The 56,831-nt window shown below is 60.5% G+C and carries 53 protein-coding genes and 1 tRNA gene (2 of these 54 only partly in view); 24 read left to right on the top strand and 30 right to left on the bottom strand.

Annotated features, from left to right (window positions below):
• Positions 1–168, bottom strand: partial view of a TetR/AcrR family transcriptional regulator gene (locus ACQ4WN_RS06470; protein ID WP_436550773.1) — the 5' portion only. It extends 483 nt beyond the left edge of the window; 168 of the gene's 651 nt are visible here — the first part of the coding sequence; it begins with the start codon at positions 166–168; its stop codon lies off the left edge, out of view.
• A gap of 647 nt (positions 169–815) precedes the next feature.
• On the opposite strand from ACQ4WN_RS06470, the gene ACQ4WN_RS06465 reads away from it, so the two are divergent.
• Positions 816–1,331, top strand: coding sequence for a hypothetical protein (locus tag ACQ4WN_RS06465; RefSeq protein WP_436550772.1), 516 nt, complete (start codon positions 816–818; stop codon positions 1,329–1,331).
• A gap of 169 nt (positions 1,332–1,500) precedes the next feature.
• On the opposite strand, the gene ACQ4WN_RS06460 is transcribed toward ACQ4WN_RS06465, so the two are convergent.
• Both ACQ4WN_RS06460 and ACQ4WN_RS06455 read right to left on the bottom strand, forming a co-directional pair.
• On the bottom strand, positions 1,501–1,728 hold the full coding sequence (locus ACQ4WN_RS06460) for a hypothetical protein (protein WP_436550771.1): 228 nt from the start codon (positions 1,726–1,728) through the stop codon (positions 1,501–1,503).
• The gene (locus tag ACQ4WN_RS06455; RefSeq protein WP_436550875.1) at positions 1,619–2,029 is read right to left on the bottom strand and encodes a hypothetical protein; all 411 of its coding nucleotides are present in this window, start codon (positions 2,027–2,029) and stop codon (positions 1,619–1,621) included. The genes ACQ4WN_RS06460 and ACQ4WN_RS06455 overlap by 110 nt, the downstream gene beginning before the upstream one ends.
• Before the next feature lie 68 nt (positions 2,030–2,097).
• Here ACQ4WN_RS06455 and ACQ4WN_RS06450 point away from each other — a divergent pair, with 68 nt between their 5' ends.
• From ACQ4WN_RS06450 to ACQ4WN_RS06430, 5 genes are all read left to right on the top strand, one after another.
• Positions 2,098–2,496 (top strand): response regulator transcription factor, encoded by a 399-nt coding sequence (locus ACQ4WN_RS06450; protein ID WP_436550770.1) that lies wholly within the window; start codon positions 2,098–2,100, stop codon positions 2,494–2,496.
• A gap of 65 nt (positions 2,497–2,561) precedes the next feature.
• Entirely contained in the window at positions 2,562–3,482 is a 921-nt protein-coding gene (locus ACQ4WN_RS06445; protein WP_436550769.1) for a GGDEF domain-containing protein, read from the top strand.
• Positions 3,483–3,566: 84 nt separating this feature from the next.
• Entirely contained in the window at positions 3,567–8,906 is a 5,340-nt protein-coding gene (locus tag ACQ4WN_RS06440) for a PAS domain S-box protein (RefSeq protein ID WP_436550768.1), read from the top strand.
• A 397-nt stretch (positions 8,907–9,303) separates the two neighbouring features.
• Positions 9,304–10,173, top strand: coding sequence for a head GIN domain-containing protein (locus ACQ4WN_RS06435; protein WP_436550767.1), 870 nt, complete (start codon positions 9,304–9,306; stop codon positions 10,171–10,173).
• Between the two features lie 70 nt (positions 10,174–10,243).
• Positions 10,244–10,516, top strand: a complete 273-nt coding sequence (locus tag ACQ4WN_RS06430; protein ID WP_436550766.1) for a YkgJ family cysteine cluster protein — start codon at positions 10,244–10,246, stop codon at positions 10,514–10,516.
• Between the two features lie 23 nt (positions 10,517–10,539).
• On the opposite strand, the gene ACQ4WN_RS06425 is transcribed toward ACQ4WN_RS06430, so the two are convergent.
• Positions 10,540–10,788 (bottom strand): hypothetical protein, encoded by a 249-nt coding sequence (locus tag ACQ4WN_RS06425; protein WP_436550765.1) that lies wholly within the window; start codon positions 10,786–10,788, stop codon positions 10,540–10,542.
• 147 nt (positions 10,789–10,935) lie between these two features.
• Between ACQ4WN_RS06425 and ACQ4WN_RS06420 the strand changes: the two genes are divergently transcribed.
• The 7 genes from ACQ4WN_RS06420 (at position 10,936) to ACQ4WN_RS06390 (ending at position 18,672) form a co-directional block, all read left to right on the top strand.
• Positions 10,936–11,706, top strand: a complete 771-nt coding sequence (locus ACQ4WN_RS06420) for a DeoR/GlpR family DNA-binding transcription regulator (RefSeq protein WP_436550764.1) — start codon at positions 10,936–10,938, stop codon at positions 11,704–11,706.
• A gap of 33 nt (positions 11,707–11,739) precedes the next feature.
• Positions 11,740–12,888, top strand: a complete 1,149-nt coding sequence (locus ACQ4WN_RS06415) for an MFS transporter (RefSeq protein WP_436550763.1) — start codon at positions 11,740–11,742, stop codon at positions 12,886–12,888.
• 167 nt (positions 12,889–13,055) lie between these two features.
• A complete protein-coding gene (locus ACQ4WN_RS06410; protein ID WP_436550762.1) occupies positions 13,056–13,901 on the top strand; it encodes an undecaprenyl-diphosphate phosphatase in 846 nt (281 codons plus the stop codon).
• A 6-nt stretch (positions 13,902–13,907) separates the two neighbouring features.
• Positions 13,908–15,731 carry a DNA helicase RecQ gene (gene recQ / locus ACQ4WN_RS06405; RefSeq protein ID WP_436550761.1) on the top strand — a complete coding sequence of 608 codons (1,824 nt, stop codon included), beginning with the start codon at positions 13,908–13,910 and terminating at the stop codon, positions 15,729–15,731.
• Entirely contained in the window at positions 15,731–16,213 is a 483-nt protein-coding gene (locus ACQ4WN_RS06400; RefSeq protein ID WP_436550760.1) for a hypothetical protein, read from the top strand. Before recQ ends, ACQ4WN_RS06400 begins: the two co-directional genes overlap by 1 nt.
• Before the next feature lie 44 nt (positions 16,214–16,257).
• A complete protein-coding gene (locus ACQ4WN_RS06395) occupies positions 16,258–17,238 on the top strand; it encodes a LysR family transcriptional regulator (RefSeq protein WP_436550759.1) in 981 nt (326 codons plus the stop codon).
• Positions 17,239–17,385: 147 nt separating this feature from the next.
• Entirely contained in the window at positions 17,386–18,672 is a 1,287-nt protein-coding gene (locus ACQ4WN_RS06390) for a Glu/Leu/Phe/Val family dehydrogenase (protein WP_219308343.1), read from the top strand.
• A gap of 179 nt (positions 18,673–18,851) precedes the next feature.
• Here the strand turns inward: ACQ4WN_RS06390 and galE are convergent, their stop codons facing one another.
• The 3 genes from galE to ACQ4WN_RS06375 all read right to left on the bottom strand — a co-directional run bounded on the left by galE (position 18,852) and on the right by ACQ4WN_RS06375 (position 20,867).
• Entirely contained in the window at positions 18,852–19,871 is a 1,020-nt protein-coding gene (galE, locus tag ACQ4WN_RS06385; RefSeq protein ID WP_436550758.1) for a UDP-glucose 4-epimerase GalE, read from the bottom strand.
• Between the two features lie 149 nt (positions 19,872–20,020).
• On the bottom strand, positions 20,021–20,701 hold the full coding sequence (gene trmB / locus ACQ4WN_RS06380; RefSeq protein WP_436550757.1) for a tRNA (guanosine(46)-N7)-methyltransferase TrmB: 681 nt from the start codon (positions 20,699–20,701) through the stop codon (positions 20,021–20,023).
• Between the two features lie 92 nt (positions 20,702–20,793).
• A tRNA-Gly gene (locus ACQ4WN_RS06375) sits at positions 20,794–20,867 on the bottom strand.
• Positions 20,868–21,343: 476 nt separating this feature from the next.
• Here ACQ4WN_RS06375 and ACQ4WN_RS06370 point away from each other — a divergent pair.
• The 5 genes from ACQ4WN_RS06370 (at position 21,344) to rfbD (ending at position 25,502) form a co-directional block, all read left to right on the top strand.
• Positions 21,344–21,532 carry a hypothetical protein gene (locus tag ACQ4WN_RS06370; protein ID WP_436550874.1) on the top strand — a complete coding sequence of 63 codons (189 nt, stop codon included), beginning with the start codon at positions 21,344–21,346 and terminating at the stop codon, positions 21,530–21,532.
• Positions 21,533–22,027: 495 nt separating this feature from the next.
• Entirely contained in the window at positions 22,028–23,107 is a 1,080-nt protein-coding gene (rfbB, locus tag ACQ4WN_RS06365) for a dTDP-glucose 4,6-dehydratase (RefSeq protein WP_436550756.1), read from the top strand.
• The gene (gene rfbA, locus ACQ4WN_RS06360; RefSeq protein ID WP_436550755.1) at positions 23,107–24,000 is read left to right on the top strand and encodes a glucose-1-phosphate thymidylyltransferase RfbA; all 894 of its coding nucleotides are present in this window, start codon (positions 23,107–23,109) and stop codon (positions 23,998–24,000) included. The genes rfbB and rfbA overlap by 1 nt, the downstream gene beginning before the upstream one ends.
• Before the next feature lie 44 nt (positions 24,001–24,044).
• Entirely contained in the window at positions 24,045–24,590 is a 546-nt protein-coding gene (gene rfbC, locus ACQ4WN_RS06355; protein ID WP_436550754.1) for a dTDP-4-dehydrorhamnose 3,5-epimerase, read from the top strand.
• Positions 24,591–24,629: 39 nt separating this feature from the next.
• Complete coding sequence (gene rfbD, locus ACQ4WN_RS06350) at positions 24,630–25,502, top strand: dTDP-4-dehydrorhamnose reductase (RefSeq protein WP_436550753.1); 873 nt, start codon at positions 24,630–24,632, stop codon at positions 25,500–25,502.
• 138 nt (positions 25,503–25,640) lie between these two features.
• Here rfbD and ACQ4WN_RS06345 read toward each other — a convergent pair whose 3' ends face one another.
• The 12 genes from ACQ4WN_RS06345 to leuS form a co-directional block, all read right to left on the bottom strand.
• The gene (locus tag ACQ4WN_RS06345; RefSeq protein ID WP_436550752.1) at positions 25,641–26,342 is read right to left on the bottom strand and encodes a DUF4197 domain-containing protein; all 702 of its coding nucleotides are present in this window, start codon (positions 26,340–26,342) and stop codon (positions 25,641–25,643) included.
• A 178-nt stretch (positions 26,343–26,520) separates the two neighbouring features.
• Positions 26,521–28,095 carry an SEL1-like repeat protein gene (locus tag ACQ4WN_RS06340; RefSeq protein WP_436550751.1) on the bottom strand — a complete coding sequence of 525 codons (1,575 nt, stop codon included), beginning with the start codon at positions 28,093–28,095 and terminating at the stop codon, positions 26,521–26,523.
• Between the two features lie 3 nt (positions 28,096–28,098).
• On the bottom strand, positions 28,099–30,303 hold the full coding sequence (locus tag ACQ4WN_RS06335; RefSeq protein WP_436550750.1) for an EAL domain-containing response regulator: 2,205 nt from the start codon (positions 30,301–30,303) through the stop codon (positions 28,099–28,101).
• Between the two features lie 5 nt (positions 30,304–30,308).
• On the bottom strand, positions 30,309–32,462 hold the full coding sequence (locus ACQ4WN_RS06330; RefSeq protein ID WP_436550749.1) for an HDOD domain-containing protein: 2,154 nt from the start codon (positions 32,460–32,462) through the stop codon (positions 30,309–30,311).
• 202 nt (positions 32,463–32,664) lie between these two features.
• Positions 32,665–33,945 carry a multidrug effflux MFS transporter gene (locus tag ACQ4WN_RS06325; protein WP_436550748.1) on the bottom strand — a complete coding sequence of 427 codons (1,281 nt, stop codon included), beginning with the start codon at positions 33,943–33,945 and terminating at the stop codon, positions 32,665–32,667.
• 152 nt (positions 33,946–34,097) lie between these two features.
• Entirely contained in the window at positions 34,098–35,300 is a 1,203-nt protein-coding gene (locus ACQ4WN_RS06320; RefSeq protein ID WP_436550747.1) for a THUMP domain-containing class I SAM-dependent RNA methyltransferase, read from the bottom strand.
• A 101-nt stretch (positions 35,301–35,401) separates the two neighbouring features.
• Positions 35,402–36,016 (bottom strand): 2-hydroxychromene-2-carboxylate isomerase, encoded by a 615-nt coding sequence (locus ACQ4WN_RS06315; protein ID WP_436520732.1) that lies wholly within the window; start codon positions 36,014–36,016, stop codon positions 35,402–35,404.
• Positions 36,017–36,026: 10 nt separating this feature from the next.
• Positions 36,027–36,464 carry a CopD family protein gene (locus ACQ4WN_RS06310; RefSeq protein ID WP_436550746.1) on the bottom strand — a complete coding sequence of 146 codons (438 nt, stop codon included), beginning with the start codon at positions 36,462–36,464 and terminating at the stop codon, positions 36,027–36,029.
• 69 nt (positions 36,465–36,533) lie between these two features.
• The gene (locus ACQ4WN_RS06305) at positions 36,534–37,805 is read right to left on the bottom strand and encodes a glutamate-5-semialdehyde dehydrogenase (RefSeq protein ID WP_436550745.1); all 1,272 of its coding nucleotides are present in this window, start codon (positions 37,803–37,805) and stop codon (positions 36,534–36,536) included.
• A 23-nt stretch (positions 37,806–37,828) separates the two neighbouring features.
• On the bottom strand, positions 37,829–38,845 hold the full coding sequence (holA, locus tag ACQ4WN_RS06300) for a DNA polymerase III subunit delta (RefSeq protein ID WP_436550744.1): 1,017 nt from the start codon (positions 38,843–38,845) through the stop codon (positions 37,829–37,831).
• Positions 38,846–38,855: 10 nt separating this feature from the next.
• On the bottom strand, positions 38,856–39,455 hold the full coding sequence (locus tag ACQ4WN_RS06295) for an LPS-assembly lipoprotein LptE (RefSeq protein ID WP_436550743.1): 600 nt from the start codon (positions 39,453–39,455) through the stop codon (positions 38,856–38,858).
• Positions 39,456–39,457: 2 nt separating this feature from the next.
• Positions 39,458–42,097, bottom strand: coding sequence for a leucine--tRNA ligase (leuS, locus tag ACQ4WN_RS06290; protein ID WP_436550742.1), 2,640 nt, complete (start codon positions 42,095–42,097; stop codon positions 39,458–39,460).
• Positions 42,098–42,443: 346 nt separating this feature from the next.
• On the opposite strand from leuS, the gene ACQ4WN_RS06285 reads away from it, so the two are divergent.
• Positions 42,444–42,809 carry a VOC family protein gene (locus tag ACQ4WN_RS06285; protein WP_436550741.1) on the top strand — a complete coding sequence of 122 codons (366 nt, stop codon included), beginning with the start codon at positions 42,444–42,446 and terminating at the stop codon, positions 42,807–42,809.
• Positions 42,810–42,815: 6 nt separating this feature from the next.
• On the opposite strand, the gene ACQ4WN_RS06280 is transcribed toward ACQ4WN_RS06285, so the two are convergent.
• A complete protein-coding gene (locus ACQ4WN_RS06280) occupies positions 42,816–43,724 on the bottom strand; it encodes a LysR substrate-binding domain-containing protein (RefSeq protein ID WP_436550740.1) in 909 nt (302 codons plus the stop codon).
• 159 nt (positions 43,725–43,883) lie between these two features.
• Between ACQ4WN_RS06280 and ACQ4WN_RS06275 the strand changes: the two genes are divergently transcribed.
• Positions 43,884–45,065 (top strand): acyl-CoA dehydrogenase, encoded by a 1,182-nt coding sequence (locus tag ACQ4WN_RS06275; RefSeq protein WP_071075250.1) that lies wholly within the window; start codon positions 43,884–43,886, stop codon positions 45,063–45,065.
• On the top strand, positions 45,065–46,324 hold the full coding sequence (locus ACQ4WN_RS06270; protein WP_436550739.1) for a CaiB/BaiF CoA transferase family protein: 1,260 nt from the start codon (positions 45,065–45,067) through the stop codon (positions 46,322–46,324). Before ACQ4WN_RS06275 ends, ACQ4WN_RS06270 begins: the two co-directional genes overlap by 1 nt.
• 76 nt (positions 46,325–46,400) lie before the next feature.
• Here ACQ4WN_RS06270 and ACQ4WN_RS06265 read toward each other — a convergent pair whose 3' ends face one another.
• Genes ACQ4WN_RS06265 through ACQ4WN_RS06255 form a run of 3 tightly spaced genes read right to left on the bottom strand, consistent with a single transcriptional unit; the run spans position 46,401 to position 48,188 of the window.
• Positions 46,401–46,727 (bottom strand): barstar family protein, encoded by a 327-nt coding sequence (locus ACQ4WN_RS06265; protein WP_436550738.1) that lies wholly within the window; start codon positions 46,725–46,727, stop codon positions 46,401–46,403.
• Positions 46,728–46,735: 8 nt separating this feature from the next.
• Positions 46,736–47,545: a 4-hydroxy-tetrahydrodipicolinate reductase gene (gene dapB, locus ACQ4WN_RS06260; protein WP_436550737.1), complete on the bottom strand. Its 810-nt coding sequence runs from the start codon at positions 47,543–47,545 to the stop codon at positions 46,736–46,738.
• A 19-nt stretch (positions 47,546–47,564) separates the two neighbouring features.
• A complete protein-coding gene (locus ACQ4WN_RS06255; protein WP_436550868.1) occupies positions 47,565–48,188 on the bottom strand; it encodes an outer membrane protein assembly factor BamE in 624 nt (207 codons plus the stop codon).
• A gap of 195 nt (positions 48,189–48,383) precedes the next feature.
• Between ACQ4WN_RS06255 and fur the strand changes: the two genes are divergently transcribed.
• Positions 48,384–48,815, top strand: a complete 432-nt coding sequence (fur, locus tag ACQ4WN_RS06250; protein WP_436550867.1) for a ferric iron uptake transcriptional regulator — start codon at positions 48,384–48,386, stop codon at positions 48,813–48,815.
• 48 nt (positions 48,816–48,863) lie between these two features.
• On the opposite strand, the gene hrcA is transcribed toward fur, so the two are convergent.
• Both hrcA and ACQ4WN_RS06240 read right to left on the bottom strand, forming a co-directional pair.
• Positions 48,864–49,880, bottom strand: coding sequence for a heat-inducible transcriptional repressor HrcA (gene hrcA, locus ACQ4WN_RS06245; RefSeq protein WP_034745713.1), 1,017 nt, complete (start codon positions 49,878–49,880; stop codon positions 48,864–48,866).
• 117 nt (positions 49,881–49,997) lie between these two features.
• On the bottom strand, positions 49,998–50,723 hold the full coding sequence (locus ACQ4WN_RS06240; protein WP_436550736.1) for an HAD family hydrolase: 726 nt from the start codon (positions 50,721–50,723) through the stop codon (positions 49,998–50,000).
• A gap of 243 nt (positions 50,724–50,966) precedes the next feature.
• Between ACQ4WN_RS06240 and ACQ4WN_RS06235 the strand changes: the two genes are divergently transcribed.
• A complete protein-coding gene (locus ACQ4WN_RS06235; protein WP_436550735.1) occupies positions 50,967–51,566 on the top strand; it encodes a hypothetical protein in 600 nt (199 codons plus the stop codon).
• A gap of 36 nt (positions 51,567–51,602) precedes the next feature.
• Positions 51,603–52,193 (top strand): hypothetical protein, encoded by a 591-nt coding sequence (locus ACQ4WN_RS06230; RefSeq protein ID WP_436550734.1) that lies wholly within the window; start codon positions 51,603–51,605, stop codon positions 52,191–52,193.
• 188 nt (positions 52,194–52,381) lie between these two features.
• Here ACQ4WN_RS06230 and mmsB read toward each other — a convergent pair whose 3' ends face one another.
• The 5 genes in view from mmsB to ACQ4WN_RS06205 are tightly spaced (at most 23 nt apart) and all read right to left on the bottom strand, a layout consistent with a single transcriptional unit that may run on beyond the window.
• Entirely contained in the window at positions 52,382–53,287 is a 906-nt protein-coding gene (mmsB, locus tag ACQ4WN_RS06225) for a 3-hydroxyisobutyrate dehydrogenase (protein ID WP_436550733.1), read from the bottom strand.
• 23 nt (positions 53,288–53,310) lie between these two features.
• Complete coding sequence (locus tag ACQ4WN_RS06220; RefSeq protein ID WP_436550732.1) at positions 53,311–54,426, bottom strand: enoyl-CoA hydratase/isomerase family protein; 1,116 nt, start codon at positions 54,424–54,426, stop codon at positions 53,311–53,313.
• Complete coding sequence (locus ACQ4WN_RS06215; RefSeq protein WP_436550731.1) at positions 54,419–55,204, bottom strand: enoyl-CoA hydratase; 786 nt, start codon at positions 55,202–55,204, stop codon at positions 54,419–54,421. Before ACQ4WN_RS06215 ends, ACQ4WN_RS06220 begins: the two co-directional genes overlap by 8 nt.
• Entirely contained in the window at positions 55,201–56,361 is a 1,161-nt protein-coding gene (locus tag ACQ4WN_RS06210; protein WP_436550730.1) for an acyl-CoA dehydrogenase family protein, read from the bottom strand. The genes ACQ4WN_RS06215 and ACQ4WN_RS06210 overlap by 4 nt, the downstream gene beginning before the upstream one ends.
• A gap of 9 nt (positions 56,362–56,370) precedes the next feature.
• Positions 56,371–56,831, bottom strand: partial view of a CoA-acylating methylmalonate-semialdehyde dehydrogenase gene (locus tag ACQ4WN_RS06205; RefSeq protein ID WP_436550729.1) — the 3' portion only. It continues 1,060 nt past the right edge of the window; 461 of the gene's 1,521 nt are visible here — the last part of the coding sequence; its start codon lies off the right edge, out of view; it ends in the stop codon at positions 56,371–56,373.

The following is a 56,831-nucleotide window of genomic DNA, read 5'->3' as shown; positions in this document are numbered from 1 at the left end:
CAGGTACAGCGTGCCCTTCGACACGCCGGCCCGCTTGGCCACATCCTCCAGGCGCGTCGATGCGAACCCCCGTTCGACAAACAGGTCGAGGGCGGCGGCGAGCAACTCCTGCGGGCGGGCATCCTTGCGCCGCTCCCAGCGGGGCTTGGTATCAATCGGGGCTTGCATGTATCTTTCCAAGTAACTTACTTTTGAGTCATTAATAGTAGACCTGTCTACCGCCAAGGTCAAGCGCTGGCGTTGGACGACGCATAAGTTTGCACGGACGACAGATAAAGTTGTACGCGACGACGCATAAACCTGCACGCGGTGCAAAGCTCGGATGCACGTTGCTGACGGCTCCGGCAACCACAATGCCGCATAACCTCGTACTCATGCCTCCATCCCGATGCAAAAAGCCTTAGGTTACCGGCCAACCATGCTTTGCAAGGCCATTATAGCGGTCTGAGGTAGGGAAGAAGTAGCGGTCGTGAGGTCCGCAGCGAATCGTATGGATAGCATACGCGGGCGCTCGGCTTGTTTGGCCTGGGAATGTCATCCAGCGAAGGGCTATGGCTTATGCTCTCGATCATTGGGTAGGCGCCCGACAACTGGCCGGTATGCGCAGGCAGGGACCGGCTTAATTCGGGTTTTCGCTTGAGCATCACCCGTAAGTCTTTGATTTTTAAAGCAGTGAATTGCCAGAAATCGAATTAATCAGCTCTCCCTGGAGCCAGCTCAAAATGGTTCAAGCAAGACGCTACCCCGAACATGCGATAATTGCCAGCGCGCATACTTTCTTGCGTCCAGAGGCAGATAAAAGGAGACGAGGTTCAATGCAAAAACCCGATCTTATTCTGCAAATAACGTCGCCGGCGCCGTTCCGGCTCCAAGGAATCTTGCTGTGCACGATCGCGCTCGCAATCCTCGCTTTCACGGTGAAAAAGAATGCAAATGTCCTGATGACAATGACAATGGACGCGGTGGGAACAGGGGCGGTTATTCTTATATTCGTGTTTGTAGCGGGCGCCGTACTGTTCAAGAATATTTGCGGTAAGGAAGAAATATTGTTCGTCAAGGACGGCGCGCCCGCTGGAACAGCGGCTGCCTCCGCGATTGTGTGCGGCGATCTGATCGCAATTGAACGCAAGCCACTTCCTCTTCCCATGACCGCGGATGGCAAGATGGCCATGCTCGGCCTGGGCGGTGAAAGGCTGATGTTATTCACCAAGACGAGCGCCTTCCCATTCGGGATTGGCCTCTCCGACGCGGCGGCGATGGCGGCAATTAAACAGATCGAGGAGTTTTGCGGCAGGCCGTTGCTGCGTCACGGCAAGGCCGGTCAGCAATAGCCAGCCAGACGACGCGCGTCAAGCAAGCGCCAGGCATCTCCGCAACCGCGATGCCTGCGTAGTTCCTCCTCCCCGCCGCCGGCACGTTCGATTTGCGGTTGTAACGCCAGTATGTGACGCGTTCTCGGCGCACTTTCTAGCAGGGACTTGAGCGGTCCGGTTTGGCAGTCTATAAGCTCGTCCACAGCCAGTAGCCAACGATGGAGCGCAAGGTGTGTGCCGCAAGGTCGTCCATGCCGTTGGAGGGGGCCAGCAGCGCGTTGTCGATGGGGGCGTAATACAGCGCGTCAACCGTAAAGTCGCGCAGGGCGGCATCGGCTCCGATGAGAGAGACGTCCGGGTAGGTATTCGCGCTTAACAAGCCGGTCGAGCTGTTCGAACAGCATCTGGCGTTCACCGACGTCGGCGCTGTATAGCGAAGCCGAGAGCATCAATTCGGCACCGGGCAGAAACAAGCCATACACCAGTTGATCGGCCACGGCGGCACGTTTGACATGGCTGGCGCGCAAACCAAAGCGAACGGTCGAGGCGTCAGCGGCGACCAGCCTGAAACCGCTCAAAAGCGAGAGCGAATTCGGGGACATTTGCATGCGCGGCAGCGTGTAGCCATTCCTGGGTCTTACTAGTCGGGGGCGGATCGACTCCTGCTGTTCGCTACGGACTTTAATAGTTAAAATAAAGGCAACCGTTGAAATCAATAAAATTTTTTTATGCGCACAAACTTTTGTAGTACAGTAAATTCTTAAGGAAAAGTCTAGGAAAACGTATGCCTGAACCTTCTGGTGTAAGTGTGTTTATCATAGATGACAATGAAACAACACGTGCGGTATTACGTATGATTATTCAGGGCGACGCCTATCATGTAATCGGCGAAGCCAACAACGGGATGTTAGGCCTGGAACGGGCGCGGCGATTGCGTCCTGACATTGTCTGTCTGGACATTGAAATGCCAGGCAGCAATGGTTTAGATGTCTTGGTGGAAATCAAAAAAAAATTACCCAATACAGTTGTTTTGATGGTGACTGGCAGTAATGACCGAGCAACCATCGTTACGGCAATTCAGCTTGGAGCCAGCGGATTCATTTTAAAACCATTTAATTCTGGTATCGTGCTCGATACTCTGGATAAAACTGTCGCGCTCTTAAAGCCACGTCTGAAAAAATAGTGGTTAATAGTGGAACACGTGTGCTGACCGTGGGTTCCGTTGTGATACTTTATTGAGTAAGCGATATGAATAATTTAACTGAAGAGCAAAGCCGGATTTTGATTATTGACGATAGCGTCACTTCCATTCGGCTGCTAAGCGCGATATTGAAAGATCTGGGAAGAATCTGGTTTGCCACCAGCGGAGAAGCTGGCATCGCGCTGGCGCGCGAGCATCAACCACAACTCATATTTCTGGACGTCGAAATGCCGGTGATGAACGGCTATGAAGTATGCAAGCTGCTAAAGGAAAATTCTGAAACGCGCGATGCATCGATTATTTTCATTACAGGACAATCGAGCATAGAAAGTGAAATCCAGGCATTAGAAGCGGGCGCCGTCGATTTCATTACCAAGCCCTTGAACCAGCCAGTCGTCAGGGCGCGCGCGTGCACACAACTGAAGGTACAGCGTCAGGCGGCAGCATTGGTCCGCTTGGCCAATCGAGATGGACTGACCGGGCTGTTTAATCGCCGCTATTTCAATGAGATGATCGAATTGGAATTTTTGCGCCATCAACGACAGGGCCTCTCTCTTGGCCTGGCGTTCATTGATATCGACCACTTCAAGGCATTTAATGATGGCTACGGGCATTTGGAGGGGGATACTTGCCTGAGCAAGGTGGCGCAATCCATCGCCTTGGGAACAAGACGCCCCGGCGAAATCGTCGCCCGTTACGGGGGCGAAGAATTTGTGGCGATTTTGCCGCATACGGCACTGGAAGATGCGAACAAATATGGCGCGTGGCTGTGCGAAAAAGTTTATGATTTGAAACTTCCTCATCAGTTTTCTTCCTGCGCCAGTGTCGTCACGATCAGTGTCGGCGTGGCAGCGTTAGTGCCGAGTGAAAAATGTACGATTAGACAACTTATCAATGCGGCGGATCAGGCGCTGTATCGCGCCAAAGCGGCTGGTCGAAACAGGGTCGTCGCATCAGATTCTGCATAAGCGATGATTGATCTCATCCGGTGCTACTGGTATGCACCGGAGCCGCTCTGTCCCGCGCTGCCTCCTGAATGAAAAGGTTATTGCGTGAGCTTCCTGAAAAACATTCCCCCTCGCAGCCGCACCATCCTTATCGCACTCGGTTGTGCCTTGATGTTGACACTATTGACGGCCGAGATATGCCTCATGGCGGGCGAACACGAGCGAACCCAGGCGCTTGCATCATTAAAGTCTCGCCTTGAAGCTTCTTCTGGACTGCGGGCGGCGACCTTAACGAGAGAAATAGACCGGCTACGCCTGGATGTCCGCTTTCTCGCAACGGTGCCTCCGGTACAGGGCATGGTAAGGGCCATGGGCAATGGTGGATACGATGCCGCCGAGAAAACGCCGGCGGCATTCTGGAGGACGAGTCTGCAGGAGATTTTCAGCAGCTATATCAAGACCAATCCCGCCCTGACCCAGGTGCGCTTCATCGGCGTGGCCAAGCATGGCTTGGAACTGGTGCGGGTTGATCGTCGGCACAACAACATCGTCGTTGTGCCAGTTGATCAATTGCAGTCCAAAGGTGACCGCGATTACTTTCAGTCGGTGCTGCGCCTGGCGCCTGGCCAGGTCCATGTTTCCGACCTCAACCTCAATCGTGAGCATGGCCAGCTCGAACTCCCCTACGTACGGACCCTGCGCACCAGTACGCCGGTGTTCGCGCCCGATGGAACCCTGTTTGGGATGATCGTCATTAATCTGGACATGCAATCAGCATTCGCTGACCTGACCAACAACTCGTCCAAGAACATTCGCGTCTATCTGACCAATGCCCAAGGTGACTACTTGCTCAATCCTGATGCGCGTCACGTCTTTGGCTTTGAACTTGGACAACGCTGGCGTTGGCAAGATGACCATCAGTTGTTATCTTCCGACATCAGGCATCCCGGCGCCATGCAGGTATTTGCTGGTGCCGATGGACTTGAAAATGCGGTTCAGCGCACCATTGCACTCGATGAGCACGATCCCCATCGCTTCCTCACGCTGACACTGGTGCAGTCCGATGCCGTCATCGCGGGCACGGTGGCCAGTACCGAACGCATGGTGCTGGCCATTATCCTGGGCGGCATTGTTATCGCAAGCCTCATCGTCTATGTCTTTTTGCGCATGAAGACGGCCGCCGGTGAAAAACGTGCGGAGTTGGCAGCGATCGTGGAAAGTGCGCATGACGCCATTATCAGTAAAACGTTGCAAGGCAAGGTCACCAGCTGGAATCACGGTGCCGAGGAGCTGTTTGGCTATTCCAGCGCAGAGGCAGTGGGCCAGTTATTGAGCAGTTTAATCGTACCGCATGAATTTCTTGAGCAAGAGCTCGATATTTTGGCGCGCGTCGGTAGGGGGGAAAGGATAGACAATCTGATCACCACCCGGCACCGCAAGGATGGCAGCAAGATCGATGTTTCGGTGATGGTGTCGCCGATTCGCAACGGCCAGGGACTAGTCATCGGCGTTGCCAAAACGGTGCGCGACATTAGCGCACAAAAGGTGATAGAAAAAGAAATACTCACCTTGAATGCCACGCTGGAGCAACAGGTCAGTGAGCGCACGGCTGAGATTCAAAGTTATTTTGTGGTGCAGCAAGCTATTTTAAATAGTGCAGGATATGCCATCATCGCCACCGATCAGGCTGGCCTCATTACAGTATTTAATCCGGCCGCTGAAAAAATGCTCGGCTACAGTGCCAGCGAGACTATCGGCAAGCTCAATCCGGGAATTTTTCACGACCCGCTTGAGGTTGCTGATAGGGCGGCGCAATTTTCGGCCGAGCTAAATGAAGTCGTCGTGCCAGGTTTTGACGTCTTCGTCATCAAAGCGTTGCGTGGCTTATCCAACGAATATGAATGGACCTACGTGCGCAAAGACGGGCGACACATTCCTGTCGTATTGTGCGTGACGGCACTAAAAGCACAAAACGGCGATATCTTTGGCTATCTCGGCGTTGCTGCAGACCTGAGCGAACGCCGCGCGGCCGAACAGGCACTCGAAGCCAACAGCCGGTTCTTAAATACCCTGAGCGCCAATATTCCGGGCTTGGTCGGCTATTGGGATAGTGAGTTGCGCTGCCGGTTCGCCAATATTGCCTATCTGGATTGGTTTGGCAGGACCCGGGAACAGATGGAAGGCATGTGCATGCAAGAGCTGTTGGGTGAGGCAGTTTTCCAGCAAAATACCCCGTACATCAACGCGGCCCTCAAAGGTGAAAGCCAGACCTTTGAGCGTACCCTGACAAAAATAGATGGCAGCAAAAAATGTACCTTGGCGCATTACATTCCTGACATCGATCATGGCATGGTGCGCGGTTTTATCGTGCTTGTGACGGACATTACTGAGCTCAAGCAGGCCCAGATTGCCCTGGAAGTGCTCAATGATGACCTGCAATTGCGCTCCCGTGACCTGGAACGGACGGGCCAGATCGCCGGCGTGGGCGCCTGGACCGTGTATCTGAAGGAAAATAGAATCGTGTGGTCGGATCAAACTTGCCGCATGCATGACATGCCCACCGACTATAACCCGACGATGGAAGAAGCCATCCATTTCTATGCCCCCGAAGCGCGCCCGGTCATCCAAGCGGCGTTGCAACAGGCGTTGGAAAAGCATACGCCTTGGAATCTGGAGTTGCCGCTCATGACAGGGCAGGGCCGTCCGATATGGGCGCGCGTGGTCGGCGAGGTGGAGTTGGACGACAGCGGTCACCCTTTGCGCCTGGTGGGGGCATTTCAGGATGTTACCGAGCGGCGCTTGGCATCTGCTGCCTTGAGCGCAGCGCGCGACCAGTTGCTGATGGCTTCCGATGTGGCTGGCCTGGGCATCTGGACGTGGGTGCTGGCTGACAATGCTCTGGAGTGGAACGACTTGATGTACGCGCTGTACGACCAGCCCAATTCACTCAGACACACGGGCTTGAATTATGAACACTGGCGCGCTCGCGTGCATCCGGATGATGTCGAGGCGACGGCGGCCCAGCTGCAGGCCGCCGTCGAAGGGCGCGCTATCTACGATCCCGTGTTCCGCGTGGTCCATACCAACGGCGATGTGCGCCATATCAAGGCCGGCGCGTATATTGAGCATGATGTCCAGGGCAAAGCGGTGCGGGTGACCGGCATCAATCTCGATGTGACGGACCATATCGAGATCGAGTCGAGCTTGCGGGCGGCCAAGGAGTTGTCGGACGCTGCCAATCGCGCCAAATCGGAGTTTCTGGCAAATATGAGCCACGAAATTCGCACGCCCATGAATGCCATCCTGGGCATGCTACAGTTGCTGGCGCAGACCGGGCTCAGTCATCGGCAGGGCGATTACGTCGGCAAGGCGGACACTGCCGCGCGCACGCTGTTGAGTATCCTCAATGATATTCTGGATTTTTCCAGAGTGGAAGCGGGCAAGCTGACGCTGGACCCGCATCCCTTCAACGTTGACCGGCTGTTGCGCGACGTGTCAGTGATTTTATCGGCCAATTTGGGCAGCAAGGAACTCGAAGTGCTGTTTGAAATCGATCCTGCGATGCCACGCTGGATTGTCGGCGACGCTTTGCGGCTGCAGCAAGTCTTGATTAATTTGGCCGGCAACGCCATCAAATTTACGGAACGGGGCGAAGTCGTGTTGTCCGTGACGGTGGAGGCGCAAGAACCGGCCCGGCTAGCGTTGTCGTTTGCCGTACGCGACACCGGGATCGGGATCTCGCCGGAGCAATGCGCGCGTATTTTCCAGGGCTTTTCGCAGGCGGAGGCATCCACCGCGCGCCGCTATGGCGGCAGCGGCCTGGGCTTGGCCATCAGTGAGCGGCTGGTGCAGCTGATGGGCGGCACCCTGGCCGTCAACAGCGTCGTCGGCGAGGGCAGCACATTTCATTTTACGATCGACTGCGCGCCTGCCGATGTGCCTGAACTGCAGGGACAGCAAGGCGGCATGATCGATATGCAAGACTTGCATTGTCTGCTGGTGGACGACAACGACTGCGCCAGACAGATATTGCAGGACATGCTGCAGTCGTTCGGCTGGTCGGTCGACAGCGCCAGTTGCGGCACCGAGGCTTTGCGTCTCGTTGAGCAAGGTGCCAGGGAACAGGAATACGATGTGATCTTTGTTGACTGGCGCATGCCCGAAATGGATGGATGGGAAACGTGCGAAAGGATACGCCAGTTGTTGCGGCCCGATACCTGTTCCATGGTGATGATGGTAACGGCGCATGGGCGCGAACTGCTCGCGCAACGACAAAGCCAAATGCCCAGTCTGTTTGACGGCTTTCTGGTCAAGCCGGTGACTGCTTCTATGCTCTTTGATGCCGTCGCCGAGAGCCGCGCCAGTTTGGGAAAAGTCATTCCTGTCACAGCGCATCAGATGGTGAGCCAGCTGCGTCTGGCTGGGCTGCGCATCTTGGTGGTCGAAGATAACCTGATCAATCAGCAAGTCGCCCATGAGCTGTTGAGTAACGATGGGGCCATGGTCTCTGTCGCCGCCAGCGGGCAGGCAGGTATCGACGCGGTCAATGGCGCCGTTCACTTATTTGATGTCGTGCTGATGGACATACAAATGCCGGATATGGATGGCTATGCCGCGACTCGCATCATCCGTCAACAATTCACCCAGGAAGCATTGCCCATTATCGCGATGACAGCCAATGCGATGCCTGCGGACCGCGACGCGGCCCTGGCCGCAGGCATGAATGACCATGTCGGCAAACCATTCGATCTGACGCAACTGATCGGGGTCATTTTGCAATATACCAGGTGCGCTCTGCCCCCCGATGCGGTGCTCCCGACAGAAGCGGGCGAGGCCGATGAGATGGTTGATTTCGACGTGAGCTCTGCCCTGCGCAGATTGGGCGGAAGCATCCTGATTTATCAGCGGGCACTCAAAGGCTTCATCCAGGAAGTGGGCAGCTTTGAATCGGATTTTCGGAAGGCCGTTCAAGACAAACAGTATGCTGATGCCCATCGTATATTGCATACGCTGAAGGGTGTTTCCGGGACCATAGGTGCCAATCGTCTTACCGAGATGGTCATCAAAGAAGAGCAGTTGCTGGAGCACCAGACATCCAACGACGCCTGGCGTGAACTCGATGAATTATGGCTGCTGGCGGCGCAGGTAATCGAGGCGGCCAAGCAATATCTGGCGCAGATGGCTCCGGCGACCAATGCCCCCTCGCCGATATCGGACATCGCCGTTCTACGTACTCGGGTAGTAGAACTGCAGCAATTGCTCGCTGCTGGAGACCTGGAGGCCGACGACGCGTTCGGTCGCATACAGGACGCGTTCGGCACACTGATGCCGGCCGAATTTGCATTGATCGAGGAAAGTATTGAAGCGTTAAATTATCAAAAAGCGACCGAGCTATGTAGTCGGCTCTTGGAGGCCACCGCGATCGCCCCAAGCGGTGACCTATAGTTGCAACGATCTGCACTGATGATGGGCCGGGCCGACACGGCAATTGGCGGCATCACGCCGAAACAGAAGCGTGCCTTGGCCGCTTAACCTCTACTTTTAGCGTGCTCTAAAAATGGGGGGATTACCAAACCCTATGTGCGCAGCAGGGAACGCTGCCGGGCACGCCGAACACGGGTACTGTACGCCCAGTACTGGCGTTGACGACACCTCCTCTGGCGCCGGACCTGCGGCGCCGGGTGAGCCAGAATGCGTTTCAGCCCCCGTTTTGCGCAGTTCATCGCATTTCCACTCAGCAAGCGTGTCGGATTTGCTACCTTGCCATCGACAGCACGGCAGCCGCGGCGCGGCAGCCGGCTTTTTTCTTGTCCTGAACTACAACAATCACAAAGGAAACACCATGCGTACCTTGCTGGCCCTGTGCTGTGCCGTTACCCTTGGCGGTTGCGCCATCGTCATCAACCCCAATGATGGCGAAGTGCGCTATGCCGACGCGGGTGGCAATGCCATCCAGGGCAACGAGCAAGTGAGCCGTGACGTGCGCCAGGTCAGCACCATCAACACGCTCGACATCGACAGCATGAAACGCATCGATATGAAGATCGACGTGCGCGTCGGACCGGCAACCTCGCTGGTGATCGAAGCGGACAGCAATTTGCAGCAGCGCATCCATAGCGAAGTGAGCGGTAATACACTGCGCATCTGGAGCGATACGAACATTCGCAGCAGCAATGGCATCCACGTCATTTATACGACGCCGCACTTGAATAAGATCAACATCTCCGGCTCTGGCCGTCTGGTGGCCAGTGGTTTCAATGGCGAAGATTTCAGCCTGGAGCAACGTGGTTCGATGAAGAGCGAACTGTCGGGTACGGTGGGACGTTTCGATGTGGCCAACAATGGCTCGGGCAGCATCAACGCGGCGGCGCTCGCCAGCGGCAACACGGACGCGGTGCAGAACGGTTCGGGCAACATCCAGCTGGGTAGCGTGCGCGGCGAACGCATCAACGTGGCAGTCAATGGTTCGGGCAGCATCAACGCCAGCGGCACCGTGCAGCGCCTCGACGCCACCGTGAATGGCTCCGGTGATATCAACCTGGCCGCCCTGCGCAGCGACGTTGCCTATCTGGCGAGCAATGGTTCCGGCGACGTCGATGTCACCGTCCAGAATGAAGTCAACGCCCGCGCCAGCGGTTCCGGCCGCATCACCGTGCATGGCGATCCGGCCCGCCGCACCCTGTCGGGCAAGCGCGTGAGCATCGTGCGTTAAACGCGCCCTGGCGCGGCGCGGGGGCCGGCTTGCTATACTGTCGGCTCCTCACCCGCTCGCCTGAAATCCCATGTCACCATCTGCCACCCTGGCATGCCGCCCATCGTGTGGCGCCTGCTGCACCGCACCGTCGATCACCAGCCCGATTCCCGGCATGCCGGATGGAAAACCTGCGGGCGTGCGCTGCGTGCAACTGGCCGACGACAACCGCTGCAAGATCTTTGGCCTGCCGGAGCGGCCCGCGTTTTGCGGCGGCCTGCAGCCTTCCGAAGACATGTGCGGCAGCAGCCGCGAACATGCCATCGGCTGGCTGGCAGAGCTGGAGCGGCTGACGGCGCCCTGAACGCCGGCGCCAGCCCTCTCCCTTTAGCGGCCGTCTTCGACTGCTGCCGATGCTTCCTCAGCGTCGCGCAGGCGCTTGTATTCCAACAACATCGCAAGGCCCAGATAGATCAGCAGCAGGAACAGGGAATCGCGCGCGTCGCGCCAGCCCAGCGTAGCGTAGCGCAGCCAGTGCATGACATTTAAAAACAATACCGCCCCCAGCATTCCCCATCCATGGCGGCGCATGGCACCACCCAGCAAGACGACCAGCAATGATGTACGTGACAGCATGATGTTCCCTTATCCATTCTATTTTTTGCAACACTAACAGAAATTATGCCTTTCCGGCAATGCCTGCCAAGATAATACAAGCGGCTTGACTCCGATTGCACGTTTGCATATATTCATGCACATTCATGCACGTTTTAATATACCCCTATGTCCGCCACCCTGCTCCTCAAACAACGCCACGCGCTGATCCAGCAACAATTGCACGCCGACGGCCGCGTGCTGGCGCTGGACCTGGCGCGCCAGCTTGATGTCTCCGAAGATACGATACGGCGCGACTTGCGCGAGATGGCGGCGGCCGGCCTGTGCCAGCGCGTGTATGGCGGCGCCCTGCCGCTGGCGCCCGACGGCGGCAGCTTGACGCAGCGCAGGCAGGAAGCGCCGGAACGCAAGGCGAGCCTGGCGCAGGCCGCCGTGTCGCTCGTGCGCGCAGGCCAGGTGCTGTTCCTCGACGCGGGGTCAACCAACCTTGCCATCGCCAGCGCCTTGCCGGAGTTGGCGCTCACTGTCATCACCAATGCCCCGGCGATTGCCATGCTGCTCATGGAACGCCCCGAAATCGAGCTGATCATGGCTGGCGGCAGGGTCGACCGCCGTGCCGGCGCCAGCCTGGGCCCGCAGGCGCTGCGCACCGTCGAACGCATGCATCCCGACCTGTGCTTTCTCGGTGCCTGTGGCGCCGATGCGGACGCGGGGATCACGGCCTTTAATTATGACGAGGCCGAATTCAAGCGCAGCATCGCCGGTGCCAGCAAGGCCGTCGCCGTGGCCGTCACCAGCGACAAACTGGGCACGGCCGCCCCCTTCGGCGTGCTGGCCACGGGCTTGCTGCAGCACCTGGTGCTCGAAGCCGATGCCGATGCGGCCCACATTGCCGCCTTTCAACGGCTGGGCGTGCAAGTGCTGCGGGCCCGCACCTGATTTAATCCACCCCGACTCTGGAAAACCGCTCCCATGCACCTCACCGGTACCCTGCAACAACGCGCCACGCGCCTGGTCTTCTTCGCTGCCGGCCTCGGTATGGCCGCCTGGGCCCCGCTGGTTCCCTACGCCAAGTCGCGCCTGGGCCTCGATGAAGCCACCCTCGGCATCTTGCTGCTGTGCCTGGGCGCCGGCTCGCTGTGCGCGATGCCGTTTACGGGCGTGCTCGCGGCCCGCTTCGGTTGCCGCAAGGTCATCGTCGGCGCCGGCCTGCTCCTGACCGCCATCCTGCCCGGCCTGGCGCTGGCCGCCACGCCGCTGCAACTGGGCCTGGTGCTGCTGGTGTTCGGCGCGGCCATGGGCACGTTCGACGTGGCCATCAACATCCAGGCCGTGATCATCGAAAAGGCCAATGGCGGCGCCATGATGTCGGGTTTTCATGCGCTGTTCAGCGTGGGCGGCTTTGCCGGCGCGGCCTGCATGGCCCTGCTGCTGTGGCTGGGCCTGACACCGGCCTGGTCCTGCGTGGTGGTGATGCTGCTGCTGTGCGGGGTGCTGGGCGCGGCGCAAGGCCATCTGCTGCCGACGGCATCAAACTCGGGCGAAAAGACGCCGCTGTTCGTCATGCCGCACGGCGCCGTCATTTTCATCGGCTTGCTGTGCTTTATCGTCTTCCTGGCCGAAGGCGCCATTCTCGACTGGAGCGCCCTGTTCCTCACCACCACGCGCGGCGTGGAAGAAGCCAAGGGCGGCCTCGGCTATGCCGCCTTCGCCATCGCCATGACGCTCGGCCGCTTCACGGGCGACAAGGTCGTCAGCCGCTTTGGCGGCAAGCGTGTGCTTACTATTGGAGCGCTGTGCGCAGCGGCCGGCTTCTTCCTGGCCGTGCTGGCGCCGCATGCCAGCCTGGCCATGGCCGGCTTCGTACTGATCGGCCTGGGCGCCGCGAACATCGTGCCCATCCTGTTCACGGCCGCCGGCAACCAGCGCGCCATGCCAGCCAGCCTGGCGGTGGCGGCCATCACCACCATCGGCTATGCCGGTATCCTGGCCGGTCCGGCCGTCATCGGTTTCGTGGCGCACGCCACCAGCCTGAATACCGCCTTCGCCATGCTGGGTGCCGCCCTGCTGCTGGTGGCGGCCAGCGCGCGCCTGGTCGCGCCGGCAAAACAAGTCTGCTGATCCCCCTCCGGCCTGGCGGACAGCGCTAAAAAAGCGCCGCCCGTCAGCGCCCAAATAAGGTCGGCAAGCCGCTGTCGTGGTAAGCTTCGACCCCGCACACATTGCTGGCGCCACGCACTCACCCCATCCTGTCACTTATACCCGTACTTATACCCTTTTATACATCTATGGATCTCATTCTTGCGTTAAAAGCCATCATCATGGGGCTGGTCGAAGGTTTTACCGAATTTTTGCCGATTTCTTCCACCGGTCATCTGATCCTGGCCGGCAGCCTGCTCGACTTTACCAAGGATGTCTCGAAAGAAGTCATGGATGTCTTCGAGATCGCCATCCAGGCTGGCGCCATCCTGGCCGTCTGCTGGGAATACCGCCAGCGCATCGGCAGCGTGCTGTCCACCTTCAGCACCGAGGTCAAATCGCGCAAGTTCGTGCTGAACGTCGCCATCGCATTCCTACCACTGGCCATCATCGGACTGGCCATCGGCAAAATGATCAAGCATGCGCTGTTCAAGCCCGTGCCCGTGGCCATGGCCTTCATCATCGGCGGCATCATCATCTTGCTGGTGGAGCGCCGCGCGCGCACTAACCCCGTCACCGTGCGCGTCAACTCGGTCGATGAAATGACGCCGCTCGACGCCTTGAAAGTGGGCTGCGCCCAGGCGTTTGCGCTGATTCCCGGCACCAGCCGTTCCGGCTCGACCATCATCGGCGGCATGCTGCTGGGCCTGTCACGCAAGACGGCCACCGAATTTTCGTTCTTCCTGGCCATCCCCACCCTGCTGGCGGCCACCTTCTACTCGCTGTACAAAGCGCGCGACATCCTGTCGGCCACCGATGTACCCCTGTTCGGCCTGGGCACCGTGGCCGCCTTCATCTCCGCCTTCCTGTGCGTGCGCTGGCTGCTGCGTTACATCAGCTCGCACGACTTCACGTTTTTTGCCTGGTACCGCATCGTCTTTGGCTTGCTGGTCCTGGCCAGCGCCCACTACGGCTGGGTTGTTTGGGCAGCATAAGGCACTATGAATCAAGATCTTAACCAGCGCGCGCTGCACCTGCTGCAAACCGTTTTCGGCTACCCGGCCTTCCGCGGCCAGCAAGCCGATATCGTCGACCACGTCAGCCATGGCGGCGACGCGCTGGTGCTGATGCCCACGGGCGGCGGCAAGTCGCTGTGCTATCAGATTCCTGCCCTGCTGCGCGATGGCGTAGGCGTCGTCGTCTCGCCGCTGATCGCGCTGATGCAGGACCAGGTGGACGCGCTGGAGGAAGTCGGCGTGCGCGCCGCCTTCCTCAATTCCACGCAAACCTACGAAGAAGCGAGCCGCATCGAGCGCCTGGTGCGCACGGGCGGCATCGACGTCGTCTACGTGGCGCCCGAGCGCCTGATGACGCAGCGTTGCCTGGACCTGTTCCAGGCGTCAAAAATCTCCCTGTTCGCCATCGACGAGGCGCATTGCGTGGCCCAGTGGGGCCATGACTTCCGTCCCGAATACATCAAGCTGTCGGTGCTGCACGAGCAGTTTCCGGACGTGCCGCGCATTGCGCTCACGGCCACCGCCGACCCGCAGACGCGCGCCGAAATCGCCCTGCGCCTGCAGCTGGAAGACGCGCGCCAGTTCGTCTCGTCCTTCGACCGCCCGAACATCCGCTACCAGATCGTGGAAAAGGCGAATGGCCGCAAGCAGCTGCTCGACTTCATCAACACGGAACACACGGGCGACTGCGGCATCGTCTACTGCCTGTCACGCAAGAAAGTCGAAGAGACGGCGGAATTTTTGAACCAGAGCGGCATCCGCGCCCTGCCGTATCACGCCGGCATGGAGTACGCCAAGCGCAGCGCCAACCAGGCGCGCTTCCTGCGTGAAGAAAATATCGTGATGGTCGCCACCATCGCCTTCGGCATGGGCATCGACAAGCCCGACGTGCGCTTCGTCGCGCATCTGGATCTGCCGAAGAGCATCGAGGGCTATTACCAGGAAACGGGCCGCGCGGGCCGCGACGGCATGGCCGCCAATGCCTGGATGGCGTATGGCTTGCAGGACGTGGTGCTGCAGCGGCGCATGATCGACGAATCGGAAGCGGACGACACCTTCAAGCGTGTGCTGGGCGTGAAACTCGATGCCATGCTGGGCCTGTGCGAAACGCTCAGCTGCCGCCGCATGCGATTGCTCGAATACTTCGGCGAACCGGCTTCGCCGTGCGGCAATTGCGACACTTGCCTGGTGCCGCCCGTGTCGTTCGACGGCACGGTACCCGTGCAAAAACTGCTGTCGGCCATCTACCGCGTCGACCAGCGCTTCGCCGGCGGCCATGTGATCGACGTGCTGCGCGGCGTGGAATCGGAACGCATCAAGACCTGGCACCACGACTCGCTTTCCGTGTTCGGCATCGGCTCGGACCTGGGCGAGGCGGAGTGGAAAGCAATTCTGCGCCAGGCCATCGCGCTGGGCCTCGTCTCGGTCGACCATGAGCAATACAGCTCGCTGAAACTGACGGACGCTTCGCGCCCCGTGCTCAAGGGCGGCCAGAAGGTGCAGCTGCGCCAGTACCAGAAACCCGTGAAGACCAGCAAGCGCAGCACCAGTGTGGCGAAGGGCTATGTCGAGACGGATCTTTCCGCCAGCGAGCAGGCGATTTTCGACAAGCTGCGCTGGTGGCGCGTGGAGACGGCGCGCACGCACAACGTGCCGGCCTACGTCATTTTTGTCGACGCCACCCTGCGCGAAATCGCCAAGGCCAAGCCCACCTCGCTGGAGCAGATGCGCGGCGTGAGCGGCGTGGGCGAGAAAAAACTGGCCTCGTACGGCGACGAAATCGTCGCCATGATTCTGGAGATGACTTAATGGAAGCACTCTCGTCCGACCTGATCTATCAGGCCGTGAAAATTCTCGGCGCCCAGCCTGACGCCGACGACGCGGTGGAAGCGCAAGTACGTGCCCTGGTGCAGGATGACCTCACCATGCGCCGCCTGGCCGACGTGGTGCCGGAAGCCTTCGGCCTGGTGCTGGCGTCGCACCTTCCCGGCGCCGAAAACATGACCCTGCCCGACACCTTCTGCGCCCAGGAAGAAGACGGCGAATGGGTGGAGTTCCCCCTGTGCCGCGAACCGATCTTTGTCGTCGCTGCCGATATCGCCCAGCATACCTTCCACAATGGCCCGCGCGCGCTGATAAAAAACCTGGCCGACCGCAGCTCCTTGCTGTCGGCCATCAACAAGGGCTTGAACGCGGGCGGCTCGCTCGATGGCACGACTCTGGGCCCACCCTCCTTCTTCGGCCTGCCCGCTTCGCTGTACCAGCCGGCGGCATCGACCGGCAAGGCCTGACCACCATACCTTGCATGCGCCCTTGATAAGAGAACGGTCCCGCGATGGAAACCAAATGGCTGGAAGACTTCATTTCGCTCGCTGAAACGCATAACTTCAGCCGTTCTGCGGCGCTGCGCCACGTCACCCAGCCCGCCTTTTCGCGGCGCATCCAGTCGCTGGAAAACTGGCTCGGCATCGACCTGGTCGACCGCACCTCCTATCCCACGCGCTTGACGCCGGCCGGCGCAGTTTTTTACGAGCAGGCGCTGGAAATGCTTGGGCAGATCAACGGCGTGCGCGCCCTGTTGCGCGGCAAGCGCGCGGCCACGCAAACGAGTGTCGATTTCGCCGTGCCGCATACCCTCTCGCTGACCTTCATGCCGAAGTGGCTGACGGCGCTGGAAGAAGGTTTCGCGCCCATCAACAGCCGTCTGATGGCGCTGAACGTGCACGACGCCGTGCTGCAGCTGGTCGACGGCGGCTGCGACCTGCTGCTGTGCTATCACCACCCGCGCCAGCCGGTGCAGCTGGACCCGGGCCGCTACGACATGCTGGTGATGGGGCGCGAAACCCTGCGCGCGTATGCGCGCTGCGGCCAGGACAAGGTGCCCGACTTCGTCCTGCCCGGCAGCGCCAAGGAGCCGCTGCCCTTCCTCTCCTACACCAGCAATGCCTATCTGGGACGCATGGTGGAATTGCTGGTGGCGGATGCCAAGGCGCCGCTGTTCCTGGAAACCTGCTACGAAACGGACATGGCCGAAGGCTTGAAAATGATGGCACTGGAAGGCCGCGGCATCGCCTTCCTGCCCGAATCGGCCGTCATGCGCGACGTCAAGTACAAGCACCTGGCGCGCGCCGACGGCGGTGCGCCAGGCTGGGAAATCGAACTGGAAATCCGCCTGTATCGGGAACGCCCATCGGGCCTGCGTCCCGGCAAGGCGATTGTCGAAAGCCTGTGGCAGTACCTGGTGCAGGCGCAGGAAAGCGCAGCGCGCAGCGGAAAAAAACGTCGGCGTGCAGCCTTCACCACAATTCCATCCTGACACCCAATCTATGCAATAAATGCATAACCGGATGCGCACAAAGCATTGGCCGGGGCATGAGGCTATCGCCTACGATGCGGTTCCGCTGCGCGCAGCTGCATCTCGGCTGTGCCTCTAACGTATTCGTATTGTCAGGAGCTTTCAAGCATGACCAGCAAGCACGCACTTCCTTCCTACCTCAATCCTGAAGACCTGGGCCCATGGGGCGTCTACCTCGAGCAGATCGACCGCGTTACGCCGTACCTGGGCAACCTGTCGCGCTGGGTGGAAACGTTGAAGCGTCCAAAGCGCATCCTGACGGTCGACGTGCCTATCGAGCGCGATGACGGCACCATTGCCCACTACGAAGGCTACCGCGTGCAGCACAATCTGTCGCGCGGCCCGGGCAAAGGCGGCGTGCGCTTCCACCAGGACGTGACCCTGTCGGAAGTGATGGCTCTGTCGGCCTGGATGACGGTCAAGAATGCAGCCGTCAACGTGCCATACGGCGGCGCCAAGGGCGGTATCCGTGTCGATCCGAAGACCCTGTCGCGCAACGAACTGCAACGCCTGACCCGCCGCTACACGAGCGAGATCAGCATGATCATCGGACCGAACAAGGATATCCCTGCACCGGACGTCAACACGAATGAACAAGTCATGGCGTGGATGATGGACAGCTACGCCATGATCGGCGGCAATATGTCGACCGGCGTGGTGACGGGCAAACCAATCTCGCTGGGCGGCAGCCTGGGTCGCCGCGATGCGACGGGCCGCGGCGTGTTCGTCGTCGGTTGCGATGCTGCTGCCAAGGTCGGCATGTCGCTCGAAGGCGCGAAAGTCATCGTGCAAGGTTTCGGCAACGTGGGCGGCGTCGCTGCACGCATGTTCGCTGAAGCCGGTTCGAAAATCGTCGCGGTACAAGACCACAAGACCACCGTCGTGCATGCCGGCGGCTTGAACATCCCGCAATTGCTGGCACACGTGGCCGAAGTGGGCAGCGTCGAAGGCTTCCCGGGCGCCGAGGCATTCGTGCCGCGCGAAGATTTCTGGGGCATCGATTGCGACATCCTGATCCCGGCCGCGCTGGAACAGCAGATCACCGCCGAACGCGCACAAGTCATCCGCGCCAAGATCATCCTGGAAGGCGCGAATGGCCCGACCCTGCCGGCAGCGGACGACATCCTGACCGACCGAGGCGTGCTGATCGTGCCGGACGTGCTGGCCAACGCCGGTGGCGTGACCGTCAGCTACTTCGAGTGGGCACAGAACTTCTCGAGCTTCTTCTGGACCGAAGAAGAAATCAACAGCCGCCTGACCCGCATCATGCGCGAAGCGTTCGACGCGGTATGGCAAGTGTCGCAAGAGAAGAAAGTGTCGATGCGTACCGCCACCTTCATCCTGGCGTGCACGCGCGTGCTGCAAGCTCGCGAAGTGCGCGGTTTGTACCCTTGATGGCTGCCTGAGAACATGCCTGGGGCGTTGTTGCTTCGCCTCGCCGTACTAGCGTACTGTCTTCGGCTTTGCGCCTAGCCCCAGACATTTTTCAAGCGCCATTGGTTTGCTGGCGCTCTAAAAAAAATCCCGCCACACTTTTGTGTGAGCGGGATTTTTTTATGGGCGCCGGCTTTGCTTCAAGCTGCGTAGCCTTGCGGGTTCTGGTGCTGCCAGCGCCAGTGGTCGCGGCACATGTCGTCGATGTTTTTCTGCGCTTGCCAGCCCAGCAGTTCCTTCGCCTTGTCGGCAGAGGCGTAGCAGCTGGCGATGTCGCCGGGGCGGCGCGGCACGATGTCGTAGGGGACTTGGCGGCCGCTGGCCGCTTCGAAGGCGCGCACGGTATCGAGCACGCTGTAGCCGTGGCCCGTGCCCAGGTTGACGGTAAAGCCGCCCTCGGTGGAAAACAGGCGATTCAACGCCGCCACATGGCCCAGCGCCAGGTCGACCACATGGATATAGTCGCGCACGCCCGTGCCGTCCGGCGTAGCGTAGTCGTTGCCGAAGACGGCCAGGCGCTCGCGGCGGCCGACGGCCACCTGGGCGATGAAGGGCATCAGGTTGTTCGGGATACCAGCAGGATCTTCACCGATCAGGCCGCTGGCATGCGCACCCACCGGGTTGAAATAGCGCAACACACCGACTTGCCATTGAGCATCAGCATGCACGAGATCGGCCAGGATCTGCTCGACCATCAGCTTCGAGCGGCCGTATGGGTTGGTCACGGACAGGCGCGACGATTCCAAAATCGGCAAGGCTTCCGGGTCGCCATACACGGTGGCCGACGAGCTGAACACAAAACGCTGCACATTGGCCGCTGCCAGCACTTCCAGCAGCGCCACGGTGCCCGTCACATTATTGTCCATGTACATCAGCGGCTGGGCCACGGATTCGCCCACCGACTTCAGGCCCGCGAAATGGATCACCGCGTCGATGGCATGCTCGCGCAGGACGGTGGCCATGGCCGCACGGTCGCGCACGTCAGCCTCGTAGAAAGGCACGCTTTTGCCGGAAATGCGCTCCACGCGCGCCATTGCTTCGCGTGCGCTATTGCACAGATTATCCACCGCGATCACATCAAAGCCGGCAGCCAGCAATTCGACGCACGTATGCGAGCCGATGAAACCGGATGCACCGGTCACGAGTATTTTCTTGGGCATAATATCAATCAATGCAAAAAAGATAAGACTACCGTAATTCACCCACCTTGCCTAGCCAGCGACGCTAACGCGCGCATTAAAAAAGCCTGCGGCGTCACCGCGGCAGGCTTGTTCTCGTGCAAACGGCACAGGTGGGCAAACCGCCAGGTTTATTTCTTGATGAACACCAGATCCCACACGCCATGGCCCAGCTTCAAGCCACGGTTTTCAAACTTGGTCAGCGGACGGTACGCTGGCTGCGGTGCATAAGCATCGGCGCTATTGTGCAACTGCGGCTCGGCGCCCAGTACCTCCAGCATTTGTACCGCGTAATCTTCCCAATCGGTGGCGCAATGCAGATAGCCGCCCGGCGCCAGACGATCGGTCAATTGCTTGACGAACGGCGACTGGATCAGGCGGCGCTTGTTGTGGCGCGCCTTGTGCCATGGATCGGGGAAAAACACGTGGATACCGGCCAGCGAATTGGCGGGAATCATATGTGTGAGCACTTCCACGGCATCGTGCTGCAGCAGGCGCAGATTCGTCAGCGACTCTTCACCGATCAGTTTCAACAGACTGCCGACACCGGGCGTATGCACTTCGACGCCGATAAAATCCTTCTCCGGCATGGCCTTGGCGATATGCGCAGTCGTCGCCCCCATGCCAAAACCGATTTCCAGAATGACCGGCGCCTTGCGGCCGAACACCTGCTCGAAGTCCATGGACTCCTTGGCGAAAGGCAACAGGAACTGCGGCCCCAGGGTCTCAAGCGCACGCGCCTGCGCGACAGACAGCCGTCCCGCGCGGGTCACGAAGCTGCGGATGCGGTGTTCGGTCGGATCGTACATCATCGGCCGCGCCGGGCCGTTTGCTGGGGTATCAGAAGACATGGGAATGAGGAAATAAGTGGCCGCGCCGCATAAAGCCAGGCGCCAGCGAAAAATGGAGCGGGTGAAGGGAATCGAACCCTCGTCGTAAGCTTGGGAAGCTTCTGCTCTACCATTGAGCTACACCCGCGAAGCCTGCATTTTACGCGGCTTTCACCACTGTTGGCAACGTTGCAGCATGGTTGCTGTGATCGAAAATGCGATGGCCGATTTCTCCGAGGTGTGATGGCCGTAAGTGTCAAGCTCCAAGCATCCTATGCCAGGCGCTCAGCGGATGCATTCAACTGTCACGTATTCCTGAACAAAACTGGATAAGACAGACGAATCGGTGAAAAATAAATGATCCGAAGCCAGAGGACGACTGATTGGCACCCCAGATTGCCAATTGGTGGCATAGTGGATTAAAGAAGCCGTCGGCCTAGGCGAGGCCGGCGTGCAAAGGCTTGCGAAATGGCGGCATCAGGCTGCGCACCTGTCACCGCTGGACGCAGGAAGACGGCCATGACAAGACGGACGGCCGTAAAGCAAGCCAACGCACGGCGCCGGGCAACAAGCTCAGCGAAGACGAGTAGCGGCAGATACTCATGCTCGCCGATAGCGCTAAGTTTGGCCGTACAAGCAACATACGGCTTCGCCGGTGTCGGCGTTGCTGCGGTGCTGGCACCACTGCTGGCCTGGGGCATCGCGCTGCGGCTCCAGCCTGTCGACATCTACGGCTACCTCAATCGTGTCCAGTCAAGCCGTCGACTTGAGCGCGAAGCGCAGCGCAACGTCGAACTTAATGAAGCTGCTTGATCTCGCCGGCATCATGGAGGCGGTCAGGGCGTATGCGCTTGTACTGGATCTACCGCGTCTGTTTGGACTGCTTTCCTTGGTGGTCGGCTCACCGAATCCAGAAAACAGAATCAGCTCTTCTAACGTCTCGTCAACCCGCAACACGGCCACAACCACGCGCAGTTCGGCAAACTGCAGCTATATTTGAGTTTTTACACAGCCTGGGTCGATTGTAGCCCTTTGCGTAAACTGGAAATGGGAGCTTGTCGATACATACCTATATTTGCAGCGAGCGTGAGCCGACACCAAAAAATTTGCATTTCGGACGACAAAACCCGCAGGACTGCGTTCCTTTCCCCACCTGCTGAAGTCATCTTATAGTATTATTATCACAATATCCAAAAAATATCAAATATATAATTTTGTGGCGCAGTGGCACATTCAGTCAAGTCGCCCATCGACGATTGCACACTCGGAACGCCTGTGAATTGGTGCAAGTGGGCAAAGGAAAAAGAAATGATTTTAGTGACTGGCGGCGCCGGCTTCATCGGCTCCAACTTTGTAAGGGACTGGCTGGCAATCAACGATGAGCCCGTAATCAATTTTGACAAACTGACTTACGCTGGCAATCTCAGCAATCTGGCCAGCCTGGAGCAAGACCCGCAGCATCTATTTGTGCGTGGCGATATTTGCGATACCGCTCACATCTCCCGCCTGCTGACAGAACACCAACCACGCGCCATCGTGCATTTTGCCGCAGAAAGCCATGTCGATCGCTCGATCCATAGCCCCGGCGAATTCATTACCACCAACATCAATGGTACCTTCAGCCTGCTCGAAGCGGCACGCGCCTATTGGAGCGGCTTGACGGGCGAGGCCAAGGATGGTTTCCGCTTCCTGCACGTCTCGACCGACGAGGTCTATGGCACGCTGGGACCGAATGACCCGCCATTCACGGAAACGACCCCGTATGCGCCAAACAGCCCCTATTCGGCATCGAAAGCGGCGTCCGACCATCTGGTGCGCGCGTATTTCCATACGTACGGCATGCCGGTGCTCACCACCAACTGTTCGAATAACTATGGTCCCTTCCATTTCCCGGAAAAACTGATTCCGCTCATCATCAGCAATGCGCGCGCCGGCAAAGACTTGCCTGTCTATGGCGATGGCATGCAAGTGCGCGACTGGCTGTACGTGGGCGACCATTGCTCGGCGATTCGCCGCGTGCTCGAGGCGGGGCGCCTGGGCGAGGTCTACAACGTGGGCGGCTGGAATGAAATGGCCAACCTGGAAGTCGTGCACACCTTGTGCGACATCCTCGATACGCTGGCCCCGAAAGCGTCCGGCAGTTATCGCGGGCAAATCACCTATGTGCAGGACCGCCCTGGCCATGACCGCCGCTATGCCATCGACGCGCGCAAGATCGAGCGCGAACTGGGCTGGAAGCCGGCCGAAACCTTCGCCACCGGCATACGCAAGACCGTCCAGTGGTACCTGGATAACCAGGCCTGGGTGCGCGATGTCCAGTCGGGCGACTACCTGAAATGGGTAGAGAAAAACTACGCGGCACGCGACATGGCGCGGGAGCAGAAATAATGGACGGCATCATCGAACGCAAGGGCATCATCCTGGCCGGTGGTTCCGGCACGCGTCTGTATCCCGTCACCATGGCCGTATCGAAGCAGTTGCTGCCCGTGTATGACAAGCCGATGATTTACTATCCGCTGACCACCCTGATGCTGGCCGGCATACGCGATATCCTGATCATTTCCACGCCACAAGATACGCCGCGCTTCCAGGAGTTGCTGGGCGATGGCAGCCAGTGGGGCATCAAACTCAGCTACGCCGTGCAGCCAACTCCGGACGGCCTGGCACAAGCGTTCATCATCGGCCGCGAATTTGTCGGCGACGCGCCATCGGCGCTTATTTTGGGCGACAATATTTATTACGGCCACGACTTCGAAACGCAATTGCGCGAAGCATCCGCACGTACCAGCGGCTCGACCGTGTTCGCCTATCATGTCACCGATCCAGAACGTTATGGCGTGGTCGACTTCGACGCACAGCGGCGCGCCGTCAGCATCGAAGAAAAACCGCTCAAGCCAAAATCGAACTACGCCGTCACCGGCCTGTATTTCTACGACAGCCAGGTGTGCGATATTGCCGCAGGCATCGCCCCGTCCCCACGTGGCGAGCTGGAAATCACGGATGTCAACCGCACTTATCTGGAGCGGGGACAGTTGAACGTCGAACTGATGGGCCGCGGCATGGCCTGGCTCGATACAGGCACGCATGAGTCCCTGCTGGAGGCGGGCCAATTCATCGCCACTATCGAAAATCGCCAGGGTTTGAAAGTCGCCTGTCCGGAGGAAATCGCCTATCGTAAAGGCTATATCGATGCCGCCAAACTGGAGCAACTGGCGCATCCATTAAAGAAAAACGCGTATGGTCAATATCTGCTGCGTTTACTCAACGACAAGATATTCTGACACGCACCGCGCTTTCCACTTAGTTCCTACGATACCGATACACCATGCAAATCCAGACCACAGCTATTCCTGACGTGCTGATACTCGAACCGACCGTGTTCGGTGACGACCGCGGCTTTTTCTATGAAAGCTTTAACCAGAAGCGCTTTGCCGAACTGAGCGGCGTTACGCGCCCTTTCGTGCAGGACAATCATTCCAAGTCGGCCAAGGGCGTGTTGCGCGGCCTGCACTATCAGATCCAGCAGCCGCAAGGCAAGCTGGTACGTGTGACCGCCGGCGAAGTCTTCGATGTCACCGTCGACCTGCGTCAAAACTCGCCAACCTTCGGCCGCTGGGTCGGCGTCGTGCTGTCGGCCGCCAACAAACGCCAGCTATGGATACCTGAAGGCTTCGCCCACGGCTTCCTGGTCACCAGCGACAACGCTGAATTCCTGTACAAAACCACCGATTACTGGGCACCAGAATTTGAGCGTAGCTTGCTGTGGAATGACCCGGCAATCGGTATCGAATGGCCGTTGGACGGAGAACCGCTATTGTCGGGCAAGGACAAAGCCGCGACATTGCTGGCCGATGCCGACCTCTTCACCTGAGCACCGCAATATAGCCGCGCCGCATTCACGGGAACAAATATGAGCCGTATCTTAGTTACAGGAAAAACCGGCCAGGTCGGCTACGAGCTGGAACGCAGCCTGCAAGGTCTGGGTGACATCATCGCGCTAGACCGCAGCCAGATGGATTTGGCAGATCTTGATCAGGTACGCGATGTGATCCGCCGTATCAAGCCGACGCTGATCGTCAACCCGGCCGCATACACCGCTGTCGACAAGGCCGAGAGCGAGCCTGAACTGGCACTGCGCATCAATGGAGTAGCGCCGGGCGTCATGGCGGAAGAAGCGAAAAAACTAGGCGCGGCAATGATTCATTACAGTACCGATTATGTCTTTGATGGGTCGAAAGACGGCGCCTACGTCGAAACCGATCCGACCGGTCCAGTAAATGTCTATGGCAGCAGCAAGCTGGCTGGCGAGCAAGCCATTCAGGCGGCCGGCATCCCGCACCTGATTCTGCGCACCAGCTGGGTTTACGGCATGCACGGAAAAAACTTTCTGCTCACCATGCTTCGTCTGGCAAAAGAACGTGAGGAACTCAGTATTATCTCCGATCAATTCGGCGCACCGACCTGGAGCCGCACCATCGCCGACACCACCGCGCACATCATCGCGCAAAGCCTGGTGGCGAACGACCAGCATGCATGGTGGGAAGAACGTTCAGGACAGTATCATTTGACGGCGCAGGGCAGGACGACATGGTTTGGTTTCACCGAAGCAATCATGGCCCATGCATCGATCACTAACAAACCCAAAGTGAAGCCAATCCTGGCCAAAGACTATCCGCTGCCCGCGAAACGCCCCAGCAATTCGGTCCTGTCGTCGCAACGCCTGATGGCTACTTTTTGCAGTCTGCCTGAATGGCAGGAAGCCTTGAAGCTGTGCCAAGACTGAAGCAGTATCCGATCCAAAATGTATGTGACAGAATTTAAACATTGTTTTTTTGAAACAAATGCTTAACTCGTTTCTCTTGCGCTACACTTGTCAATGTGGCGCAAACGCTGCCTGCTGTTTTGCAGCAAGCGTCACCACTCACTGCAAACTGCCAAATACTTTGCCGATAATCTTGCTGCCGTAAGCAAGCGGATTACTGCGGATGGCTTTCTCTTCCTCGCCTATCATCAGGTACAGGCCGTCAATTGCCCGGTCGGTAACGTAAGCTTCCACCGTCGATTGCTGCTGCGGCACCAGTCCCGTCTTGCCGATCTGGCTCATGGTGCTATTGTATTTGCTGGCCAGGCCGGAACGGTCGGTCACGGATTTCACGATGGGCAGGAATTTGACGGCCAGCGGCGCTGATGTTTTCTGGCGGAAAAAGTCCGTCACCGACGTGTCGCCACCGGACAGGATATTTTTCGCATCGCTCACGCTCATCGACTTCACCGCATTGAGCAGCAAAGGCTTGGCCATGGGCACGGCAGACTCGGCGGCACGGTTCATCGCCACCACCAGATCGTCCAATTGCTGGCCGCGCCCCGTCATTTTCAACAAAGGCTTGGCTTGCTCCAGGATGCCTGGCAGCTTGATTTTGACCTTGTCGTTGTTCAGGAAGCCATTCTCGACTCCCAATTTCGATACGGCGGCAGCGGAGCCGGCTTCCAGTGCCGCTTTCAAGCCATTGCTCGCATCCTGGTTGCTGAGGGCATCCAGGGGACTGGCATTGCTGGCGCCAGACGACAGCAATGCCAGCGCACACAGGATAGCGGCGGGACGGCCAGGGAATGGGTTCAGCATGGTTTTCCTTTTCTAAAGAATAGTCAGACCACCTTCTTCTGGCACCTTAGCACATCAAAACTGCAAATACCGCAGCAATTTTTTGTGTCCGGGGAAAACAAGGGGCGCCACAGATGGGGAAGGGAAAGGACTATACAGCAGCTGTTGTATTCGCACACGCTAACGCCGGCGGCAAAGCTTAGCCTGCTATCGCCGCCAGATGTTCGCGCACCCGCGCCAGATCTGTCTCGCGCATGCGCGCCGCTGTCTGGCGCAAGGATTTTTCCGCGCCGGCCACGCCGGCCGCCACGGCCATCGACAGCCAGATATACGCCTGCTGCAAATCGAGCGGGCCACCCTGGCCGCTGGCCGCCATCAAGCCCAGATTCATTTGCGCCCGTGCATGACCCTGGCGTGCGGCCAGCGCATACCAGTCCCAGGCGGCAGCATAATCCTGCGGCACATCCTGGCCATTGTCATGCCGCAGGCCCAACGCAAACTGGGCCAGGCTGTGGCCCTGCGCGGCGGCGCGGCAATAGCAGGCGCAGGCCAGCTGGCTATCGGGCGCCGGGCCATCATCACGATCGTGCAAGACGCCCTGCATGTATTGCGCCGGTGCGTAATCCTGCTCTGCGGCGCGGCGGTACCACTCCAGCGCCAGCGACAGATCCTGCGGCACGCCCTGGCCATGTTCGTAGCGCAGGCCCAGGTCAAACTGCGCCCGCACATGTCCCTGGTCGGCCGCCTTGCGGTACCAGAAGATGGCTTCCTGCGCATCGACTGGCGTACCCTGTCCATGCTCATGCAAAAGTCCCAGCTGATACTGCGCGGCGGGAAAACCCTGCCCGGCCGCCTGGCGATAGAACACCTGCGCCTGGGTATAGTCCTGCGCGCCATGTTCATGGTGCAGGCCCAGGTTGTGCTGGGCCGCCGCGTGGCCCTGCCCTGCCGCCTTCACGTACCACTCCAGCGCCACCTGCTTGTCGCAGGGCACGCCCTGTCCATTGTCGTAGATCAGACCCAGATTGAACTGCGAACTGGCGTGGCCCTGCTCGGCGGCGCGGCGGTACCAGGTGATCGCCTGCCCGCTGTCCTGCGGCAGCACGTCGCCGTTTTCATAGCGCAGCGCCAGGTTGAACTGGGCCGGCGCATAACCCTGCTCGGCCGCCTTGCGCAGCCAGGCAGTCGCCTGCTGGCGGTCCTGCCGCACACCCTGGCCATTGTCGTAGCGCAGGCCCAGGTTGAACTGGGCGCGCGCATAGCCCTGTTCGGCCGCCCTGCGGTACCAGGCGATGGCTTGCACGAAATCCTGCGGCACGCCCTTGCCATTGTCATACATCATGCCCAGATTGTTTTGTGCCCCCGCGTCGCCCTGCTCCGCCGCGCGGCTGAACCACAACATGGCTAGCCCGCTGTCCTGCGCGAGTCCCTGGCCCTTGGCATACAGCCAGCCCAGGTTATATTGCGCCGCCGCGTAACCCTGCTCGGCCGCCTGCTGGTACCAGTGCGCGGCCTGCACAAAATCCTGTGCCACGCCCTGCCCCTTCTGGCACATGACACCCAGGTTGTATTGCGCGTGCTCGAGTCCCTGAGCGGCAGCCAGGCCATACCAGTGCAATGCCAGCGCATAGCTTTGCTCGATACCCTGGCCATTGAAATACATGAAGCCCAGGCCGTGCTGGGCATTCGCATTGCCTTTCTCGGCCAGTCCTTTCAGGCGCAGGTAATCAGCCGTGTAATGAGCAGCCGTGTAGCGGGGAGCGGCAGGCGGCATGGGTCAGGCCTCGATGGCCAGCGGCTGCGGTACGCCCGGTGCGGCATCGGCGATCAGACGATTCTGCTCCTGCAGAACGCCGATGAAGCTGGCCAGCGAAATGGGCCGGTGGTACAGATAGCCCTGCATCGTGGTGCAGCCCTTGTCCTGCAGATAGCGCGCCTGGCCTTCCGTCTCCACGCCTTCGGCAATCAGGTGCAGGCCCAGTCCGCGCGCGATCGAGATGATGGCCAGGATGACGGGATAGTGTCCGTGCTCGTCGTGGATTTCCTTGACAAACGACTGATCGATCTTGATGGTGTGGATGGGGAAGCGGTGCAGGTACGACAGCGAGGAATAGCCGGTACCGAAATCGTCGATGGCGACCGACACGCCCAACTGGCACAACTTGTTCAACTGCTCGATCGCATATTGCGGATTGCGGATGCAGATGTTTTCCGTGATTTCCACCTCAATCTTTTCCGGCGCGATGCCGTAGCGCGTCAGCGCACCGCGCATCTTTTCGAAAAAGTCGCCCCTGTCCAGGTATTGCGGCGACAGATTCAGCGACAGGCGCACAGCTTCGCCGCCGGCCGCATTCCACTGCACCAGATCGCGGCACAGGGCGCCCAGCATCCAGTCCGAGATCGGCAGCATCAAGCCGTTTTCCTCGGCAAACGGCAGGAATTCGCCGGCCGTCAGCAAGCCCCGTTGCGGGTGGTTCCAGCGCATCAGGCCTTCGGCGCCGACGATGCGGCCCGTCATCACATCCACCTGCGGCTGGTAATACATCTCCAGCTGGTTCAGCTCCAGCGCTTTGCGCAAGCTCTGCTCGAGCGCGATCTTCTGGTGCGATACATCGAGCATGGACTCGTGATAAAAACTGTGGCCGTTCTTGCCCAGCGCCTTGACCTGGTACATGGCGATGTCGGCATGGCGCAGCAACTCGTCGATGGTATCGCCATCGCCCGGATAGATGGCGATACCGATGGAGGCCGAAATATGCACCTGGTTACCATCAAGGTCGAAGGGCTGGTGCAGGCATTCGAGGAATTTGTCGGCGATCAGGCGTGCATCCTGACGGTCGCGCAGTTCCGGCAGCACGATGGTGAATTCATCACCGCCCTGACGCGCCAGCGTATCGCCGCGGCGCAAACAATCCTTCAGACGCAGCGCCACCTGCTGCAGCAACTCGTCGCCCTTCACGTGGCCCAGCGTGTCGTTGACCAGCTTGAAGCGATCGAGATCGATGAACATCACGGCCAGTTCCGTCAGCTTGCGCCGCGCCTGGATCACGGCCAGCCCCAGGCGATCCTTGAAAAGCATGCGGTTCGGCAGGTCTGTCAGGATGTCGTGGTAAGCCTGGTAGGAGATGACTTCCTCGGCGCGCTTGCGGTCGGTAATGTCACGCGCCACGCCATAGGTGCCGAAGTATTCCTGCTTCCTGGCGTCGTGATCGAGGCTGTGCATGCCGATCGAATTGAGCGGAATCGTCATCAGCGTGTTATTAAAGGTACGGTCGCTGCCGCTGCCGCTATGGCACTTCAGGCGCAGTTCTACATTGCGCGAGGCGCGCTCGTCGAGGCGGCGCTCATTGAAGGCATAGCGCGCACGCTCCTGGTCTTCATCGTGCACGAGGATGGAGTAATGACTGCCGATCAGCTCTTCGCGGCTGAAGCCCAGCAACTGCTGCACCCTGTCGTTGATGAAGGTGATGCGGCCTTCGTGGTTCAAGGTGTAGATGATGTCGGGCGAGCTGTCGACCAGGTAGCGGTACATCTTTTCCGAGTTTTCCAGCTGCAGCGCGATGCGCTCGTTCTCCAGCGCCAGCTTGCGCTTTTGCAGCGCGTTCTCCACTGTCTTGAGCAGCTCCTCGCGGCTGTAGGGCTTGCGCAGATAATCGTAGGCGCCACGTTTCAGCGCGCCGATGGCAGCCTCGATGCCAACGTCGCCGCTCATGACGATCACGTCGCCCTCGATGCCGCGCCGGTTGATGTGGTCCATGATTTCATGGCCGCTCATGTCGGGCAGGCGCAAATCGAGCAGGATCAGGTCGAAGCGCAGTTTCGACAACTGCGCCAGCGCCTCGCTGCCGCAGGTGGCCGTGTACAGCTGGTAGCCGCGGTCCTTCAGCAATTCGTGGAGGGAGGCGAGCAGGCGGGGCTCGTCATCGACGAGCAGGATGCGCGGGCTGTTTTCCAGGTCAAATGGAATGGCGGAGGAGTTCATGGAGGTTACGAAGACAAGGCGATATTGCCGGGTGCGGGCAGCGCGGCTGCAGCGGTTGTCGACACGGGAATGGGCAGTAAAATTTCAAACGACGTGCCGGACTTGCTGCTGCGGCAGCCAATCACGCCATGCAGGCGGGTGACCAGGTCATGCACGATGGACAAGCCCAGGCCGTGATGCGCTCCTTCCTTGCAGCTGCGCACGGGGGAAAACAGATTGGCCAGCACTTCCGGCGCCAGGCCGGCGCCATTATCGCTGACGCACAATTCCAGATACAGGCGACGGTCGCGGTTGACGTGCCCCCGGTTCGCCACTTCGATGCGCCCGCCATCGGGCAGCGCTTCGACGGCGTTTTTCAGCAGGTTGAGCAGGATTTGCTTGAGCATGTCGGCATCGGCCTCCACCTCGCATGGCGCGTCCTGCATGCGCGTGACCACCTCGATCTTCGGCGGCAGGAAGTCGGTGGCGCGGAACAATCGCAGTACGTCATCGACCACGCGCGCGCAATCGGTGACGCCACTTACCGCCACCGGCTGCAAATCGGCCAGGCCGCCGATCAACTGCCCGACCCGGTCGATTTCTTCGTTCAGGATAGCCATCTCGCCGCTGACCTGCTCCTGCTTCTCCAGCTTGTGATCGAGTACGCTCAGATAGTTCTTGATGATGGACAGCGGATTATTCACTTCATGCACGACGCGGCGCGAGGCGGCGCGGTATTCCTCGGCCACATGATCGAGCTGGCGCCGAGCCAGGCCGCGCGCACTGATAGCCGTTTCCAGCGCCGTGGCAGCCTGGTTGGCATACGCACGCAGGAAACCCTCGCGCTTCTGGCAAGCGGCAATCTGCCACGCCGCCACGCCGCCGATCAGCACCCCAAGGCTGCGCTGACCCGACGCCAAAGGTATGCAGACCAGGCTGTCTGTGCCGAGAATGCGGAATAACTGCTCCTCGACGATGCCCAGCGCCGGCATATCGCGTTTCAAGAACGCCTGCTTAAATTCCAGCGCCGAAGCGGCCAGCGGACCGCCCTTGGCCAGCGGGATCGAGAAGCCGGCCAGGCGCTGCTGATGTTCGCCCGCCGCTACGCCCACCAGCGCATGACCGGTCGGGTTTTGCAGCAGGATGACAGCGGTGTCAAAGTCGAACAGGATGCGCGCCGAGCGCGTGATGGCTTCGAGCAGCTTGCTCTCGCCCTGCTGCCGGGCAAAGGTCTGGCCCACCTCGGATACCAGCACCATGTTGCGCACTTCGTCGGTCAGGCGTTGCTGCACCGGATCGACGGATGGCGGAGCATATGCGGGCGGGGTGGCGATATCTTCCGCGCCGGCCAGGTCGATGCCCAGGTGTTGCGCGGCCTGCTCCACCTGGCGTGCAACGCCTCCGGCCAGGTCTTCCAGTACCTCCACCTCCAGCGCGCATAGCTGCGCCGCCTGCGCAATCGATTCCGCATCGTCGGCATGGCAGCACAGCAGGTGCGCCAGGCGCACGATGCGGATCAAAGGATGGCTGGCCTCCAGGCGCGCCAGCGGCTCATGGTGATACAGCACGCTGTCGGCCAGGAAGGAATCGAGATGCCAGCGCTCGATCAGCCAGGCGCCCGCTTCGGCATGCGTGATCTGCAAGGTGCGCTGCTCCACCGCACACAGGGCGGCATCGTCGCGCGCCGTGAAATTGAATGCGTATTCCTTCGGCGCCGTAGCCAGCAAAGCCAGGCGGCCCACGTTGTGCAGCAATCCCGCCAGGTACGCTTCCTCAACGTGCGGATAGGCCATGGCCTTGGCCAGCGCGCGCGCCATGACGGCGGCCGACAGCGAGCTTTTCCAGAAGGCGCGCAAATCCGTGCTGCCGGAATGGGGAAAGCTGTTGAAGGTCTGGAAGACGGATTCGCTGATGACCAGGGTCTTGATCATGTCCGTGCCCAGCGACACGAGCGACTGTTCCAGGCTGACGACCTTGCCCAGGCGATGGTATGCCGAGCTGTTGGCCACGCCGAGAATTTTGCTGGTCATGCCCGCATCCTTGGCGATCAGGGCGGCCAGCTCCGGCATGCCGGCATCGTCGGCCTGCAGGTGGGCGATCAGCTTGATGAGAATCTGCGGCATGGCCGGCAGGCGGGCAATCAGCAGGCGATTGCGAATATCGTGATCAGATTGATGCATCGTATCAGGCATTGCCGGTTCGAAAAGGATGAGCGCTCAGCAGCGAAGCGCGGCCACGTCAGAGGAATCCTCTACTCCTGTAACCCAAAAACAAACTGCCTGAGAGGATGCCGGGAAAAAAGTCATCTTATCATAAGCGCTGGAGATTACTTGCAATATAGAAAATTAAGTTGAATTAAACCCAGCGTTCTGCCATGGAAACTTATGCCCTGAAGGAACCCAGCAAACGGTGGCGAAAGCGCCGCGATATCAGCCACAGAACCAGCGCCAGGCCCGTAAACGCCAGCTGGCCCGACGCCAGCCACAGCACGGAACCGGACAGCAGCGGCGAGATCACGCCGGCCACCACGGCACCGAGCAAGGTGCTGGCGAACGACTGGCACGAGGCGACAGTGCCGCGGATATGCGGGAACAGATCCAGCGCCAGCAGAGTCGCGCCCGGCCCCACCAGCGACATGCCGAAGGTGTAGAAAAACAGGGGCAGCACCGACCAGGGCAAGGATGGCGGCAGGAACAGGTGATACACGACGTTGACGCTGGCAGCGCACAGCAGGAAGGCGAAGCCGATGCCGATCTGGCGCGCGAACGTCACCTTGCCGGCGATGCGGTTGGCCGCCAGGGCTCCCATGAAAATGCCGCTCACGCACGGGATGAACAGCCAGCCGAACTGCGAGGGTCCCAGGTGCAGCTGCTTGGGCAGCATTTCCGGCGCAGCCGTGATGAACAGGAACAGGCCCGCGAAATTGAGGGCGACGATGCCGGCCTTGATGTGGAACAGGGGCGAGCGCAGGATCTGGCCATAGCTCGATGCCAGGAAACGGGGATTGAAGGGCTGGCGTTTTTCCATCGGCAAGGTTTCAGGCAAGCGCCAGTAGCAGAAGGCCAGCAGGATCACCGTGTAAAAGGCGAGGAACAGGAAAATCGAGCGCCAGTCGAACCAGATGACGATCCAGCCACCCAGAATCGGCGCCACGGCCGGGGCGATGGAAAAGATCATCGTCACCAGCGACAGCAAACGCGCCGCCGCCGCATCGGCATACAGGTCGCGGATGATGGCGCGGCTGATCACCACGCCGGCGCCGGCCGAGACGCCCTGCAGGATGCGGAAGAACCATAAATAATGCACCGTGTGCGCCGAAGCGCAGCCGAGCGAGCCGATGGCAAACATCAGCAGCGATACCAGCACCACGTTGCGCCGGCCAAAGGTGTCCGAGATCGCGCCATGCCACAGCACCATGCCGGCAAAGGCCAGCATGTAGAACGTCAGCGACTGCTGCACTTCCAGCGGCGACGCTTGCAGCGAACCCTGGATCGCGCCAAAGGCGGGCAGATAGGTGTCGATCGACAGAGGCCCCAGCATCGACAGCCCGGCCAGCATCATGGCCAGCGCACCGCGGCTCAGCGGCGCCATGTGGCTCGGGGTGGGAGGCGGAACGGGCGTAACCGGGTCGGGCGGCACGTTGGCCGGAGGGGTGGGAAACATGGCGGATCCAGGGTGACACATCCGGCTTTCTCAGCTGCCAAAATATCTGAGAAAACCGTAGCGAGCGGCCGCCAATTGCGGCCGAGAAGCGCAACCGTACAAAAGTACGGTGAGCATCGCAAGCCGCAAGTGGCAACGCGCAGTAGGTTTAATCAGATGTTTTTTGGTTTGGCTTCTTCACGACGGTTGTAGCCTGCGACCATATCAAAGCGGAACAAACGGCATTCCAGCGCACCATTGAAGAATGGCGTCTTGCGCGCTTCTTTCAGGCGCAGCAGCTTGGGCAGGCCCAGGTCAGCCGTGAAGAGAAATACGGTCCAGCCGGCGAAGCGCTGCTTCAGGGTCGTGCCCATGGCCGAGTAGAAGGACGTCGACAATTCATCTTCCGGGATGGTGCTGTCGCCGCGCACGCCGATACGCTCGCCGTACGGCGGGTTGGTCAGCATGATGCCCGGCATGTCGCTTGGCGGCTTGACTTCCTGCGCCTCGATCTGTTTCAAGGGCACGTCGAAGCGCACGCCGGCGCAACGCAGATTATGGCGCGTCATGGCGACCATGTCGCCCGAGATATCGCTGCCGAAAATAGTCGGTTCCGCTGGAAGCGGATTGACCTTGATGGCGTTTTTCATGGCATTCCACGGCGCCGGATCGAAGTCGTGGAAGTTTTCAAAGGCGAACTGGCGCGAGGCGCCCGGTGGAATGCCTTGCAGCATCTGCGCCGCTTCGGCCAGGATGGTGCCGGAACCGCACATCGGGTCGAACAGCACCATGCCCGGCTTCCAGCCCGACACGCGCAGCAGGCCGGCAGCCAGGTTTTCGCGCAGCGGCGCGTCGCCCGTCTCTTCGCGCCAGCCACGTTTGAACAACGCTTCGCCCGAGGTGTCGAGATACACGGTAAACGTGTTCGCGTCGAGGAAGCCGACGATGCGCATGTCAGGTGTCTTGGTGTTGACCGATGGACGCTCGTTGAACTGGTCGCGGAAGCGGTCGCAGATCGCATCCTTGATCTTCAGGGTGGTAAATTCCAGGCTGCGCAGCGGCGACTTCACGGCCGTGACGTCGACACGGATCGTGTGGTGCACGCCGAACCAGTCTTCCCAGGCTTGCGCCAGGGTCAGATCATAAATGTCGTTTTCCGTCTTGTAGCCGGAATGCGCCATGCGCATCAGCACGCGCGAAGCGATACGCGAATGCAGGTTGATGCGGTAGGCATCGAGCAGGTCGCCCGAGCAGTGTACGCCGCCCGGAACCTGGTTGTGGACCTTCATGGTCGAACTATCCTGAGCGATCTCGCCCAGTTCCTCGGCCAGCGCCGCTTCCATGCCGCGCGGGCATGGGCAAAAATATGAAGCCATGGTTGGTGTACCCTTATTCCATTGTGTTGAACGCCCGCTAAATTACAGGCGCTGTTTACTACGTTAAAAAATACTACATTTAAAAAACTGCTTTTGCCTGACTACCCTGCCAGCGCCCGCTCGACAAAATCGAGGCGGTCCTGGCCCCAGTATCCTTCGCCATCGACGATGTACCACGGCGAGCCGAAGACGCTGGCGGCAGTCGCCGCCTCCGTATTGGCGTCGTATTCAGCCTGCACGCTGGCCGTTTCCGACGTTTTCAGCAACTGGCGGCCATCGAAACCGGCGTCAAGCGCGATCTGCACCAGTGTCTCTTCATCGCCGATATTGCGCTCTTCGGCCCACAGGCCGCGCATGATGGCGTGCGCCAGATTCAGCGACGCCTCCACGCCGTGCGCCAGGCGCGTGGCGATGATCAGCTTGGCCGATGCTTCCGGCGACACAGGGAAGAACTTTGGCTGCAAGGTCAGTGGCACTTGCAAGAAGGCCGACCAGCGCGCCAGTTCGGCCAGGCGATAGGCCTGGCGCTGCGGTGCGCGCTTGGCCAGCGGCAGGCCGCCCGAGACACTGAAGACCTTGCCCAGGTCAAAGGGGCGAATATCAATCTGTGCGCCCGTCTTCGCGGCGATGGCCATCAGGCGCGCGTGTCCCAGGTAGGTCCATGGCGAGTGGGGCGCGAAGAAATACTGCACGACTTTGCTCTGGCTTGCACTCATCTCGATTCCCTTAGAAAGGCTTGACCACGACCAGCACGACGACGACCAGCAGCATCACCACCGGCACTTCATTAAACCAGCGGAACCAGATGTGGCTACGCTTGTTGACGCCTTTTTCAAACTTGCGCAGGATGGAACCGCAGGCGTGGTGGTAGCCGAGCAGCAGCACCACGAACGTCAGCTTGGCGTGCATCCAGCCCGGCATCTTCACGCGGCCTTCGCCCCCACCGTACAGCATCCACATCAAGGCCAGCCCCAGCACCATCGCCGGCAACGCCAGCAGGGACATGAAGCGGTACAGCTTGCGCGCCATCAGCAACAGTCGCTCGGTGGCCACCGTTTCCGTCTCCATCGCCAGGTTCACGAAAATACGCGGCAAATAAAACAGGCCGGCAAACCAGGACATGACGAAGATGATGTGGAAGGCTTTGGTCCAGAGAAAGAGCATGGGGTTCCCAGTGTCAGAAATGGAGAGAAACGAGAGCACGGGCCGCCTTGTGGGCAACCCGCGAAGAGACTATTTACGGACTTCACCGTGGCCAAAGACCACGTACTTGAGCGATGTCAGGCCTTCCAGTCCCACCGGGCCACGCGCGTGCAGCTTGTCGTTCGAGATGCCGATCTCGGCGCCCAGGCCATATTCAAAACCATCGGCAAAACGCGTCGATGCGTTCACCATCACCGAGGCGGAATCGACTTCGCGCAGGAAGCGCAGCGCATCGCTGTAGTCTTCCGTGATGATGGACTCCGTGTGCTTGGACGAATACTGGTTGATGTGGTCCATCGCTTCGTCGATGCCGTCGACCACCTTCACCGACAGGATGGCCGCCAGGTATTCGGTGGACCAGTCTTCCTCGGTGGCGGGCACCAGGTGCGGATACGCAGCGGCGGCCAGGATCGCATGGCTTTCAGGATCGGCGCGCAGTTCCACCTGCTTGGTCAGGTACAGTTCGGCCAGCTGCGGCAGCACGGTAGTGGCGATGGCGCGCGACACCAGCAGGGTTTCCATGGTGTTGCAGGTGCCGTAGCGATGACACTTCGCATTGAAGCCGATATCGATCGCCTTCCTGATATCGGCCTTGGCATCGATATAGACGTGGCAGATGCCATCGAGGTGCTTGATCATCGGTACGGTAGCTTCTTCCATCAGGCGCGCGATCAATCCCTTGCCGCCGCGCGGCACGATGACGTCCACGTATTGCGGCATGGTGATCAGGGCACCGACGGCGGCGCGGTCGGTGGTATCGATGACCTGCACGGCATCGGCCGGAAGGCCTGCTCCCAGCAAGCCCTCCGCCACCAGCCTGGCCAGCGCGCGGTTGCAATGGATGGCTTCCGAACCGCCGCGCAAAATCGTCGCGTTACCGCTCTTGATGCACAGGCCGGCCGCGTCCACCGTCACGTTCGGACGCGCTTCATAAATAATGCCGATGACGCCCAGCGGGACGCGCATCTGGCCCACCTGAATGCCCGTCGGGCGGAACTTCATGTTCGATATCTCGCCGATCGGGTCGGCCAGCGAGACGATCTGCGTCAAGCCTTCGACCATGGTGGCAATGGCGGCGTCGGACAGGGTCAGGCGGTCCAGCATGGCCGGCGCCAGGCCGGCGGCGGCAGCCACATCGAGGTCGCGCTGGTTGGCAGCGCGCAGCAGGTCCGCGTCGCGCACGATGGCGGCGGCGATCAGGGTCAAGGCGCGGTTGCGCGTGGCGCTGTCGGCACGCGCCATGGCACGCGATGCGGCGCGCGCGCGCGTCCCCACGTCCTGCATATATTCGGTGATGTCCATGCTCGTATCCATATAGTTAAAAACTAACCTCGGGCGATCTTCAGGCCCAGCTGCAGCATGGCATCCCAGGCGTCGCCCGCGTAGCCCTTGGCGCGCAAGCCCTTGATCATCTTGTCCACCTGCGCCGCCTGCTGCAGCGCCGCTTCCAGCACGGGCAGCGAAATGCGCCGCAGGGCCGGTTCCATCATCCGCTCGCGCGGTCCCCAGATGCGGTATTCCTTCAGCAGCGCGCCCAATGGGCGCCCTTGTGCCATGCCCGCCTTCAATTTTAACAGCGTGCGGATTTCTTCGGAGACGGCCCACAAGACCAGCGGCAGCGCCTCGCCCTCGCCTTTCAGGCCTTCGAGCATGCGCACCAGGCGCGCCGGATCGCCGGCCAGCATGGCCTCGGACAGCTTGAAGACATCGTAGCGGGCCACGTTCAGCACCGCGTCCTGTACTTGCTCATACGTCAGCTTGCCCGCCGCATGCAGCAAGCCCAGTTTCTGGATTTCCTGGTGTGCCGCCAGCAAATTGCCCTCCACCCGTTCGGCGATGAAGTCGATGCTGGCCCGTTCGGCACTCTGTCCCTGCGCGGCCAGGCGCTGGGATATCCAGGCCGGCAGCTGCGCCCGTTCCACATTCGGAATCTCGATATACACGGCCGCCTGCTGCAGGCTCGCGACCCAGGCCGCCTTCTGCGTGGCCCAGTCCAGCTTGGGCAAGGTGATCAGGGTCAGGTTGTCAGGACTGAGGTTTTTCGCATAGCTTTGCAGCGCCGCGCCGCCATCCTTGCCCGGCTTGCCGGTGGGGATGCGCAGCTCGATCAGTTTCTTATTGCCGAACAGCGACAGCTCCTGGTTCGCCGCCAGCAGTTCGCCCCACTTGAAGCTGCGCTCAACCGTCAGCACGTCGCGCTCTGAATAACCCTGCCCACGCGCGGCGCGGCGGATCTTGTCGGCCGCTTCCAGCGCCAGCAAATGTTCGTCGCTGGTGATCACATACAGCTGCGCCAGCGGCTTGGCCACATGCCCATCGAGCGCGTCTATCCGCAATTGCATGGCGTCCCCGTTACTGCTGCGGGGTGGCCGGCGCGACCGGTGTCACGGGCGCCACTGGCGCCACCGACATGGCCGGCAGCACCGGCTTGATGGCGGCCAGGCGACGCATGATCTGTTGCACCAGGTCGTTGCGCATGTCGCGATACAGCGCCGCTTCCTCGGTTTCCTTGGCCAGCACCTGCGATTCATCGAAGGTGATCGGACGCACCAGGCTGATGGTCGTCGGTGCCAGCAACTGATTGCCGGCCTTGTCCACGACACGGAAATTGATCGAATAGCCGAGCTGGTACTCTTGTACGCGGCCATTTTTGTTCAGCGACAAAATGGTCTTGGTACGATTCCTCTCCGGGTCGTTGAGCACCTCAAGGACAGCGTCGGCGCCATCCTTGGTGCCCACCACCTCCGTGCTGCCAATGGCGCGGATATAGCGCTTCAGGCCGATCGCCAGCGGCGATGTCTCGGGCAAGCCGATGTACATCGTCGCGAACGGCAGCATGAAACTGCCGTTCGAACCGCGCAAATGAAAGCCGCAGGCTGACAACAGGACAGTCAGGCCCAAAGCCAGCACAGCACGGCGGCCCAACAGCGATACTTGAGAGGAAGTCGTCATGATTACACCACGATGCTGATTAACTTGCCTGGCACGACGATGATCTTCTTCGGCGTGGTCTCGACGTACTTTTGCACACTTTCGCACGCCAGCGCGGCCGCTTCGATGCTGGCCTTGTCCGCATCCTTGGACACCGTGATCGAGCCGCGCAGCTTGCCGTTCACCTGGATCATCATCTCGATCTCGGACTGTTCCAGCGCTTGCGGGTCGACTTGCGGCCACGGCGCGTTGAGCAGATCGCCATGCGCGCCGGCGTAGCCCAGTTCCTGCCACAGCACGTGGGTGATGTGCGGCGCGACGGGATTGAGCAGGCGCAGGAAGATGGAAAAACCTTCCGCGATCAGAGCTTTCGACTGCGCGCTATCGTCTAACTTGGCCGATTCCAGCGTATTGAGCATCTTCATGCAAGCCGATACCACGGTGTTGTACTGGATGCGCTTCAAGTCATAATCGGCTTGCTGCAGCAGCTTGTGCAATTCGCGGCGCAGGTTTTTCTGCGCGTCGCCCGTGGCCGGTGCGGCGCCACCAGCCAGTGCGGCTTGAATCGTCGCCGACTGGGCGTAGCCAAAGTTCCACACGCGGCGCAGGAAGCGGTTTGCGCCTTCGACGCCGCTGCCCGACCATTCCAGCGTCTGTTCCGGCGGCGAGGCGAACATGGTGAACAAACGGGCCGTGTCGGCGCCGTACTGTTCGATCTGCGCTTGCGGGTCGATGCCGTTGTTCTTCGACTTCGACATTTTTTCCGTGCCGCCGATTTCCACCGGCTGGCCGTCGGCCACCAGGACGGCGCTTTGCGGACGGCCCTTGTCATCCAGGGACAGACGCACGTCGTCCGGGTTGAACCAGGTGGTCTTGCCCACGGCATCCTTGCGGAAGTAGGTTTCGTTGAGCACCATGCCTTGCGTCAGCAGGTTCACAAAAGGCTCGTCGAACTTGACCAGGCCGAAGTCGCGCATGATCTTGGTCCAGAAGCGGGCGTACAACAAGTGCATGACGGCGTGTTCGATGCCGCCGATGTACTGGTCCATCGGCATCCAGTAATCATTGCGCGCGTCGACCATGGCGTCGTTCGAGCCTGGCGAGGTATAGCGCATGTAGTACCACGACGAATCGACGAAGGTATCCATGGTGTCCGTCTCGCGGCGCGCCGGCTTGCCGCACTGCGGGCAGTCGCATTGCAGGAACGCTTCGTATTTGTTCAGCGGGTTGCCCGTGCCATCCGGCACGCAGTCTTCCGGCAGTACCACCGGCAAGTCTTTTTCCGGCACAGGCACCACGCCGCAGTCGGCGCAATGGATCATCGGGATCGGCGTGCCCCAGTAGCGCTGGCGCGAAATGCCCCAGTCGCGCAGGCGGAACGTGGTTTTCTTTTCGCCCAGGCCCAGCTCGGCCAGGTCGGCGGCCACCGCATCGACGGCGGAAGCGAAATGCAGGCCGTCATATTTGCCGGAGGCGACACAAACGCCATCCTTGCTGCCATACGATTCCTGCCACGCATCGGTCGAAAATTCCTGGCCCTTGACGTCGATGACTTGCTTGATCGGCAGATTGTATTTCTTGGCAAAGCCAAAATCGCGTTCGTCGTGCGCCGGCACGCCCATCACGGCACCATCGCCGTAGGTGATCAAGACGTAGTTGCCGACCCATACTTCGACTTGCGCGCCCGTCAACGGATGAGTAACGAACAGGCCGGTCGGCATGCCCTTCTTCTCCATCGTCGCCATGTCCGCTTCGATGACGGAACCGAGCTTGCACTCGGCATTGAAGGCGGCCAGTGCAGGATTGCTTTGCGCGGCGTGGATGGCCAGCGGGTGCTCGGCGGCCACGGCGCAGAAGGTCACGCCCATGACGGTGTCCGGACGGGTGGTAAACACATACAGCTTGCCGTCACCGATCAGGGCGCCATTCGCGTCCTTGATTTCATGCGGGAAGGCGAAGCGCACGCCCGTCGACTTGCCGATCCAGTTGGTCTGCATGGTGCGCACGCGCTCGGGCCAGCCCGGCAGTTTGTCATCTACGTAAGCCAGCAATTCCTCCGCGTAGTCGGTGATGCGCGCGTAGTACATGGGGATTTCGCGCTTTTCGATCAGCGCGCCCGAACGCCAGCCGCGGCCATCGACGACTTGCTCGTTGGCCAGCACGGTCTGGTCGATCGGGTCCCAGTTCACGGTACCGGTCTTCTTGTAGATGATGCCTTTTTCCAGCATCTTCAGGAACATCCACTGGTTCCATTTGTAATATTCGGGCTTGCAGGCGGTCATTTCGCGCGACCAGTCGATGGCCAGGCCCATCGATTCCATCTGCTGCTTCATGTGGGCGATGTTCGAATACGTCCATTGCGCGGGCGGCACGTTATTGGCCATGGCCGCGTTTTCCGCCGGCATGCCGAACGCATCCCAGCCCATCGGCATGAGCACGTTGTAGCCGTTCATGCGCAGGTAGCGGTACATCACGTCATTGATCGTATAGTTGCGCACGTGACCCATGTGCAGCTTGCCCGAAGGGTAAGGCAGCATCGAGCAGGCAAAATACTTGCCTTTTGGGAAACGCGGGTCGTGTTCGACGGCTTTATAGGCGTCGATCGCCTTCCAGTGCGATTGGGCGGCTTGTTCGACGTCGGCGGGACTATATTTATCTTGCATGATGTGCGGCCAAAAGTGGATATGAACCGAGCATTATACTGGTTGTCGCCACCCGATAGCGCGGCGCGCTGGCCGCCCTGGCTGGCATTTTTCGGCCGACGCGCAATTATGCTGTGTAATATGCTATGTAATATAAACGCAATCTTGTTCTTTACTTCAAGTCCGGCCATGATCGTCTACCAGGAATATATGCCCATTCCCGCCCTGCGGCCCTGGCTGGATTGCGTCTGGACGTGCCGGACCATTACATCGACAGCCTGTGCCAGGACCAGCAGGATGCCAGTTTTTCCGCTGGCATGATGGCAGCAGGTATTTCGCCGACTATTTCAACCAACAGGAGCAGAACATGATCAAGGGCTTGCGCACCGTCACCTATCCCGTCCCCGACCTGGACAAGGCCAAGGCCTGGTACAGCCAGGTATTCGGCACCACACCGTATTTCGACCAGCCGTTTTATGTGGGTTTTGCCATCGGCGGCTTCGAGCTTGGACTGCTGCCGGGCGGCGAGCCAGGCACGCAAGGCAGCGTGACCTACTGGGGCGTGGACGGCATTGAGCAGGAAGTCGAGCGCGTCATCGCGCTGGGCGGCACCCTGCACCACCCGATCACGGACGTGGGCGATGGCATCCGCACGGTGGAATTGCTCGACCCGTTTGGCAACCAGATTGGCCTCATCGACAATCCCCATTTCGATACGGCCAAGGTACGTTAAGTTGCCTTAAGCGGCGGCCTCGCCTTGCAGCCACAGCCGGAATTGCTGCAAGGCCGTCTTTTCATGCGCCGTTTCGGGCGTGATCAGGTAATACGCGCGCTGGCCGCGTAGTGGGCGCTCGCATACGATGCGCAGTTCGCCACGCGCCAGTTCCGCTTCGACCAGCATGCGCGGCAGCAAGACCGCGCCTTGTCCTTGCACGGCCGCCATGGCCAGCATGGAAAACAGTTCGTAGCGGGCGCCGTAGTGCGCGCCATCGCGCCCTTCTCCCTCGACCTGCATGGCATCAAACCATTGGCGCCACGCGCCCGGACGCGTACTTTGTTGTAACAAGGTCAGTTCCAGCAAGTCCTGCGGCTGCCACTGGCTGCGCGCCGCCAGCAGGCGCGGACTGGCGACGGGCACGATTTCTTCATGCATGAGCAAGGTAGCGCGCGTGCCGGGCCAGCGTGCCAATTGCTCGGGCGTGCCCGCATACAGGGCGCCGTCGTATTCCGTATCGGCAAACATGAACGGTTTCGTGTAGGCGTCGATATGCACGACGATGTCGGGGTGCTGTCCCGCCAGCGAGGACAGACGTGGCATCAGCCAGCGCGTGGCAAACGTGGGCACGGACGCGAGCTGCAGGGCGCCACCGCCGCCCTGACGCGCCATAGTGTCGAGCGTGTCGCGCTCCAGGCCATCGAGGCGCGCCGCGATCTGGCGCGCATACGCAGCACCGGCGCTGGTCAGCAGTACGCCATGGCGCGTGCGCTGGAACAGTTGCACACCGAGAAAAGTTTCCAAAGACGATATCTGGCGCGACACGGCGCTTTGCGTCAGCGACAGTTCGCGTGCCGCATGTGTGTAGCTCTGGTGGCGCGCAGCCGCCTCGAAACAATTTAAAGCTTGCAGCATTGGAATTTTGCGTGACATGGGGCTTCCCGGCCGGTGAAAGACCCCAGTATGCCGCAAGATATGCATAACACGCATGTCTGGGTGCGAAAAAATCGTTTGCGCAAGGCTAGGCAAAAACCTACCATGAGTCATATTCAATCTTGCGCCGATCACCGGCGCTCACCTGCGAGGCCTGTGATGAGCAAAACCGTATTCGACTGGAATTCCCCCCTGCTGCTGGAAGAGCAATTGACGGGCGACGAACGCGCCGTGCTGGAAGCGGCCCGCGACTATTGCCAGGGCAGCCTGGTGCCGCGCGTGCTCGAATCATTCCGCCATGGCCGCACGGATGCCGCCATCTTCCGCGAAATGGGTGAGCTGGGCTTGCTGGGCACCACCATTCCCGAAGAATACGGCGGCGCCGGACTGAACTACGTCTGCTACGGCCTGGCCGCGCGCGAAGTCGAGCGCGTCGATTCGGGCTACCGCTCCATGATGAGCGTGCAATCGTCCCTGGTGATGGTGCCGATCAATGCCTTCGGCAACGAGGAAACCAAACAGAAATACCTGCCGAAACTGGCAACGGGCGAATTCATCGGCTGCTTCGGCCTGACGGAACCGAACCACGGCTCCGATCCTGGCAGCATGGTCACGCGCGCGCGCAAGGTCCCGGGTGGTTATAGCCTGTCCGGCGCCAAGATGTGGATCACCAACAGCCCCATCGCCGACGTGTTCGTCGTCTGGGCCAAGGACGATGAAGGCGCGATCCGGGGTTTCGTGCTGGAAAAAGGCTGGAAAGGCCTGTCGGCGCCGGAAATCCATGGCAAGGTCGGCTTGCGCACCAGCATCACCGGCGAAATCGTCATGGATGAAGTGTTTTGCCCGGAAGAAAACGCCTTCCCCGACGTGCGCGGCTTGAAAGGCCCGTTCACTTGCCTGAACAGCGCCCGCTACGGTATCGCCTGGGGCGCACTGGGCGCGGCGGAAGACTGCTACCTGAAGGCACGCCAGTACACGATGGACCGCCAGCAATTCGGCCGCCCATTGGCTGCGAACCAGCTGGTGCAAAAGAAACTGGCCGATATGCTGACGGAAATCACCATGGGCTTGCAAGGCTGTTTGCGCCTGGGCCGCATGAAGGATGAGGGTTCGCCTGCCGTGGAAATCACGTCGATCATGAAACGCAACAGCTGCGGCAAAGCGCTCGATATTGCCCGCGTGGCGCGCGACATGATGGGTGGCAACGGCATTTCCGACGAATTCGGCGTGATCCGCCACCTGGTCAACCTGGAAGTAGTCAACACCTATGAAGGCACGCACGATGTGCACGCGCTGATCATCGGCCGCGCCATCACCGGCATCGCCGCCTTCAGCAACTGATGGACGCCGTGGCTTCCACCTTCGCCTCCACCCTGCGGCCCGCGCCGCTGACCGGTTTGCGCGTGCTGGACCTGTCGCGCGTGCTGGCCGGCCCGTGGGCCGGGCAATTGCTGGCCGACCTGGGCGCCGACGTGGTCAAGGTTGAACAGCCGGGCCGCGGCGACGATACGCGCTCCTGGGGTCCGCCGTATCTGAAAGATGAAGACGGCCGCGATACCGCCGAAGCCGCCTACTTCCAGTGCGCCAACCGCAACAAGCGCTCGCTGTGCATCGACCTGGCCGCGCCCGAAGGGCAAGCCCTGGTGCGCCAGCTGGCGGCCGAAGCGGATGTCTTGCTGGAAAATTTCAAGCTGGGCGGCTTGAAGCAATATGGCTTAGACGCGGCCAGCTTGCTGGCACTCAACCCGCGCCTCGTCTACTGCTCCATCACGGGCTTTGGCCAGGACGGGCCATATGCGGCGCGCGCCGGCTATGACTTCCTGATCCAGGGTATGGGCGGCTTGATGAGCATTACGGGCGTGCCCGATGGCCAGCCGGGTGCCGGGCCGCAAAAAGTGGGCGTGGCGCAAACGGACATCATGACGGGCCTGTACGCCACCATCGCCGTGCAGGCGGCGCTGGCCGAACGCGAGCGCTCGGGCCTGGGCCAGCATATCGACCTGGCCCTGCTGGACGTGCAAGTGGCGGCGCTGGGCAACCAGGCAGCCAATTACCTGTGCGGCGGCAAGGTGCCGCAGCGCATGGGCAATGCACATCCGAACATTGTTCCATATCAAGACTTTCCCACCGCCGATGGCGACATGATTTTGGCGATCGGCAACGACGGGCAATTTTCCCGCTTTTGCGCCATCGTCGGCCATCCGGAATGGGCACAGGACGAACGCTTCGCCACCAATCCGCAGCGCGTGGCGCACCGGGCCATCCTGATTCCCCTGCTGCGCCAGGCCACCGTCATGCGCACGACAGCCGAATGGATCAGCGCTTTCGAGGCGCAAGCCGTGCCGTGCGGTCCCGTCAACCGCATCGACCAGGTCTTTGCCGACCCGCAAGTGGTCGCGCGTGGCTTGAAAGTGGAGATGCCGCATCCGACAGCGGGCACAGTGGCACTGGTGGCCAATCCCGTGCGCCTGTCCGGCTCGCCGGTGCAATACCGCTTGCCACCGCCGTTGCTGGGGCAGCATACGAACGAGGTGTTGGGGCAGTGGCTGGGATTAGGTACTGAGGAAATTACTGGTTTACGCGAGCGCAAAGTCGTGTGAAAAACTGGGGTCAGACCCGACGGGGGAATGCGCCCGAATGGGGTGCATTCCGATCGCGAAGCGACTGACCCCGGAATTACTTCAGCGTCAATTTCAACGCCGGCTTTTCGCCATAATCTTCATAGCGCTCATTGATGCCGGCGATACAGAACGTGATTTCTTCCAGCAAGTCCGGCGCCTGCGCCTTCATGGCTTCCGCGTCTTGCACGACGACCTCCAGCACTTCGTTCGGCTTCAAACGGAACTGCGTCATGTTTTCGTCATCGCGCAGATAGCTGAGGCAATCGACCCAGGCATCCATGTTATTGCCGTAAAACGCGGGGAAACCGAAGGCTTGCACGCATTGCGCGTGAAAGCTCGCTTCGTCGGTGATGTCTTTTCCATTCAGGATGGCAGTGGCCATGGTCTTCCTCAGTTCTTCAGCGACAACACGTCCTGCATGTCGAACAGGCCGGTCGGCTTGTCGGCCAGGAAACGCGCAGCGCGCAGCGCGCCGTGGGCATAGGTCACGCGACTGCTCGACTTATGGCTGATCTCGATGCGCTCGCCGATGCCGGCAAACAGCACCGTATGGTCGCCCACGATATCGCCGCCGCGGATGGTGGCAAAGCCGATGGTCGACGGATCGCGTTCGCCCGTCACGCCTTCGCGGCCATACACGGCGCATTCCTTCAGATCGCGGCCCAGGGCGCCGGCGACCACTTCACCCATTTGCAGGGCGGTGCCCGATGGCGCGTCGACCTTGTGGCGGTGATGCGCTTCGATAATTTCAATGTCGTAACCTTCGGACAGGCTTTTCGCCGCCAGTTCCAGCAACTTCATGGTGACATTCACGCCCACGCTCATGTTCGGCGCGAACATGATGGCCGTCTTTTCGGCGGCGGCGGCAATCGCCGCCTTGCCCGCTTCATCGAAACCGGTGGTGCCGATGATCATCTTGATGCCGTGCTCGGCGCAATACGCCAGGTGCTGCAAAGTGCCTTCAGGACGCGTAAAGTCGATCAGGTAATCGGCGCCGGCCAGGCCGGCGGCCAGGCTTGACTCGATCAGCACGCCGGCAGGCTTGCCCAGGAAGGCGGCGGCATCCTGGCCGACGGACGGCGAGCCAACGCGGTCGAGCGCGCCAGCGAGCACAGCGTCGGGGGCATTGCTGACGGCCTCGATCAGGATATGGCCCATGCGGCCACTGGCGCCAGCGATGGCGATTTTCAGTTCAGTCATTTTATTCTCTTACAACAACTTATTTGGTGGGTTCGGCAGCAGGTGCAGGCTCGGCGGCAGGCGCCGGCGCAACGTCAGGTTTGCTCACAGGAATGGCAGGAGCAGCATCGGCCGGCACGGGCACGGCGCTCGGCGCCACGGGCGATGGCACGGCAGCGGCAGGCACGTCGGCCTTGGCGACCTTGGCGAACGGCGACGGACCGGCGATGCGGTCAATGTATTCTTTCTCCGTCGGCAAGTTGCCGCCTTCGAAACGTTCAACCTTGCCATCCTTGCCGAAGTAGACGACCACGCGGCTGCTGGTGGTTTCGCCACTGCCCCGTGCCAGGCGGAATGGATAATCCCAGCGGTCGGCATGGAAAATATCGGTCAGCAGCGAGGTGCCGAGGACGAAGCGCACCTGGTCGCGCGTCATGCCCACTTTCAACTGGGCCAGCATCTCTTCGGAGACAAAGTTGCCTTGTTGAATGTCAGGACGATACGGCGAGAAAAACCACATGAATTTTTGCAGTGGCGTAATGGTGGTGGTTTGTGCGCCCTGTTCGGGGACCACTTCCTTGCCTTCTTTTTGGCTCGCTGCCGGCTTTTCGCCAAGGATGCCGCGGCTGGCGCAGCCGGACATGGCCAGCGCGACACAGACCATGCCTGCCACGACTGGTGCTCGAAATGAAATACGGTGCCAGAGAGATGGCAATACAGCCGGTGTTACGCGCATAAATGACCTCAATTGGATGAACAAAACGCCAGGAGTGACCGGCCCGCCAAAAAATGCATATTTTGGCACTCCCCGACAAAACGCTATATGATAAAGCACCTGACCCACATACGAGCAACAAACATGAGTAACAATCCTAGTGATCTCAAGGCAAGCGGCCTGAAAGCCACCCTGCCACGCCTGAAGATACTCGATATCTTCCAGAGTAGCCCGGTACGCCACCTGACAGCAGAAGACGTCTATAAAATTCTGCTGGCCGACAATATGGATGTCGGTTTGGCAACTGTCTACCGTGTCCTGACGCAGTTTGAACAGGCAGGCTTGCTTAACCGCAACCATTTTGAAACCGGCAAGGCAATTTTCGAACTCAACGAAGGTTCCCACCACGATCACCTGGTGTGCCTCGACTGTGGCCGGGTCGAAGAATTCTTCGACGAAGAGATCGAAAGCCGCCAGCAAAAAGTGGCTGAAGAGCGCGGCTTCAAGATCGCCGAACACGCGTTGGCCATCTACGGCAACTGCATCAAGACAGCTTGCCCGCATAAAACAGCGTGATGCTTGCCGGCTGCTCCCACGGGGCGGCTGGCGCAGCATTGAGCAGCATCAATGATGGCTGAGCGCGCTTGACAGTAACTTAGCCGTAATATCAACGATCGGAATGACACGCTCGTAAGCCATGCGCGTCGGTCCGATCACTCCCAACGTTCCCACGATCTTGCCGTTGACTTCATACGGCGCCGTCACCACGCTCATCTCATCCATCGGCACCAGGTTCGACTCGCCGCCGATGAAAATCTGCACGCCCGTCGCCTTGCTCGACACGTCGAGCAACTGCATCAAGCCCGTTTTTTGCTCGAACATGTCGAACATCTGGCGCAGCGAATGCATATTCGATGACAGATCGCTCACGCTGAGCAAGTTGCGCTCGCCGGAAATCACCATGTCATCGCTATGGTCAGCCATCGCTTCGCTACCCGCTTCCACCGCCGCCTGCATCAGGCTGCCCATGTCGTCGCGCAACTGGCGCAATTCGCCCTGCAGGCGCACGCGCACGGCATCGAACGACAGGCCGCCATAATTCTGGTTGATGTAATTGGCCGATTGCACCAATTGCGCCGGCGTGTAGTCGGCCTCCGTCAGCAGCAGGCGGTTCTGCACGTCGCCGCCCGGAGCAACGATGACGAGCAGGATGCGCTTTTCGGACAGGCGCAGGAATTCAATTTGCTGGAACACGGATTCCCGGCGCGGACTGAGCACCACGCCGGCAAACTGCGACAGCGACGACAGCATCTGCGCCGCGTTGGCGATGGTTTTCTGCGGCTGCGGCGTCTGCAGGCGCATGCGCGACTCCACCAGATGCTCATCCAGATGCCGGACGGTCAGCAAGGTGTCGACAAAGATGCGGTAGCCACGCGGCGTGGGTATGCGGCCGGCCGAGGTATGGGGGCTGGACACATAACCGAGCTCTTCCAGGTCAGCCATGATGTTGCGGATCGTGGCCGGCGACAGGTCCAGGCCGGAAATTTTCGACAAGGCGCGCGAACCGACCGGCAGGCCGTCGGCGATATATCGCTCGACCAGGGCTTTCAGCAGTGTTTGGGCACGTGTATCGAGTTGCATGGTGTTTTAGGTAAGCAAATATTCTTTAAACAAGCATATTATTAAGCAGGCGGCAACGAAGGCGGCCGAACGTGCATCAACAGCGCCTATTATGCACGTTCGCCCGTCCAGCGGCGCTCAATCTTGCAGTTGCTGCTGCAGCCACAGCAGCAACTCGTCAAAGTTGGCGCAGATGGCGTCGGGCTGCACGCCGGCGGCCAGGTGCGCGTCGCTGCCCTTGCGGTTCATCCAGACGGCACGCATGCCCGCCCCCTGCGCTCCCGTCACGTCGAAATACAAATCGTCGCCGACATACACGGCTTCATGCGGCGCCACGTCCAGCGCGGCGCAAGCGGCCAGGAAGATGCTGGCGTCGGGCTTGGCCACGCCAAACTCGCTGGCGGCTATCGATACCTTGAAATGCTGCGCCAGGCCGATAATTTCAAGGTCCGCATTGCCATTCGAGATGGAACCGACCAGCATGCGCTGCGCCATCCAGGCCAGACCCGGCAAGACGTCGTCATACGGCTGGACGCGGTTGCGCGCAGCCAGGAATTGCAAGATGGCCCCGTCGACCAGGGCGGCATCCTCGCCAGCAGCCTCGAAGGCGGCCAGCAAGCCGGCGCGGCGCAACTCGATCAGGTTGCCATGGAAATGCGGTTGTTCCTTGAGCATGGCCAGACGGTGCTGGCGCAGCACCTCGATGGAAAACTGCTGCGCCACCTTGGGCGCATGCGTGGCCAGCCAGTCGTGCAACAGGGTTTCGGCGGCGGCAATCACGGGCGCAATGGGCCACAAGGTATCGTCGAGATCGAACAGGATGGCCTTGGGCGGCACGGCGGGTTTGACAGGGGCAAGGGACATGGGACTCACAATGGATGCTGCGTCACAGTGCGCAGGCTGCATCTATTGTCGCACCGATCGCCGCCGCCGGCATGGCTGCGCCCCGTGAAATGGGGCCGGGCCAGCGCTTCCCGGCGAAAAATTGTTACAGGGTGATACAAGGCAAGGTCATTCAGCTTGCCAGATAGACTAAAATAGGCGCCATTCCAATGCGGCGCCAGCGTCCGCGTTGCGCTACCCAACCTAATTCGTTTTGGAGAATGTATGAAAAATTTGTACCTGCGCTCGATGCTGGCGGCGGCTTGCGCCGCCACACTGGCAGCTTGCGGCGGCAGCGGCGGCAACCTGTATCTGAGTGGTCAAGTCTCCAATCTGGCAAAAGATGGCCTGATTCTCTTGAATGACGGAGAAAGCTTGAAGGTTCCTGCGGGCCAGAGCAACTTTGTGTTCACCAAGCTGATCAAGACCGATGACCGCTACAATATCACCATTGCGCAACAGCCCAAGGGTGCCGTTTGCAGCATTACCAACGGCAGCGGCAAGGCAACGAGCTATTCCGTGAGCACGGCCTATGTCAGCTGCACAACCAACACCTACCCGCTGCGCGGCACGATCACGGGCCTGAGCGCTGGCGGCTTGCGCCTGGTGATGAGCCCCAACGGCACCAGCCCATTGGCTGACACCGACTCCTACACATTCGCGGCGGTAGCTGACGGTGCCCCATACGCTATTGCCGTACTGACTCAGCCAGCAGGTCTGAAGTGCCGCTTCCAGGGTTCAAAGAGTGCCGACGGCAGCGATACGGTCGGCACGATGGGCTCTGCCGCCACCACCGCGGCCACACTCGACTGCCTGCCGCAGTAATCCTTGCGATCCGTCACCTATTTTTTGGAGAAATACATGAAGTTATCCTGCTTGCGCCCACTCGCCGCGCTGCTGCTGACCCTGGGACTGGCCGCTTGCGGCGGCAAGGCCTCGTATGATGTCAGCGGCACGATCAGCAACTTGAACAACAATGGCCTGGTCCTGGCCAACGGCGGGGAGAACCTCCCGGTTGACGCCGGCCAGACCTCGTTTACCTTCAAGAAGCGCATCGACTATGGCACCGACTACAACATCACCGTGCAAACCCAGCCTGCCCACATGACTTGCGGCATCGCTGGTGGTTCCGGTTCGGCTGGCCATTACATCAATATCAGCGCCGCTGTTTCTTGTTCGCAAAACAGCTATACCGTGGGCGGCACGATTTCCGGCCTGACGGTGGACGGCTTGGTGCTGATTAACGGCAATACAACAACCACGGTGGCCAAGGATGCCAAGACCTTCGTCATGGCCTTCCCTGTCGCCGATGGCACCACCTATAACGTTAGCGTCTCCACCCAGCCGAAGGGTCTGCTGTGCGTCGTACAGCCTGGCACAGGCGCTGGCACCATGGGCAGCGCCAACATCACCACCGTGCAGATCGCTTGCACTGCAGCCGCTGCAACCTAAGTAAGTTGTACCTGGCAGCCGGACAGCGACTGCCAGGACGAGATATCACAGAAATATATAGTTGATATTCAAAAGATAAATTGGAGTTATATGTGGCGATGCAGCATAATGCATCTGTCTCCTCCAACTCTTCCAAGAATTGGATTTAGCCCGCTTTTACCAGCGGGCTTTTTTTTGCCCAAAATTTCTCAGGCGGCAGGCGTTTGCAAACCAGGCTGCAGCATGTGCACGATGCTGGAGAAATCCTGCTGCGCATAACCGGCTTGCGCATGCATCTGGTACAGCTGGCGCACCAGGCCGCCCAGGGGCGTGGGCGCGTTTGCCGACAAGGCCGACTGCTGCGCCAGGCCCAGGTCTTTCAGCATCAGCGCCGTGCCGAAGCCGCCCGTGTAATTGCGCGACGCGGGCGTGCCGTCCATGACGCCGGGCCACGGGTTGTACACTTCCAGGGTCCAGTTGCGGCCCGAACTCTTGGCCATGATGTCGGACAACACTTTCGGGTCCAGGCCATGCGCCACGCCCAGGTTCAGCGCCTCGGCCGTCCCAGCCATCAAGATGCCCAGCAGCATGTTGTTGCAAATCTTCGCCACCTGGCCGGCGCCCGCCTCGCCCGCATGGAAAATATTTTTGCCCATCTTTTCCAGCAGGGGCCGCGCCTGCTGCAAGGCCGCTACGCTACCGCCGACGATGAACGTCAGGGTGCCGGCCGCCGCGCCCGCCGTGCCGCCCGAGACGGGCGCATCGAGCATGGCAAAGCCCCGCTCGCTGGCTGCCTGCGCCACCTGCCGCGCCACGTCGGCGGCGATGGTGCTGCAATCGATGATCAGGGCGCCAGGCTTGGCCGAATCGAGCACGCCACCAGCGCCCAGGTACAGATCCTGCACGTGCTTGTTGGCTGGCAACATGGTGATGACGGCGTCGGCCGTCTGCACGGCCGCGCTGGCCGATGCGGCCGCCGTGGCGCCCGCTTCGACCAGCGAAGCCACGGCGGCTGGCGCCAGGTCGAACACGGACACATGGAAGCCGGCGGCCACCAGGTTGCGGGCCATCGGCGCACCCATGTTGCCTAGGCCGATGAAAGCGATATGTTGCATGGTGAAAATCTCCTGTTGTTCTTTTAATGTAGGTCGCGCAAAGGATGGCTATCCCATGGCGCAGTGAAATACTCGTCCAGATACGTGTCGCTGACCTCGGCCAGACTGGCCGGCTGCCATTGCGGCGCGTTGTCCTTGTCGATCAGCAAGGCGCGCACGCCTTCGCTGAAGTCTGCGTGGGCACAGCATTGCACGGCAACAATCAATTCCAGCTGAAACACTTGCGCCAGGCTCAGATGACGCGTGCGTACACGCATTTCCCACACCAGGGCGGCCGAACTGGGCGCGCCCTTGTCCAGTGAGTGAGCAGCCTTTTGCAGCCAGGCCGAATCGCCATCATAGGCGGCTATGGCGGCCACCACTTCGGGCAAGGTGGGCGCTTGCGTCAAGGCAGCGATGGCGTCAAAGTTGGCGCGCACTTCGGACACGGGCAGCATGGACACCGGGGCCGAGAAACCGCGCAGCAAGCGATTCAGTTGCTGGTGATTCGCCGGCGCGCTGGTCTGCCATTGCGCCAGCGCCAGCGCATCGAGCAGCATGGCACGCTCTTCCTGGCGCAGGAAGTAATCGCCCAGGCCAGCAAACAGCGCATCGGCCGCGTTCATCGGCGCGCCCGTCAAACCCAGGAACAGGCCGCTGCGCCCCGGCATGCGGCCCAGGAACCAGCTGCCACCCACGTCGGGGAACAAGCCTATGGTGATTTCCGGCATGGCGATGCGCGTGCTTTCCGTCACCACGCGGTGGCTGGCGCCCGCCATCAGGCCCAGGCCGCCACCCATGACGATGCCGCCGCCCCACACCAGCAGCGGTTTCACATACGTATGGATGCGGTGGTCGAGCCGGTATTCCTCTGCAAAAAAGGCCAGCGCCTGCGGGTTCGGCACGACACCGGGCTGGTCAGACACGGCCGCACGCAGGCTGCGCACGTCGCCGCCGGCGCAGAATGCCTTGTCGGTCGACGACTGCAGCACCACGCAGGCGATGGCGTTGTCAGCGGCCCAGCGCACGAGGGCGCCATCGATGGCGCGAATCATTTCCAGGGTCAAGGCATGCAGGGATTTCGGCGCATCGAGGGTGATGATGCCCAGCTTCATGCCGCCCGGGCAGTCGCGCTCTTCTATCTTGACGGTCTCAACCATTCTTCCACTCCGCCGCACGTTTTTCCAGGAACGCTTGCACGCCCTCTTTCTGGTCTTGCGTATCGAACAGCCCCAGGAACAGGGTGCGCTCATCGGGCAAGGAATTGACCAGCGGATGGCTGCGCGCGCCCTGGATCAGGGTCTTGCATGCCGTCACGCTGCTGGGGCTCTGGCGCGCCACCTTGGCGGCCAGCGCCAGCGCCGTGGCGGCGGCCTTGCCGGTTGGCACAACTTCCTCGACCAGGCCGATGGCCAGGGCCTTGGCCGCATCGACGCGCTCGCCGCACAAAATCATGCGCTTGGCCCAGCCTTCGCCCACCAGCCACGGCAAATGCTGCGTGCCACCCGCGCACGGCAGCAAGCCGACGGACGCTTCCGGCAAAGCCATCTGCGCGTGCTCCTCGGCAATACGGATGTCACAAGCGAGCGCGCATTCGAGCCCGCCGCCCATGGCATAGCCATTGATGGCGGCGATGCTGACGCCGCGAAACGCGGACAGCGCTTCGAAGGCCTCGCCAAACGCGGCGGCCATGGCAAAAGCCGTGTCCTTGTTGCCATCGGCAAACACTTTCAGATCGGCTCCCGCCGAGAAGAACTTGGCGCCGCCGCCCGTGATCACCAGCGCATACACGTCCGGGTCGGCATTCAGGTCGGCCACCAGCTGCGTCAGCGCGTTCAGGCTGGCCAGGGTCCACGTGTGGGCGGGCGGGTTGTCGAGGGTCACCAGGGCCGTATGGCCGCGGCGTTCCAGCAACAGGTTGGTATACACTTTGCTCATCGTAAGGTCTCCGTGGCGCCGTCTTTCAAAATCGCTCGCGCGACGATCAGGCGCATGATTTCATTTGTCCCTTCCAGGATTTGATGCACGCGCGTGTCGCGCACATGGCGCTCAAGCGGGTACTCGCGGATGTAGCCATAGCCGCCGTGCAGCTGCAGCGCATCGTTGGCCACATTGAAGCCCACATCCGTGGCGAAACGTTTGGCCATGGCGCAATATGCGGTGGCGTCCGGGCTTTCCTGGTCCAGTTTCCAGGCTGCCAGGCGCACCATCTGGCGCGCCGCCACCAGTTCCGTCAGCATGTCGGCCAGCTTGAATTGCAAGGCCTGGAATTGCGCCAGTTCGCGGCCGAACTGCGTGCGCTCCTTCATGTAGGCCTGCGCGCGCGTGAGGGCCGCCTGCGCCGTGCCCACCGAGCACACGGCGATATTGATGCGCCCGCCATCGATGCCCTTCATGGCGATGGCAAAGCCTTCGCCTTCCGCGCCCAGCAAATTGCCAGCAGGCACTTTCACCTGGTCGAAACTGATGATGCGCGTGGGCTGGCTGTTCCAGCCCATCTTTTCTTCTTTCTTGCCATACACGATGCCAGGCAAATTCGCCGGCACGGCAAACGCGGAAATGCCCGCCGCGCCCTCGCCGCCCGTGCGCGCCATGACGATCAGCATGTCCGTCTGGCCCGCGCCCGAGATAAACGCTTTCGTGCCGTCCAGCACGTAGAAATCGCCAGCCCTGACGGCTTTGGTGCGCAGGGACGCCGCGTCGGAACCAGACTGCGGTTCCGTCAGGCAATAGCTGGCCAGCTTCTGGCCGGCGGCCAGGGCAGGCACCCACTCGTCGCACAGCGCTTCCTGCCCCCAGCGCGACAGCATCCAGGTGGCCATGTTGTGGATGGTGATGTAGGCCGTGGTCGAGGTGCAGCCACCGGCCAGCTCCTCGAAGACGATGGCCGCATCCTGGCGCGACAGGCCCAGGCCGCCCCAGCGCTGTGGCGTGTACAGGCCGCAAAAGCCCATCTCGCCCGCCTTGGCTATCGTTTCCACGGGGAAGATCGATTCCGCATCCCAATGCGCCGCGTGCGGCGCCAGTTCGCCTTCGGCAAACGCGCGCGCCGCCTGCTGGAACTCGCGCTGCTCGTCGCTCAGTTCAAAGTCCATGGCAGCTCCTTATTTCAGGCTGATGGTGGTGTTGACCTTGCCCACCGACGCCGCGTCCGTGAACCAGCGCTGGGTGATGGTTTGCGTCTGCGTGTAGAACAGCACGACTTGCTTGCCGAACGGACCCAGATCGCCCAGTTTCGAGCCGCGCGAACCCGTAAAGCTGAACAGGGGAACGGGCACGGGAATAGGCACGTTGATGCCAACTTGGCCCACGTCGATTTCTTCCTGGAAATAGCGCGCGGCCGCGCCGCTTTGCGTAAACAGCGCCGTGCCATTGCCGTTCGGATTCGCGTTCACCAGGGCAATCGCTTCATCCAGGGTATCGACTTCGACGACGATCAAGACGGGGCCAAAGATTTCCTGGTCATACACGACCATGCCGGGTTTCACGCCGGACAGAATCGTCGGTCCGACGAAGTTGCCGTTCGGATAGCCATCCACCTTCACATCGCGGCCATCGAGGGTCA

It is taken from the genome of Janthinobacterium pasteuri (assembly GCF_051380775.1).
Taxonomy (GTDB): domain Bacteria; phylum Pseudomonadota; class Gammaproteobacteria; order Burkholderiales; family Burkholderiaceae_D; genus Janthinobacterium.
This window is presented reverse-complemented; position numbering and strand designations above follow the sequence as displayed.

Coding starts and splice junctions, on each gene's coding strand:
- ACQ4WN_RS06465 (WP_436550772.1), top strand. CDS start 816: ATGCAAAAACCCGATCTTATTCTGCAAATAACGTCGCCGGCGCCGTTC.
- ACQ4WN_RS06450 (WP_436550770.1), top strand. CDS start 2,098: ATGCCTGAACCTTCTGGTGTAAGTGTGTTTATCATAGATGACAATGAA.
- ACQ4WN_RS06445 (WP_436550769.1), top strand. CDS start 2,562: ATGAATAATTTAACTGAAGAGCAAAGCCGGATTTTGATTATTGACGAT.
- ACQ4WN_RS06435 (WP_436550767.1), top strand. CDS start 9,304: ATGCGTACCTTGCTGGCCCTGTGCTGTGCCGTTACCCTTGGCGGTTGC.
- ACQ4WN_RS06430 (WP_436550766.1), top strand. CDS start 10,244: ATGTCACCATCTGCCACCCTGGCATGCCGCCCATCGTGTGGCGCCTGC.
- ACQ4WN_RS06425 (WP_436550765.1), bottom strand. CDS start 10,788: ATGCTGTCACGTACATCATTGCTGGTCGTCTTGCTGGGTGGTGCCATG.
- ACQ4WN_RS06420 (WP_436550764.1), top strand. CDS start 10,936: ATGTCCGCCACCCTGCTCCTCAAACAACGCCACGCGCTGATCCAGCAA.
- ACQ4WN_RS06415 (WP_436550763.1), top strand. CDS start 11,740: ATGCACCTCACCGGTACCCTGCAACAACGCGCCACGCGCCTGGTCTTC.
- ACQ4WN_RS06410 (WP_436550762.1), top strand. CDS start 13,056: ATGGATCTCATTCTTGCGTTAAAAGCCATCATCATGGGGCTGGTCGAA.
- recQ (WP_436550761.1), top strand. CDS start 13,908: ATGAATCAAGATCTTAACCAGCGCGCGCTGCACCTGCTGCAAACCGTT.
- ACQ4WN_RS06400 (WP_436550760.1), top strand. CDS start 15,731: ATGGAAGCACTCTCGTCCGACCTGATCTATCAGGCCGTGAAAATTCTC.
- ACQ4WN_RS06395 (WP_436550759.1), top strand. CDS start 16,258: ATGGAAACCAAATGGCTGGAAGACTTCATTTCGCTCGCTGAAACGCAT.
- ACQ4WN_RS06390 (WP_219308343.1), top strand. CDS start 17,386: ATGACCAGCAAGCACGCACTTCCTTCCTACCTCAATCCTGAAGACCTG.
- galE (WP_436550758.1), bottom strand. CDS start 19,871: ATGCCCAAGAAAATACTCGTGACCGGTGCATCCGGTTTCATCGGCTCG.
- trmB (WP_436550757.1), bottom strand. CDS start 20,701: ATGATGTACGATCCGACCGAACACCGCATCCGCAGCTTCGTGACCCGC.
- rfbB (WP_436550756.1), top strand. CDS start 22,028: ATGATTTTAGTGACTGGCGGCGCCGGCTTCATCGGCTCCAACTTTGTA.
- rfbA (WP_436550755.1), top strand. CDS start 23,107: ATGGACGGCATCATCGAACGCAAGGGCATCATCCTGGCCGGTGGTTCC.
- rfbC (WP_436550754.1), top strand. CDS start 24,045: ATGCAAATCCAGACCACAGCTATTCCTGACGTGCTGATACTCGAACCG.
- rfbD (WP_436550753.1), top strand. CDS start 24,630: ATGAGCCGTATCTTAGTTACAGGAAAAACCGGCCAGGTCGGCTACGAG.
- ACQ4WN_RS06345 (WP_436550752.1), bottom strand. CDS start 26,342: ATGCTGAACCCATTCCCTGGCCGTCCCGCCGCTATCCTGTGTGCGCTG.
- ACQ4WN_RS06340 (WP_436550751.1), bottom strand. CDS start 28,095: ATGCCGCCTGCCGCTCCCCGCTACACGGCTGCTCATTACACGGCTGAT.
- ACQ4WN_RS06335 (WP_436550750.1), bottom strand. CDS start 30,303: ATGAACTCCTCCGCCATTCCATTTGACCTGGAAAACAGCCCGCGCATC.
- ACQ4WN_RS06330 (WP_436550749.1), bottom strand. CDS start 32,462: ATGCATCAATCTGATCACGATATTCGCAATCGCCTGCTGATTGCCCGC.
- ACQ4WN_RS06325 (WP_436550748.1), bottom strand. CDS start 33,945: ATGTTTCCCACCCCTCCGGCCAACGTGCCGCCCGACCCGGTTACGCCC.
- ACQ4WN_RS06320 (WP_436550747.1), bottom strand. CDS start 35,300: ATGGCTTCATATTTTTGCCCATGCCCGCGCGGCATGGAAGCGGCGCTG.
- ACQ4WN_RS06315 (WP_436520732.1), bottom strand. CDS start 36,016: ATGAGTGCAAGCCAGAGCAAAGTCGTGCAGTATTTCTTCGCGCCCCAC.
- ACQ4WN_RS06310 (WP_436550746.1), bottom strand. CDS start 36,464: ATGCTCTTTCTCTGGACCAAAGCCTTCCACATCATCTTCGTCATGTCC.
- ACQ4WN_RS06305 (WP_436550745.1), bottom strand. CDS start 37,805: ATGGACATCACCGAATATATGCAGGACGTGGGGACGCGCGCGCGCGCC.
- holA (WP_436550744.1), bottom strand. CDS start 38,845: ATGCAATTGCGGATAGACGCGCTCGATGGGCATGTGGCCAAGCCGCTG.
- ACQ4WN_RS06295 (WP_436550743.1), bottom strand. CDS start 39,455: ATGACGACTTCCTCTCAAGTATCGCTGTTGGGCCGCCGTGCTGTGCTG.
- leuS (WP_436550742.1), bottom strand. CDS start 42,097: ATGCAAGATAAATATAGTCCCGCCGACGTCGAACAAGCCGCCCAATCG.
- ACQ4WN_RS06285 (WP_436550741.1), top strand. CDS start 42,444: ATGATCAAGGGCTTGCGCACCGTCACCTATCCCGTCCCCGACCTGGAC.
- ACQ4WN_RS06280 (WP_436550740.1), bottom strand. CDS start 43,724: ATGTCACGCAAAATTCCAATGCTGCAAGCTTTAAATTGTTTCGAGGCG.
- ACQ4WN_RS06275 (WP_071075250.1), top strand. CDS start 43,884: ATGAGCAAAACCGTATTCGACTGGAATTCCCCCCTGCTGCTGGAAGAG.
- ACQ4WN_RS06270 (WP_436550739.1), top strand. CDS start 45,065: ATGGACGCCGTGGCTTCCACCTTCGCCTCCACCCTGCGGCCCGCGCCG.
- ACQ4WN_RS06265 (WP_436550738.1), bottom strand. CDS start 46,727: ATGGCCACTGCCATCCTGAATGGAAAAGACATCACCGACGAAGCGAGC.
- dapB (WP_436550737.1), bottom strand. CDS start 47,545: ATGACTGAACTGAAAATCGCCATCGCTGGCGCCAGTGGCCGCATGGGC.
- ACQ4WN_RS06255 (WP_436550868.1), bottom strand. CDS start 48,188: ATGGTCTGTGTCGCGCTGGCCATGTCCGGCTGCGCCAGCCGCGGCATC.
- fur (WP_436550867.1), top strand. CDS start 48,384: ATGAGTAACAATCCTAGTGATCTCAAGGCAAGCGGCCTGAAAGCCACC.
- hrcA (WP_034745713.1), bottom strand. CDS start 49,880: ATGCAACTCGATACACGTGCCCAAACACTGCTGAAAGCCCTGGTCGAG.
- ACQ4WN_RS06240 (WP_436550736.1), bottom strand. CDS start 50,723: ATGTCCCTTGCCCCTGTCAAACCCGCCGTGCCGCCCAAGGCCATCCTG.
- ACQ4WN_RS06235 (WP_436550735.1), top strand. CDS start 50,967: ATGAAAAATTTGTACCTGCGCTCGATGCTGGCGGCGGCTTGCGCCGCC.
- ACQ4WN_RS06230 (WP_436550734.1), top strand. CDS start 51,603: ATGAAGTTATCCTGCTTGCGCCCACTCGCCGCGCTGCTGCTGACCCTG.
- mmsB (WP_436550733.1), bottom strand. CDS start 53,287: ATGCAACATATCGCTTTCATCGGCCTAGGCAACATGGGTGCGCCGATG.
- ACQ4WN_RS06220 (WP_436550732.1), bottom strand. CDS start 54,426: ATGGTTGAGACCGTCAAGATAGAAGAGCGCGACTGCCCGGGCGGCATG.
- ACQ4WN_RS06215 (WP_436550731.1), bottom strand. CDS start 55,204: ATGAGCAAAGTGTATACCAACCTGTTGCTGGAACGCCGCGGCCATACG.
- ACQ4WN_RS06210 (WP_436550730.1), bottom strand. CDS start 56,361: ATGGACTTTGAACTGAGCGACGAGCAGCGCGAGTTCCAGCAGGCGGCG.